Genomic DNA, 55,660 nt, shown 5'->3' on the forward strand with positions numbered 1-55,660 from the left:
TGGTCCAACCGGATCGTCGGCTACTCGATCGGCTCCCGGATGACCTCTGATCTGGCGGTCGCCGCGTTGCAGCACGCCATCGGGCTGCGTTGCCCCGCCGCCACGATCGTGCATTCCGACCGGGGCAGCCAGTTCCGGTCCCGGAAATACGTCACCACACTGCGCCAGGCTGGGCTGACCGGGTCGATGGGACGGGTCGGTGCCTGCGGCGACAACGCGGCAATGGAGTCGTTCTTCGCCCTGCTGCAGAAGAACGTCCTCAACCGCCGCCGCTGGGCCACCCGCCAAGGGCTGCGACTGGCCATCGTCACCTGGATCGAGAAGACCTACCACCGCCGACGCCGCCAAGCCCGCCTCGGACGCCTGACCCCGATCGAGTTTGAGACCATCTACACCACACACGCGGCCTGACACCACACAACCCCGAGTGTCAACAAAACTTGGGGCAGTCCCCACTGCCCTACAGCAACCGGCCGATCGAAGGCGCCAACACCAAGGTCAAGCTCCTTAAAACGCCAGATGCTCGGCCGTGCCGGGTTCCACCTGCTACGCCACCGGATCCTGCTCAACTAACCATAACTACGAAACCTGCCCAAGAGCCGAACGTTTGACAGGCCCCTTCCATGATCGGGAGTTACACCGAACGTTTTACAGTCCCTCGAGCTCGGCGAACACAGCCGCATCTTGAAGAACATCTTCGACATCGGGTCGGCCGGGTCGTAAATGCTGCCGCCCAGCGACGGGTGGACGCCGCGGGTGTCGGGGAACGACCACCCGAGCCTGCCCAGCTTGGGCGCGATGTGGGTGTCGCCGGCGGGCACGGCGGCGAGGGTCTGGTCGAGGCTGATGCGGGCACGGTTGATACCGGTCAGTCCCTTGTCCAGACAGATCCGCTCAACGGGTATGCCGAGCGCGGTGAGGACTTCGCGCTGGCTGGTGAGATCTTGCAGGAGAGTCGACCATCGGTCGTAGCCGTCGGCGGCTGCGCCTTGACCATGGCGGCGCGACGGGTGGAGGCGTGGTGCGAGGCCTGCGTCCGACGCTGCGTCGATGGCTGGCATGACCGTTGAGCCGTGTGGCAGGGGGACGGTCATCGCGTTGGTGGACGCCATGCTTGCTGTTCGGGCTCCCAGGTGAGTCCGCTTGCGGCGCCTTGGAGTGCGGGATCGGCGAAGGCTATGCAGGCGTCGAGGAGGTCCGCGAAGCGCTCGGGTGTGGAGTCTTCGAGGCGTTGTTTTCACCGCCAGGCTCGCCAGCGGGACTGCGCGAGTAACGGATACCCGTCGAGTATGTCGGCGAGTGGCTGGGGGACGACGGCGCGGTAGGCGGCGACCGTGTCGATGGCGTGGTGTAGGTCGGTCCCGAGGATGCGGCGGCTGGCGGTGATCGCGGCGATGTCCCCGAAATCGCGCCACCGAGTGTTCTGGTCGCCACGATCGACGGCAGTGACGATCTTCTCCGCGAGCACCATGTGGTCGGGGTAGCCGCGTAGTCGTAGGTGACCACCCAGCAGCAGGGGCAGGTCCGCGGTGGCGGGTGCGGGCCAGATCGGGTCCCCGAAGTTCACGTCGGCGTGCAACCGGATGCGGGCTGTGGCCAGGGTCGCGGCCATCTGGACGCGGACTCCCGCGTAGGTGGCTTCGTCGCGGATGGCCGCACCGGACACCGTGGCGGGGTCGAACACGAGGCCGTCGCCGTTGTCGTAGCTGACGATCGATCGGATTCGCCGCTCGACATCGGAGATGTCATTGGGGAAGCCGGATGCGGCCAGGTCGATGTCGCGAGTGGGTCGCCGGGCGGCGAACGCCGCCATCAGCACACCACCCTTGAGCGCGAAGTCTTCCGCGTACTGGGAGGCGGCAAGTCGAGTGAGGAATCCTTCCAGCGCATAGAGGGTGAAGTATTCCAGCGAGTCGCGTCGGTCGCGCTGGGCGAGGTGACGCAGGTCGAGGTAAGCGCGGCCGGCAGCGGTGCCGCGGGTGGGTGCCGGTGGGGTCACAGCAGGGCCTCCAGCGCTTGCCGGATTCTGGGAAGTGCTTTCGGGAACGACGCCGCGACCTGTAGCAACGATGCTGGGGAGCTTCTACGCCGCTGTAGCCAGCGGCGTAGGGCCGTGTAGGCGAGGTCTGGGCCTTCGTGGTGGGCGAGGCGGAAGCTGTCGACGATGGTGCGTTCGGCTGAATAGGCGGCCAGCTGCAGCCCGTCGGCTGCGTCGAAGGTCTCGCGGCCGATGGTGAACGTTGCGGCGTCGAAGCTGTGCCAGGTGACGTACTCGAATCCGGCGGGATGGCGCTGCCCGCGTGGCAGGGCGATGTCGGTGCCGAACGGGATCTGGTCGGTCAGGTCGTGGTGCGCCAGTGCACTGGTCAGGCACAGGGTGGCCGCGTTGCGCAGTGCGGTAGCGGCCGCCAGCGCCGCAAAGGCGGGGTCGATTGTCCCGGTGCGCACGTACACGGAGCGCCCGAGCCGTTCGATCCGGCCGGCGGTGAGTAAGGCGTAGACCTGGTCCTTACGGAGACCTGCTGCACGTGCATCGTCGAGGGTGAATGCGGGCGCTAGGGTCGAAACGGACACGACTTCACCTCCTAACTGTCTACAGATCTACGTTATCTGTATACGGCTAGGAGTCAAGTCATCTGGGCGGGTAGCCGCGGTGGTCGAGCTGTCTGGGTTGCGTCGCGCTGAGCCTGTGCGCGCGTGCCGAGGTCTCACTCGTCGGATGGGCAGGTGAGTTCTCTCGTTCCGCCGATGGCTCTGCCGAGTCGGTGGGCGATGGGTCGAGCTTCCCGGCGCGACCGGCGGCGAGGACGGCGCGGACCTGCCGGGGGCTGATGTGGTGTCGCTGGGCAAGCTCTGCGGTGTTGTCGCCTGTGGTGAGGTGGTCGCGCCAGATGGTGCTCCAGTTGGTGCGGGCGTGGGCGGTCTTGGGCAGCCGCAGTGGGTGGGTGGGCTGGTCCGGCGATGGGGCGGTGCGCGGTTCTGATGTCGGGTCGGGTGGGTCGAGCAGGGTGGTGAGCAGTTTGATGGCGGTGGCGAAGGCGGCGGCGGGCCAGGCGGCGATGGTACGGGCGATGGGGTCGGGTGGCGCGGCGGCGATGTTGGCCGCGATGGAGGCGAGAGTGCCGGCGATCAACGCAGCCCAGGCGAGTCTGGTGCCGGCTCGGCTGTGGTGTCGGGGGGCGAGCACGGCGAGGGTGGCGACGACTTCGATGCCGTCGATGGTGAGGGGGATGGCGAGGGCGGTCCATCCGGTTTCAGCGTGGGTTTGGGCGAGGTGGCGGATGTGGTCGTAGGAGATGGCGGCGGCTAGGAGGCCGAGTACGGCGACGATGGCTTGCGCGAGGCGTTGCCGGCGTTTCATCGGCCGCCCCAGTCATTTCCGCTGTTGTGGTTGTGGTTGTGGTTGTCGGGTCGAGGGGCCTAGCGGCCGGTGGGACGGGGGTCGGCCGTGAGGCTGATGGGTGCGGTGGGCAGTGGCGGCCAGGCGGGGGCCAGGCGCAGGTCGCACGCCGGTGATCGCTCCGGGCTCCGAGCTGGCGGGCCGGAGCCGGCGCCGGGCACACGCGGCGTCGGTGCAGGTGGGGGGCGGTTTGGGGGTTACCGGGCGGTTCCCGATGCGGGGCGTCGGATAAGGTGCTGACGGCTGGGGGCGGTAGCTCAGCCGGTTAGAGCAGGGGACTCATAACCCAGTAATACCAACGGTTTCCGCGTTCGTGCGAGCGTCGCTACCTGCGAGTTCCCTTGCATAGCAAGGAATCGGTATGCGGCCGTTGCTCGTCGTCCGCTCCGCCCGACCGTCGCGCGTATCGCACCGCGTTCGGATACGGGGCTGCTGCCCGTCATCATCGGCCGATCCTGCACCCGATCATGTCCTCGGTCGTCGCTCCGACCGCGCGGGTGGTCGCGCATCCTCCGTGTGTCCATCCAGCATGGTCTGATCGGTCAGGCATTCGTGTCCTGTCATATCTGTTGTCTGGTTCGGGTGCTGCGGATGCTGTGATGCATGGCGGGCTATGCGGTGGTTGATGTCGAGACGACGGGCTTGCATCCCGGCCGGCATGACAGGGTGGTGGAGGTTGCGGTTGTCCAGCTCGACGCGGCCGGTGTCCGGACCGGCGAGTGGGAGAGCTTGATCAACCCGGGCCGGGATGTAGGCCCGACAGACCTACATGGTGTTACCGGCAAGCAGGTGCTTGCCGCGCCGAGGTTCGAGCGCATCGCCGGTGATCTGGCGGCGTTGTTGGCCGGCCGGGTGCTGGTGGGGCACAACCTGCGTTTCGATTCTGATTTCCTTCGGCATGAGTACCAACTGATGGGCGTCGACGCGCCGGTCGGCGTTGTGGCTGGACTGTGCACCATGCGCCTGTCGGGTTGGTTCCTTCCGGGTTCGAGTCGCAGCCTCGGGGCGTGTTGCGCCGCCGGCGGCGTCGAGCACACCGCGGCGCATACGGCGATGGGTGATGCTGCGGCGACAGCCGCCTTGTTCCAACGGTTCCTGGCCGCGGCCGGGGCGCCACCGCCCTGGTACGAGCAGTTGTCGTGGGCAGAGGCGGTGGCATGGCCGGCGCTGCCGGTCGGGCTGGGCACGCCGTGCACTCGTTCCGGGGCTGAGCCGGAGACGCATTTCTTGAACCGGTTGGTGGATCGACTTCCGCGGACCGGGGACTCACCCACGGTCGAGGAGTACCTTGCGGTGCTGGACCGGGCGTTGTTGGATCGGTACCTGTCGGTGCACGAGCAGGAAGAGCTCGTTCGACTGGCATCGCGCCTGGGGATCGACCGCAGCCAGGCGCACGACCTGCACCGCGGGTACCTGCTCGACCTCGCACGAGCGGCATGGCAGGACGGCGTGGTCACTGACGAAGAACGGTCCGACCTGGTCGCCGTGACCGCCCTACTCGGCCTCCCGCCCGACAGCCTCGACACAGCGCTACAGAACGCTCGGCCGGGCTCAGACGGTCACGCTGCGGTCGAGAAACCACGGGCGATTTTCCGGCTGGTCTCAGGTGACCAGGTGGTTCTCACTGGTGCCAGCGAGATCAGACAGAGTCTGGAGCAGCGGTCGCTGCTGGCCGGGTTGGACGTCCATCGCACGGTCACCAAACACACCAGGCTCGTCTGTGCCGCCGATCCCGACTCCCAGTCCGGCAAGGCGAAGAAGGCCCGCGACTACGGCATCCCCATCGTCAACGCCACCGCCTACGCGGCGCTGCTCGCCGCCCTCGAAAGCGAGAAGCCGGCTCAGGATATGACCGCGAACCGGAGCAGTGACGCTCTCCAGCATTGACCCTTTAGGCTATTAGTTCCGAATAGTGCAAAGTCAATGTGGCCATAAGTAGCGGACCTTTCGTTGATCGTCTTCTCTCGTGCAGGCTGAGGCGAATGTCCATACGGGGGGAGGGTAGCGCCGCGGCCGAGGTGGTGCCCCGGTGAGCCTCAAGTGTGGCTTCGACCTGTTACCGGTACGGCGCGACGACGCGCCCCAGTCGTTCGACCGGACCGGAGGTGACCATCGCGAAGATCTGGTGCTTGCGGATTGCCGGCGGTTGATGTCGGACTCGTGTACGGCGCGCGCTGCGTATCGTGGTGGTGTGTTCGTCGATGGTGCGTACGTGTCGAGCGGCGCGGTCGGCTCGGTGCAGCGGTCGCGGTGGCCGTGGTCGGTGCCGGCGGTGGCGCAGCTGCTCGATGATGGGCCGCTGCGGTTCACCGCGCCGGTGACGTTTCTGGTGGGCGACAACGGTTCGGGCAAGTCGACGCTGGTGGAGGCGATCGCCGAGGGGTTCGGGCTGGATTCGTACGGCGGGAAGGCTGGCCGGAAGTATTCGCCGCATGCCGAGTCGACGCGTACTCCGCTGGGGGAGGTGCTGCGTCTGGATCTGGCCCCGGCGGGTTCGCGGATGGTGCAGGGTCCGCGGTTGCAGAAGAAGGGGTTCTTCCTGCGGGCGGAGACCGCGTTCCAGCTCACCGAGCGGCTCGGCGGCCGGGCCGGGTACTGGGATGAGGACACCACGGCCATGTCGCATGGTGAAGGCTTTCTGACCATGTTCCGGACGATGATGGCCGAGCCGGGCTTCTATGTGATGGATGAGCCGGAGTCGGCGTTGTCGTTCGCGGCGAGCTTGCAGCTGGTGGCGCTGATGCACGAGCTGGGCGGGTCGGGCGCGCAGGTGGTGTGCGCGACGCACTCGCCGATCCTGGCCTCCACGCCCGGGGCGGACATCGTCGAGGTGGGTGAGTGGGGGTTTCGCCGGTCGTCGTGGTCGGAGCTGGAGTTGGTGGACAACTGGCGGCGGTACCTGGACACGCCGCAGGCGTACCTGCGGCACCTGATCGGGGAGCAGGCGCAGACGTGAGCCGGCCGGTGCTGGCCGTCGAGGCATCCGACGAGGTGTTCACCGCGTGGATGCGCACCAACCTCGACCGGGCCGCCGAGCGGTTCGGGCTGCGGGTGGCCGGCGCGCCGGTGCTGGGTTGGCGGCTGCGGTCGATCGGCGCCCGCGCTGACGGTCCCGATGGGCCGCGGTGGCTGCGGGTGGTGTCGGAGTATCCGGAGTACGCCGGTGGTGGTGCCCTGACCGGCAACGCGGACGCCGGCGCACTGCCGTTGCCGGAGATCCCCCGGGTGGTCGAGGTGTGGCAGTGGCAGGCCGAAGGACGGGTGCAGCGCGCCGAGGCATCGACGCTGCTGCCCGGCGCGGTCGTGTCAACCACCGACGTACTCGCCGACGACCCCGGTCTGTCCGAGGAGTGGTGGACGATGCTGCGGGGCCGGCTCGACGCGTTGCGGGCGACGCCGACGACGCGGGTACACCAGGATGCCGAGGCGATCGCCGAGCGGACCGAGGCGATGCTCGGTACCGCGGTGCGGGTCCAGCGGTGGGAGACGGTGCACGGGGATCTGCACTGGGGCAACCTGATGCGCCCGTTCGGGATCCTGGACTGGGAGCTGTGGGGCCGCGGCCCGGCCGGCACCGACGCTGCGACCCTGCTGCTGTGTGCGCTGCCGGTACCGGCGGTCGCCGAGCGGGTCGCCGAGCTGTTCGCCGACATGCTCGACACCGACGACGGTCGCTCGGCGCAGATGGCCGTCGCCGCCCGGATGCTGGCGCGCATCGCGGGCGGCGACTACCCGCAGCTGGCCGAGCCGGTGCGGCATCACCTGGCCCGGCTCGGGGTCCGCGGCTACCGGTAGATCGGCGTGCAGCCCCCGGCCGGCCGGCAGGTACCGGTCGGGTTGCAGGCCGGGCTACACGACGGCCCGCACTGCGGGTTGCACATGTTGGGCACGCACGGTGTCTGCCGGCTGCCGAACCGCTCGGCCAGCTCTCCCCGAACCCCAGCAACGCCCGGGCCGGTCAGGATGTCGGCCAGCGGCGCGGTACGTACGTTGCCGACCGGTAGCCAGCGGGAGAACACGCACGGCCAGACCTCCCCGGTCGGCGCGATCGCCAGCACGCCGGACGCGCAGTGCCCGCACAGCTGGTCGACGCTGGGCGCCTGGTCGCGGATGCCGCGGCCGACCTGCCGTAGCCGGTCGTACCCGACCTCGGCGACCCCGAGCGAACGCAGCTCGGCGACCGCCTGATCGGCGCGCTGCGCGTCGTCCAGGTCGACCACCCCGACGCGTAGCGGGATCGAACGCCGCACGGCTTCGGCGATGTTCGCGCGGGTACGCGCGTGCGACCCGGCCGTGCCGGTGATCGCCGCGTGCTGCTCGGGCCGGTCGGAGTAGTACGAGCACGCCAGCGACACACCGGGCGCGGCGAACGCCTCCCACAGCCGCGGCGTGACGTGGACCAGGTTGGTGTACACCTCGACGCTGACGCCGACATCCAGGGCGTGCCTGATCAGGGCAGGTAGCTCGGGATGCAGGGTCGGCTCGCCGCCGATGAACTGGACGGTGCCGACGCCGAGTGCGGCGGCCTGGTCGATGACGCGCCGCCAGTCGGCGGCGGTCATGGTGCCGTGGTCACCGGACGGGCCGGAGTCGGCGTAGCAGTGGGCGCACGATAGCTGGCAGCGGCCGGTGATCTCCAGCCACACGAACGACAGATCGGTTGACATGGGGGTACCTCCTTCGTTCACGGTGTTGCGGGTCAGCTGGCGCCGGGCGCCGGAAGGCTGTCCACCTTTCTGCCGGTAGGAGTGGCGTGGTTGCTGCGCCGGACGACGATCCGGTCGATCCAGACCATCGCCCTGCCAGGGCGTCCGTCTGGCCACCGGCCGACCAGGTACGCCCAGCCGTCGGTGTCGCACGGCTCGGTCCAGGCCACGCTCAAGACACCCTCGGCGACCGCCGTCGGCGCTACCGAGCGGGTGATGTGTACCTGGTCGCCGGGCCGCGGAAGCACGCCCGGCGCGTACACGGCGCTCACGACTCACCACGCCGCAAGTCGGGTCCGGCAGCAGCCGGAGCAGTGCGACAGGCGTGCTCTACCAGCGCTCGGTATGAGGCACCTCGTCGATTGGGTGTCCGCGCACCCACACCTGCCCTTCGCCGCCGTCCTCCCGTACCTCCAGCACTCGGTATGGACCGGCGCAGGCTCACCAATGACACGGGCACTGCCTGCTCGTCCCGCGCCGGGCGGGGCGCCCCGCCGGGAGGCCGCCGACCAGCGCCACCACCGCGATGTGCAGGTCCGGCGCGGCGCTGTACTCCCGCGACAGACGCTCAGCCAGGTGATCGGAGAGCGTGTCCGGATCCCCCGGCCCTTACGTGACACAATCGCGAGGCCGGTCGGCTCCGGGATACCGGACTCGACGACCACACAACTGCTATCCACCTCGTCCTGCGAACGGATCATGGTCTCGCCTCATCTCGTCGGCTGACTCTGGACCCATTGACCCATCGGCAATCCGGGCCACGCCAGACGACCGATGCGGACGACCCGGCTGTCCGCATCCCGGTGCGCGACGAGTGCGGCCGGGCCGGGAATTGAAGGTGCAGAGGCGAAGTCGCCATCGACGGAGGAAACGGTGGCAAGGTCCGGGGCATTCAGCGACCGTCAACGAGGCGGTGATCTGGGCCCGGTCCTGCGCTCCATCTACCGGCGCAGGGCCAGGTCGAGTGCGTCGCGGTGGCGAGTGGTGTGGTCGTACTGATGCTCGGTCCAGGCGATCATGCGGTCGGCTTGCTCGTGGTCGTCCGTGGTGGCGGCCCGCTGGCGCCAGAAGTCGATGTTGCGCAGTTGACTGGCCAGCATCGTGTCGACGAGTCCGCAGCGGCGGGTGTCCGCGTCCAGGTGGTAGGCGTCGGCGAGCAGACGTACCTGGCGTGCCTGGACCGGAACGGGCGGCGCCGCGTGCTTGGCAGTCCAGCACCACAGCCAGGCCATGTAGCCGAGGTCGTCCAGGGGATCGCCAGGCGCGGCAGTGTCGAAGTCGATGAACGCGACCGGCCGATCATTGCGGAAGACCACGTTGTTGGGCCCGGGATCACGGTGACAGACGACCTGCCGCGGCCCGGCCAGATCACAGCCGCGGGTCGCGTCATGTAAGCGGCGGAGCAATGCCCCTGCGTCTTGGATCTGAGCGTCGGTGAACGTCTGCAGGCGGGCGGGTACCTCGCCGGGTAGGTAGGTCAGCACGTCGCGTCCGTACGAGTCGACGCCGCGGTATCGCGGTGCTCCGGTGAATCGCTGCCGTTCCAGGTGAATCAACAACTCGGCGACCAAGTCCGAGGTCGGGAGTCTGGGCCGACAAACCGTGTCGCCGACTCGCACCACCCCGGGAGTGATCCTTCCGCCGGTGAGAGGCACCTCGATGTCGGCATCGTCAGCCATCGAGATTGCCTCCCTGATTATCCGGCCGCGGCGGCGATGCGAGCCGTGGCTGCCTGAGTGCGGCAGATGACATTGCGCCGCGCGGTGGAACGCTTCGCCGGCTTGGCGGCTACGTAGTGCTCGCGCCGGGCTGGAAGGCGGTCCAGGGTGTGGGGTCGCCGGCGCGGATGGCGTCGAAACGTTGGCGCAGCATGTGGTGATGGCGGTTGCTGGTGGCGGCGCGGCGTAGGGGGCCGGTGAGTTGGACCAGGTCGCGCATGTGGAGCAGGGACGCGAATCCGTGCCAGCTTGACAGGTCGTAGCCGTATTCGGCGGCGAAGGCGGCAGACCAGGAGGCGCCTCGTCCGTAGCGGGTTGCGGCGTGCCAGGTGGGGATCAGGTCGATTTCCCGCGGGCCCCAGGCCAGCCAGTCCCAGTCGCCCAGCAGGTAGCCGTCGTCGTGGCCGCGGAGCAGGTTGCCGGCCCAGGCGTCGCCGTGGATCAGTCCCCGATCAAGGTGGTAGTCGAGGTTGAGGCAGTCGTCGCGCACGCGGTTGACCTCGTCGAGGAGCCAGCGCCGTTCTTCGGAGCTCAGCGGGGCTTTGATGGGCGTGTCGTGGAGTGCGGTGTCCAGTGATTCGAGGGGTACCCACGCTTCCAGCGTCGTCGGCGGCGCCTGGTTGAGGTGATGCAGCCGGCGCAGCAGCCGGGCCAGGTCTGCCGAGCGGGGATCCGGGGCCGGGTTGGGCTGCGGGTAGTACTGCCAGAAGGTGACCGTGGCGGTCTTGGTTTCGACGGGTTCGATGTCTGCCGGTCTGGTGGCGGGGAAGTGATGCTCATCCGCCAGCCAGCGGGTGATGGACTGGGTGGCGCGGAGCCGGTCGCCGACATTGTCGCCGGGAGTCAGCCGGGCGACGATGTCGGCCGCGGGCAGGTGGAACACGGCGTTGCTGGAATGGTGGAGTAGCCGTGCGCCGTCGGCCGGGACACCGCGGAGGGCGCACGCATCGCGCAGCGTCGTGTCGAGGTCGACGGCGGCTGGCGCGGCCGTCAGGTCAGGATGCGGCACCGAGGACGCTCTCCATCTCGCTGTCGAGTTGCTCGACGGCGGGTCGGGAACGGTGGGCGCGAAGCTGCGCACGGACCGCGTGCAGGATGTTGACCGTCCGCGGGCTCGCGAGCGTTGCAGCCACCGGGACGGCGGTGCGCAGCACCTCGCATGCTTGGTCGATGTCCGCGGTGTGGTTGCCGCTGCCGTCGCCTGGGAGGTAGGAGGAGGCGAGGGTGGCGGTCGCCAGCGCCAGGCGCCGCTGCATGCCCGCCGAGGAGGCGAGCACTGCCGGCGCGAACCGCTGCACGTCGGCGTGTCGTCCCAACTCGCCCGCGGCGTACATGAACTCCGCCGCGAGTTGCTCGGAGGTGAAGAACGTGACCCAGGACGGTTCCTCGTCGGTGGCCGCAGTCAAGGCCCGTTCCGCGCGGCTCATGGCCTGACCGCAGGCGCCGCCGTCGCCGAGCAGCGCGTGCGCGCGGGCCTCCAGGGCGCAGCAGCGGGCCATCGACAGCGACGACCCGCAGTCACGCGCGGTGCGCTGGCCGGCTCGGGCCAGCGCCAGCGCTTCACGTCCGTCGCCCATGTACTGGGCCTGCATGGACATGTCGGCCAGGATGTGCGCGCCGATGCTGCGGTCGCCGCTGTCCTTCGCCAGCCGCAGCGCCTGGATGTAGTAGCGCTGCGCCAGTCCGGGTCGGCGGCAGTCGAAGGCCATGAATCCGCCGATGTCGCACAGCCGCGCGGTAGCAGCCAGAAGCTGCTTGCCGGTGCGTTGGCTGTAGCTGCCCTTGAGCATGGGCAGCACTGCGGTGCTCAGGTAGTGCGCGAGCGTCGTGCGGGCATGGCCGCCGCCGAGCTGGTGATCGAGGTTGGCGAAGGTGCCGCACATCGACCAGACGACGTCCACTTCGGCCGCGCCCACCCGCCTGCCACCGGCGTGCGTAGGGTTCGGTTCGGTCCAGGCGGCGAGCCAGTCGCGGGCGGGTGCGGCGAACGCGGCGGCCGACCACGCCGCGCCGATCACCACCTTGCGTCGTTCCACGTCCGCCCTCCACAGTTGACCAGCGACCTCCACCGTATCGGCCAGATCGGATGACCACACAAGGCCAACCTCGCACGGTACGACGGAGACTGCGCTGCGCTCTTGCTGGGCGTCGACGCTGGCCCGCGGGTCCAGGCGCTGCAGCGCGCCGCCGGTCTCCAGAACGTCGTCGCACCGGCGCGCCAGGTCCGGCGGCGGAGTGCGTTCGGCCTTCTCGACCTTGCAGATCAGCGAGCCGCTGTGCAACGTCAACCGGCCGAGCTGCTGCTGGGACAGCCCGCGCAGCTGCCGCCAGTGCCGAAGCTGCGCGCCGAAGTAGTCCGCCGCCGAACGCGACGGCACCAGGTGGCGGGGCGCTTGACCCATCGGCGCGCTCCTCAGCTCACCCGGCCACGACGCCGGGCGCGGTCTGACACGACTTCTGCTCCTCGGGCTCGGGACGGCTGGTTGAACCTGGACAGACAGCTTTCGAGCTTACCGGTTGCGTACATCTTTCCGAAGCGGACACAGGCCGGGCGATGCGGACAGCGCCGTTGTCCGCGCCGAGCCCCTCGACCGCCGCGTGGACCTGGGCCATCGTCGACGCAGGAACCGCCGAGAGCGTTGCCCGGCAACGCTTCCACGCTCCACCTGGTGCTGGCCGGCGACGGCCATCACCTCACGAACTGGCCCGGGGCGGGTGCGGCGAGCCCGGTACCTCCCCGTGACGGGTGATCGAACAACCCGCCCGCCCCGGCGCCGTCCACGACGACAACCCGCATTGCGGGCCCTTGATCGGAAGGAACTGTCAGTGGCTCCGAAACGCAGCTGGCCCGCCTGCGCGGCTCGCGAGCGTTCGAGCAACCCACGGGCGTGGTGCTGGAGCGCGGCCCCGGCGCTCGTTCGTGGTCCGGGCGAGCCAGACGGCGGAAAGCGGTGAGTGAGCTTGAGGCCGCGTACGAGCGGGAGCGGCGGCTGCTGGATGAGCTCGCGGCCAGCATCGCGTCGTACCGCAGTGGCTCGCGCCGGATCTACGGCCAGTGGGGCGTTGCCGGTGAGCTGCTGCGGATCCTGACCAACCCGTTCGACGGCCGGCACGAGGCGCGCTCGCAGACGTTGCGGATGGCGCTGGTGTCTGGTGTCTTGGCCGAACTGGTGTTGGCCGGCTGGGCGAGCTGTACGGACGCCAGCGCCGCCGACCCGGTTCCGTCTGGGCGCCGCCGGCAGCACCGGGTGCCGGGCGCGGTGTTCGTGGACACGCGCCGGGACACCGACGGGGTGTTGGCCGTGACGCGTCGATCCGATGCCGCGCATCGCTGGGTCGCAGAAAGCGTGCTGCGGCAGCGGCAGCCGCGCACGGCCCGAGACTGGATCGTGGATCTCGCCGAACGCAAGGGCCCGCGCCGCGAACGCAGCGAGCTGCGGTTGGGCTTCGAGATCGAGGACCTGGTCGCCGACCGGCTCGTCCGGGCGGGTGTGGCGCGCCGTGAACGCGGTCGACGCGGCCAGAGCCGTCTGCTGCCGGCTGACGGGCACCTGACCGGGGTGCTCAATGCGACCATCCGGATCCCGCGGATGATTTCGCATGGCGCCACCCTCTCCACCGAAGATGCCGTGATCGCCGCGCTGATGGACCGGGTCGGGCTCTCGCGCCGGATCCGCCGCGACACCACGTACAGCGACGTCGACCTCGCCTCGACGCTGCCGCTGCTGCCGGCGGACCTGCGGCGGCTCGTGCAGCACGCGTACGCGGCGTTCGCGCGCGACGCCGCTACCGCAATATAGCCCTTTCGTCCATTCTTGTTCTTGACTGTCTCTTTGTGAAGGAGCGGCAATGGCGCATCCGGCGGTACTGAGACCCAACCAGCTGTCCACCGTGCACACGAGCGTGTTCATCATGAGCTCGCAGGCGCCGTTGACGGTGCTGTGCGGCGTGGTCACCACCATGTACGCCGCGACGCAGGTCACCGCGGTCCCGTGGGCGTTCGTCGTGGTGGCCGGCGTGATCGGCCTGTTCCTGCCCGGCTATCTGGCGATGAGCAAACGCACCGCCAACCCCGGCGCCTTCTACTCGCTCATCGCCCAAGGGTTGTCCCGATCGGTCGCGCTGGCCGCCGGCCCGATCGCCTACCTCGCCTACGTCGCGCTGCAGATCGGCCTGTACGGGCTGATCGGCCCGTTCGCCTCCGGGGTGCTGTCGGGCTGGACCGGGCTGCACATCACCACCCTGCAGGTGCAACTCGCCGCCTGGGCGGTGGTACTGGTCTCCGGGCTGTTCCGGATCAAGATCACCGGCTGGTTCGTCTCCACGCTGATGCTCTGCGAGGTCGCCCTGGTAGTCGTGCTGGACGCCGTCCTCGCCCCACACCCCTACCGGGGCGTGCCGCAGTGGGGCACGCTCAACCCGGCGCACCTGCTCGGCGGCACTGCCGGCGGGGTCGCGACCACGGTGTGCATCGCGTTCCTCGCCTTCGTCGGCGTCGAGCTGGGCGTGGTGATGCAGTCCGAGACCCGCAACCGCAAGCGCGCCATCGTGCGCGGCACCGTGACCGCGATGCTTCTCATCACCGCCCTGTACTCGGCGACGTCCTGGCTGATGGGCTGGGTCGCCGGCGACCACCACCTGGTGCACCGCGCGCAGACCGAAGCGCAGAACCTGATGTTCGACCTCGCCCGCCCCTACGTCGGCCCGGCGGTCATCGACGTCGCGAACGCGCTGTTCGGTACGTCGGTGCTGATCGCGCTGATCACGTTCGCGATGACCTGCAACCGGTACGCGTTTTCGCTTGCGCGGGAAGGGTTCTGGTTTCCCGCCGCGGTCGGCCGCCCCAGCATCCGACAGGGCGTACCGGCCACGGCCGCGTTCCTGCAGGCCGGGATCGGGCTGGCAGCTATCGGTGTCTGGTACGTGGCCGGCTGGGATCCGCTGGTGACCCTGTTCTACTACGGCGGCACCCTCGGCGGGTTCATGGTCATGGTCCTGTTCGCCCTGGTGAGTCTGTCGGTGTTCGTCTACTTCCGCCGCCGCACCCGGTCGGGAGAGCGCGATGCCGAGTCGCGCATGGTTCGCGCGGTGCTTCCGCTCGCGGCGTTCGTTCTGCTGAGCGTGATGGTCGTGCTGTCGCTGATCAACTACGACGTCATGCTCGGCGTCGCCCCCGGCAGCCCGCTGCGCTGGATCCTGCCCACAATCCCCTTCGCCCTGCTGCTCGTGCTCGGCACGCTCGGCGTGGTACTGCGCCGCACCCGGCCGCAGCGATGGCGACGCATCGGACTCGGCACCGACGCCGACCTCGCCGACGACACCCAGAACGAAGGAGCCCCGGCATGACGACCGTCCGCGCTGCCCGCGCCGAAGACCGCGATCCGATCGTCGAGCTCATCGACACCAGCTTCTTCCACCTCGACGCCAACCGATGGCTGGTCCCGGAAGCGGCGCAACGGTCGGCGATCATGCGCGGTTACTTCGCCCTCCACGTCAACCATGCCCTGTCCCACGGTGCCGCCGCTCAAGTCGCGGTCGACGACACGTCGAATGCGATCGTCGGCGTCGCGCTCTGGTACGCCAGCGATGATCCCGGGCCGGCTGAATACGACCGCCGCGTCGCCGCGGTCGTCGGCGAGCCGAGGCTGCAGCGGTTCCTGGAATTCGACGAGATGCTGCACCACCACACACCCGCCACCGAACACGACTACCTCGGATTCCTGGCCGTCGCCCCCGACCACCAAGCACGAGGAATCGGCGGCCGCCTCCTGCGCGAACACCACCACCGGCTCGACCACCAGACACGGCCCGCCTACCTGGTCGCCTCCAACCAGCACAGCGCCCGCCTCTACGCCCGACACGGCTACCAGCCGCTACCCGGCGCACGCTACGAACTACGACTCCCCGCAGGCGGATCGATGTACCGCATGTTGCGCACCCCGCCATCCACCGACTGACCCTGCAGACGGCGCACCCGACCAGTTGCCACACGGCTGCGCCGCACCATCCCCATGGAAGGGCTGGACTGTTTCATGCGCACGACGGCACCAGCATCCACCAGCGAAGCAGCATGCGGCCGCATCGGAGCACCCGTCGTCTGGTCACAGCCCTGGCAGCAGTTGCGGCTCGATGACCGGAGCGGATACATCGGCATCGCCCGCGCCGCCGACACCGCCCAACCCGACCGGTACTGGTGCGGCGACGCTGACCCCGCGGGATTCTTCACCGCCTTGCAGTCCTGGTGGCTCGACGAAACCACCAACCCTTCTTGCGTCGCCGTCTATCCCACGCCGGCCGCGGTAGCTGCGGCATGGCTGACCGTCCAACAGGACCGACTCGCCACAGGATTGCCGGCACACCCGTACAGGATCGAACCGATGCCGCTGTGCTCAGTTCGCGACTGGGCCGCGGTGCCGGCTCGGGTCCTTCCGGCGCCCGCTTGATGAGCCAGCGCGCTGCTGCCCACTGGGCCCTCTTGCGGACTGACGGAGCCGAGGCAGCCGCTGCCGCCGGCTGTGCTGCCGTTCAGGTAAACGCTGTGCCTGCCAGACGTAGGGAAGCGGCCGGTCCCGGTGCCGTGGCAATAGGCGGTAACCGGGTCGATGGGCTCGGTGCGCAGGTACATGACGCGCCCGATGCGGTCGACCCGCAGACGGTGAGCATCCCGTAGATCCATTTCCGTGCATACGCCAGCGTGACGCACGATGCCGAGAGTGAAGACGTTCGGCAACGGCTCCCACCTCCTGTACGTAAATACGTTCACGGCATCTGTACACGGTGAGGAAGTCGCATCCGCCTGTAGACAACGACCGAGCCGTATTCTCCGATCCGCTGGAGGTGATGTCTCAAGCGGCGTCCGCGTGCGGATGGCAAGGGGGTCGGCGCCTCCGGAGCGGGACCGGATCGGTACGGGTGACGCAGCGCGGCGGGTCCTGCACCATCGCCGTGCCCACGCCGGCCCCTTGAGAGGCTCGCAGGAGCATGCCGGTGGCCGCGCCCGCGAATCGCTGTGCACGTAATCTCGCGGCCTACTCCCCGTCACCAGCGGGCCTGTCCGGGGCGCTCGGTATCGGTTGGTCGGTGTGGTCGTTCGGCGGCGGTGCCGCGGCGAGCTTTCCGGCGCGGCCGGCGGCGAGGATGGTGCGGGCTTGGCGTGCGGTGATGCCGTGTCGTTGGGCGAGGGTGCTGGCGGTGCCGCCGGTGGCGAGGTGGTCGTTCCAGATGGTGTTCCAGTCCTGTTGGGCGCGTGGGGTTCTGGGCAGTCGCAGTGCGCTTGTGGCGTTCTCCCGGGTGGTGGTGTCGGGTTCTGGTCCTGGGTGGGCCGGGTCGAGCAGGGTGGTGAGCAGTTTGATGGCGGTGGCGAAGGCGGCGGCGGGCCAGGCGGCGATGGTACGGGCGATCGGGTCGGGTGGCGCGGCGGCGATGTTGGCGGCGATCGAGGCGACAGTGCCGGCGATCAACGCGGCCCAGGCGAGTCTGGTGCCGGCTCGGCTGTGGTGTCGGGGGGCGAGCACGGCGAGGGTGGCGACGACTTCGATGCCGTCGATGGTGAGGGGGATGGCGAGGGCGGTCCATCCGGTTTCAGCGTGGGTTTGGGCGAGATGGCGGATGTGGTCGTAGGAGATGGCGGCGGCCAGGAGTCCGAGCACGGCGACGGTGGCTTGCGCGAGGCGTTGCCGATGTTTCATCGGCCGCCCCAGTCATTTCCGCTGTCATGGTTCTGGTTGTCGGGTCGCGGGGCCCAGCGGCCGGTGGGGCGGGGGTCGGCGGTGAGGCTGATGGGTGCGGTGGGCAGTGGCGGCCAGGCGGGGGCCAGGCGCAGGTCATTGGGGGCGGTCGGGATGTAGTCGGCAGGCTGTTGGGGGTGACCGGCGAGGCGGCCGAGGTCTGCGAGGGTGTGGCGGCGGGGCTGGTGGTCAGGGCTGGTTGGCAAGGGCAGCCAGCAGCAGCCGGCCGGGTGGGCCGCGGCCGGGTAGGCGGCGGTGGCGATCAGCGGCAGATTCTTGCCGTGCGCGGCGTGGGTGAGCGCGCGGCGGGCGTGGGCTTCGCGGGCTGGGCTGGCGAACACGAACAGCACGCAGGGGACCGGAGGCTCGGGCGCTCCGGCAGCACCGTCGAGCAGGTGCCGGTATCGGGTGAGTTTCTTGGCGAGTTGGGCGAGGTGTTCGGTGCCGGTGTCGTATTCGAGGAAGAAGTCGACCAGTTGCTGGTCCTGAACCCAGGTTCCGAAGCCGTCGGGCGCGAGGTTGATCAGCGACAGCCACTTCTCGCACCAGTGACCGGGAGCCCACGTCGGTGGAAAGGTGTCGGGGTGGTGGCGGGCGGTGGCGGCCAGGGTGGTGAAGAAGCTGTTGGTGCCGGTCAGGTGGGGCAGGCGTTGGCTGGTGGCCCAGGCGAGGCGTTTGTCGACGCGGTGCCGGCGGTGGTCGCGGTCGGGGATGTCGTGTTCGAGCAGGAACGCGCCGCCGGCGTCCAGCACGTAGTGGCCGGGGTGGGAGCCTGTGTCTCGGCGGGGCCGGAACCGGGCCAGGACGCGCAGGGAGGTAAGGGTGTGGAGGCGGGTGCGGGCGGTGGCTTCGGATCCGAAGCACAGTTGCGTGATCTGTGGGGTGGTCAGGACGCGGTGGGCGTCGACCAGACCGGCGATCAGGCGGTCGCGGGTGCCGGCGCGGGTGGTGATGTCCAGGAGCCGGTCGTGGGTGAGCGGCGGTGTTTTTCGTTGAGGGGAAGTCATAGTTGAGTCCGGGTCCCGCCTGGGTCGGTGGAAACGGCGGCTGTGCTGGGCGTTTGCGGCTGGTGGACCCGAGCGGTCAAAGCGCTTGCCGGGCCGCTGGAGGGACTGCTTGCTGGACTGCTTGCTGTACTGGTCGCGAGGGTTGGCGCTGCTACCGGTGCGGGGCACTGCGTGGCGCTGTGGTGGCGGGGCATGGTGGTCTCCTGTCGCAGGTTTCGGCCTCGACGGGCCGTGGGGAAGTCGGGTTTCGGGCGCAAGCCCGCGCGTTGCGGGTGTCTGCTGGGTAGCGATGCCGCAGCAGCGGGCCGCGGGTGGCGTGACTTGCCGCCGCGTCCCGGCGGAGGGGCGGGGTCTGTTCCGCGGAACGATCCGGAGGGTTCCGGGTGCCGCACAGCGGGGGGTAGATCGTTCCGGAGCGGGTCGGCGTGTGACCCAGATATGCCGCCGTCCCATCGGCCGATGATGCGGCACGAGGCGACGGTCGGCGACACGGCGTAAGACCCGCTACCTTCTATTGCCAGCGGGAGGGCCAGATCGGACAGGCGCCCGGCCGGATTCACCCGCGCGCGCCGATGGATCCCTCCGAACGGGCGACGAGTCGTCCCGCGTCATGCTGGTCCGACATGGCCTCGTGGAGGACGCGTCCGAGCTTGAACGGTGGTGGCAGGCGTCGAAGTCGGGATGCAGGCTCCTACTGCTCGAACTCGGAGGCTCGGCGGGCCGGATGCGCTGAAGCAAGCGCGGTGGCTCGATCGGGCAAGTGCTGCGAAAGCTCGACTGCGTGATGCTGCAGGTCCCCGAGCTCGACGTTGCCGGCGAGTGCTGCATGCGGGTGTTCGGCGTTCGGCAGCTCTGGTGTGATGACGTGCCGGTCGCGGTCGAACAGTGCCGCAGTCAGGGGTGTGTGGCGCGCCGGGAGCCGTTCGCCGTCGCGATCGGCTGATGCGCGGTGCTGGAGGACCCGTTCGGCAACATCATCTCGATCCTGGACACCGCTAAAGGCTTGCGTGGGTAGCCGCGGATCCTTCCGCATCGGCCCGGACTGCTCCGGCTACGCCCTATGCAGGTTGGTGCAGGAGCTCCCAGCGCTCCGACACGCGGGCAAGCACATCGGCGGTGAGTGCCACAGTGGCGGGTCCACACCTTGGCTGCTGGCTTATCCCGCATGCGCTGCTGCCCGGTCGCCGTGAGTGCGCGCGGGAATCGGCACTGACCGAAGCGGCTCCGAGCCCGTTGAGCGGATGCGAAGGTGATGGTGGAGCCCATCGGCGACGTTGATGTGTGTTACCTAGATTCCCGCGGGTCGGTCCACATCGGGATACCGGATGGATCTGAATCAATGAGTTGCTTGTTGGCGCTGCACCGATTGGTTCGGGGCAGCGCCAACAGAGCGTGCGCGGTGATTGGTGTCAGGCGAGGTTGGTGATGTTTTCCCAGGGGATGGTGTCGTCGACGGTGGTGTGGCCGGCGAGGTCGGGGGCGTGGTTGCCGATGGATTGGCCCATGTTGGCCCACAGTTGTTGGTGGCTGCTGATGCTGGGGGCGACGTTGACGGTGGTGTAGACGTCGGGGTTGCCGTCGCCGTCGGCGTCGCCGGGGCTGCTGATCAGCGGTCGTTGGTCGCTGTCGAAGTAGGGGTCGGTATCGGTGGAGGGCTGCAGGGTGATGGTGGTGACCACGTTCGGGTCACCGACGTTGAGATACATGTTGATGGTGTGGTTGTCGTCGAAGCCCCACAGGTCGGGGAGACCGTCGCCGGAGGCGTCGCCGGGGGCGACCAGGCGCATGCTGGCGTAGCCGGTGCCGAGTGAGTGGGGTGGCAAGAACTGGTTGCTGACGGTGCTTGAGGGAAACAGCCAGAGGGTTCCGTCTTCGACGGTGAGCAGGTCCGGTTTTCCGTCGCCGGTCATGTCGCCGGGCGCGATGAGTTGGGTGACGTGTGACCAGTCGGTGGTGGTGTAGCTGGAGCAGTCGGTGTCGGCGCAGTCGAGGGGGCGGGGGACGGCTGACCAGTTGGAGCGGGTGTAGTAGCGGGGGTGGTCGGGGTCGAGGCCGCCGGCGTTGTTGAGGTTGTTTTTGTACAGGAACAGCTGGCTCGTACCGGGTTTGTGGGCCCATAGGTCGTCGACTCGGGTGCCGGTGCTGGACAGGCGGTGGGCAATGAGGGTGTTGGCCCAGCTGGTGCCGTCGGGGCTGTCGCTTCCATCGGAGGCGGTGACGATGGGGTCGGGGGCGCGGTTCAGGGTCTGGTACAGCTCCAGGTTGGTGGTGACCTTGTTCGCGGCGAGCAGGTCGGGCCGTGTGGCGCCGTCGTCGAGGCGGCCGTCGACGTCGCCGGGGCTTACGGCCGCGGTGGGGTCGTCGAGGACGTAGAAGGTGTAGGTGGCGGTGGCGGACTGGTTGCCGGCCTTGTCGACCGCGGCCACGTACAGGTAGTTGACACCCCAGACGGTGGGCTTAATCGTGGCGTCGGCGCTGCCGATCCCGGTGGCGGTGTCGACGGTGGCGGTGGCAAGGGTGCCTCCGCCGTCAGCGAGGTCGGCGGCGGAGGCCAGCGAGTAGGTGAAGTGGTCCAGGCCGCTTGCCTTGCCGTCGGTCGGGTTGTGATCGGTCGCGGCCAGGTGGACGACGCCCTGCTCCCCGATCTTGTGGGTTGCTGTGCCCTCGGCGGGAAAGTCGGAGGAGCTGACGGCCAGATCTTTCGGGGCGGTGGCGTCGTACCAGAAGTACTGGTAGTCGGTGACGCCGGAGGTGTCGTAGGCGTCGACGGTGCGGGCGTCCGCGCCGTACTTGTGCCCGTCGATGAGCTTACTGGTGGGTAGCTTGATGCTGACGGTGCCGCCAGAGCCGGTCACGTGACTGCTGTGTCCGGCGCTGTCGGTCCAGGCGATGACGTCGGTCGCGTCGGCGGTACCGCTGCCACCCTTGTCCCAGACGTGGAACTGGCCGGTGATGCTTTGCGCGGAGCCGTCGGGGTCGGAGATGTGCGCGGCGAGGGAGATGTCGCCGGCGGCGCCGATCCAGCCGGCGTCGCTGAAGCCGGTGTGGTTCGGCGTTGGCGTGGGGGAGAACTTGAAGCTGGTGGGGATGTTGGGGACCTTGTTGTAGTTGAGGGTCAGCGACGCCTTGTGGTTGAACCGCATGTAGTCGTTGCGGTTGGTTTCGCTGCTCGCGCGGATGCGGTAAGTGAGGGTGCCTTGGCCGTTGTCGGCTTGGGCGGAGCTGGTGACGTTGAAGGTGGCGGTGCGGTTGGGGCAGGAGCCGTAGCCGTTGTAGGCGTTGGCGGTGTCTTGTTGGCTCCAGATGGAGGGTTCGTTGCCCCAGTGGATGGTGTGGTCGATCAGGTCGGTGGAGTTGACGACCATGGGGTGCGCGTCGTCGCAGTTGGCCGACCCGGCGTAGGGGCTGACTCCGGTGACTTTGAAGTAGGCGGAGATCACGTGGGTGTTGGTCAGCGATCCGGGGTGGAACTGGAAGAAGCTTCGGGTTCTGCCGTGGGGAATGCAGTCGTCCCAGCCGCAGTAGCCGACGGCGGGTTCGCCGTTGTCGGTGGTGTTCCAGTTCGACGAGTTGGGAAAGGCCTCCTGTACCCAGGCGTAGTAGGTTTGCCCATCGGTCCAGGCAGGGTCGATGTAGACCGGGTACTGGGTGGTGGATCCGGTCAGTAGCCCGGCGTCGGGGGTCAGGGTGACCGAGTCGTCGTCTGCTTGTACCCCGACGGGTTTGACCTGCGCGCCAGGACCGGGTCCGTCGGCAGGATCGGTCTCGTCGACGGTGTCGCCGTCGGCGGTGGCGGCGCTGGCCGCGGCGGCGGTAGAGGAGTCCCACATCATCGGTGCGGGTGAGTGGAACAGGGCTTGCCCGTCGGTGTCGAGCACGGTCACGTTGTTCCCGGTGTCTGACTGCACGGTGAGCCCGCTGCTGGTCTGCGCGGCGAGGGTCAGGGTGGTCAGGGCGGGGTTGGCGGCGGCCTCGGCGGTCTTGACGACCAGTACGTCGGACATGCCGCCGAGGTTGTCGGCGGTGACCCGGAGGTCGACCCCGGGCAGCACGTCGGCGTAGATGGCGGTATCGCCCGAGATCGTCGGTGCCGGCAGGCTGGTCGGCCAGGTCAGTGACAGGCTCTGCTGGTCGTGGTGTAGCACGGCGAGGGGGCCGTCACCGCCGCCGGACAGGGTCAGCGGCGTGTAGCTCGCAGCCGGGGACAGGCTGCCGTCGGAGTTGGGGCGCAGCGTGGCGTCGACGTTCACCCAGGTGTCGTTGCGGTGGATGCGTTCGGGCACGTTGCTGACGTCCTTCTGGAACGTCCCGTCGGGCTGGGCGGTCACGGTGGTGAACGAATCCGTCAACTCCGGGATCGGCACCGGCTCACCGGTGTCCTGGGCTTTCTCGGACGCCGATTGCGCCGCATCCGGCCCAGCAGTCGCCGGTGCGGCCACACCCGCAACTAGCACGCCAGCCGACACCAACGCGGCAGCCAGACCGGCAATGGCACGGCGCGGTCGACGTAATAGGGACGCACTCATGCAACGCAGTCCTTCGCAGTGAGGGGATCTCGAGGGGCAACGCGAGCGCACGCTAGCGGTAGCCAAACCCTCACCACAAGGTCAACTACCAAGAGTAAACAAACTTTACGGTGAATGTCCGGAAAGCCGTTTTTGAAATAGCTTTCAATGGGAACGACACGCCCAGAATGGATAAACATCTGCTTTATCTTCAAACCATTCCTGTGACTATTTTGTGATCTGAGTTGTTTGGTCTGCACCCTCCCGCTGGGCTGTGAAAACCCCCTACAGTGACTCGCCGATCCCCCTGCGTCGAAACCCTGTGTTGTGGAGGTTTGCGATGCCGCATGCCCTTTTGCGGGTCAAGGCTGCTCGTTCGCGTCGTCGTGCTGCGGTCGGGCGGTGGGCGGCATCGGCCGGCGCCGCCCTTCTGGCCGGCTGTCTGCTGGTTGCCACGCCGGCCGCCGCGGCTCCCGGGAGCGACGAGTTGTGGTCGCCGTTCCCGTTGCCGGAGACCCCATCGGTGCCGGTCACCAACGTGAACCGCGCCAGCAGCGCCTCCACGCACAGCACAATGCGCTCCACTGCGCCGCGCGCCCCGCACTGGCCGACGGCGGGTTCGGCGACGATCGGGATCACCCCGATCGATCCGGCCGATGCGGCGATCGCTGCCGCCGCAGGCCACCCGGGACAGCATCGCCTCGCCACGGCTGCGGGTATTCCGGTGTCGGTGTCGGCGCCCGGAACACTGACCACCGGCCGACTGCCGGTCTCGACGAAGGCACGGTCGGCCGCGAAGACCGCCTCCGCCGCGGCGGCTACACGTCAGGTGAAGGTGGCAGTGACGTCGCGGGCGCAGGCCCGCAGGGCCGGTGTTGACGGCCTGGTCGTGTCGGTCGCGCCGGTCGACACCACCGGCAAGTCCGGGGTGTCGGTCGGGGTTGACTACTCGGCGATCGTCGACGCTTACGGCGGTGACTACGCCGCCCGGCTACACCTCGTTCGCCTGCCCAACTGCGTCCTGACCACGCCGACGGTGAAGCGTTGCCAGCGGCAGACGCCGGTCGCCGCCTCCAGCAACGACTTGACGGGAGGTCAGCTCGTCGCTGACCTCACCCTCCCGGCAGCGAGCGGTACCGATGGCGGTGCCGTGGTGTTGGCCGCTGTCGGCGGCGCGGGCAGCGGCGCCGGCACCTACGCGGCGACCCCGTTGAAGGCGTCGGGCGACTGGTCGGTCGGTAACACCGGCGCGTTCAGCTACTCCTACCCGATCACCGTCCCCCCAGCGTTGGGTGGGGACGGGCCGGGTGTCGCGCTGTCGTATTCGTCGTCGAGCGTGGACGGCCGCACGTCGGCCAACAACAGCCAGGCCTCCTGGATCGGTGATGGTTGGGACTACACGCCGGGGTTCATCGAACGCTCCTACAAGTCCTGCGACGACGACGGCCACGACGCCGTGTTCGAGAACTGCTGGGCCGGCGACAACGCCACCCTGTCGCTGGGTGGTAAGTCCAACCGGCTGGTACCCACCGGCAGCGGGAACACGTGGCGACTGTCGGACGATGACGGATCACTCGTCGAGCAGATCGACGGGGCCAGCAACGGGCTGCACGCCGGCACCTACTGGAAGGTGACCACCCAGGACGGCACCGTCTACCTGTTCGGTGCCGAGCACCTGCCCACCGCCAACGGCGGCGATGGGTCGGATGACGCGACCAACGCCGCCTGGGGCGCCCCGGTCTACGGCGACGACGACGGGGAACCCTGCCACGCCGGTACCTTCGACGCCTCACGCTGCACGCAAGGCTGGCGGTGGAATCTCGACTTCGTGATCGACACCCACCACGACATCACCGTCTACCACTATCGCACCGAAACCAACTACTACGGTGCTGGCACCACCCACACCCCCACCTCCTACGTTCGTGGCGGCGTGCCCACGTCGATCTCCTACGGTCAGCAGGTCGCCGACTACGTCGCCGGCAAGAACCCGGCCGCGCAGGTGCTGTTCGGCGTCGCGCAGCGCTGCGACACCACGGGCGGCTTCGACTGCAGCAAGGCCCTGTCGAAAGACACCGCGTCGCACTGGCCGGACGTGCCCTACGACCAGCACTGCGACTCCTCGGGCACCTGCGACACCCACAACCCGACGTTCTGGTCGCAGCTACGGCTGTCGACGATCACCACCCGCGTGTGGGACCTGTCGCTGTCCACGCCCGGCTGGTCCACGGTCGACAAGTACACCCTGTCGCAGACCTACCCGGACCCCGGCGACATCGGCCAGGGCGGCACCTACGAGCCCGGCAAGGCCATGTGGCTGGCCTCGATCCAGCACACCGGCGCCGACACCCGCGGCGGCGGCTCCTCGGTGGCGCTGGACAAGACCACCTTCGACGGGAAAGACGCCCTGGCCAACCGGGTGGACGGCATCATCACACCCTCCGATGTGGCGCCGATCCGGCGGTTCCGGCTGTTCGGGTTGACCACCGAGACCGGCGAGAAGATCACCGTCACCTACGACACCACCGCCACTACCGGCTGCGACCGGTCGAGCCCACCGACCGAAGACAACGACACCCGCCCCTGCTACCCGGTGCGCTGGACCCCGGACGGCTACACCGACCCGATCCTCGACTGGTTCTACACCTACCCCGTGACCGAGGTCGACGAGAACGACAACGGCGACCTGTGGACCGCTGACCAGTCCCCCGCCAAGGTCACCACCTACAGCTACTCCGGCGCCGCGTGGCATCGCGACGACAGCGAGTTCACCCCGACCAAGACCCGCACCTGGGGCCAGTTCCGCGGCTACCACGCCATCACCACCCGCACCGGCAAGACACCAGACCCGATCACCCAATCGACCTCGTGGTACCTGCAGGGCATGAACGGCGACGTCCGCAAGGACGGGTCGAAACGGAGCGTGTCGTTCACCGACTCCGCCGGCGACACCATCACCGACAACCCCGCATGGAACGGCACCTCCTACCAGACCACCACCTACAGCAGCGACGGCGGCAGCGCCCAAACCCAGACCATGAACCACCCGTGGCAGTCGGCGGCCACCGCCACCAAGACCCGTTCCGGGCTACCGGATCTGATCGCCCGCTACAGCAACACCGACCGCGTCGACACCCGCGACAAGCTGGCCGACGGCACCTGGCGCACCGCCGAAACCGTCACCACCTTCGACAACGGCACGGGCCTGGCGACCGCCGTCGATGACAAGGGCCAGATCGACGCGGACGGGAAACCGGTCGGTGGCACCACGCCGGAGAAGTGCACCCACACCCGCTACGCCACCGACACCGACCGCAACATCCGTAGCCTTCCCGCCGAGGTGATCACCAACCAGGGCGCGTGCAGCAGCACCGTCGGCGCCAGCACCCTGTCGGCCAGCCGCACCTACTACGACGGCTCCACCACCCTCGGCACTGTCACCGCCGCCGGTGATGCGACGACCAGCCAGGCGCTCAAGACCGCCTCCCCAGCCGTGACCTGGGCCGCCGCGTCCACCAGCACCTACGACGTCTACGGTCGGGTCACCAAGACGGTCGACCCGTTGGGGCGCGCCACCTCGACCAGCTACGGCGACACCGCCACCGCACGCCAGTACCTGCCAGTCAGTGGAAGCGTGACCAACCCGAAGGGTTGGACCACCAGCACCACCTACGACCCGGGCCGGCAACTGCCGCTGGCCAGCACGGATGTCAACAACCGGCTCACCACCGAAACCTACGACGGGCTCGGACGCCTGACCCAGGTGTGGCTGCCCAGCCACCCCAAAGCCACCTACGCCTCGACACCGTCGATGAAGTTCAGCTACGCCACCACCAACGACGCCTACGTGGCGGTCACGACGCAGACGCTGCACGACAGCGGCCTCTACGACACCGACATCAAGATCTACGACTCGCTGCTACGACTCCGGCAAGAACAGTCGATGCCCCGCAACGGCGCCACCCACGCGAGGCTGATCGCCGCCACCGCCTACGACTCCCACGGCTGGACCATCGACTCCGTCCAAGCCTTCTACAACACCGAGTCCGACCCGGCGACCACTCCCATCCAGATCGTGCCGTCCAAGACGCCAGCCGAAACCCGCACCAGCTTCGACGGCCAAGGCCGCGCCACCGCCTCCACCCTGTACTCCAACAGCACCGCGCAGTGGACCACCACCACCGCCTACCCGGGCGCCGACGAAACCGACACCACCCCACCCGCCGGAGGCACCCCGACCGCCACCATCACCGACGCCCGCGGCCAGAAGACCCAACTGCGGCAGTTCCACGGCGCGGCCGCCACCGGCGCCTACGACCTCTCCTACTACTCCTACGACGCCGCCGGCCGCCAGACCAAGCTGGTCGGCCCGTTGGCGCAGAGCGCCAACCCCAGCGACTCGAAGCTTCTGTGGACCACCAGCTACGACGCGGCCGGCAACACCGTCAAGGCCACCGACCCAGACACCGGCACCACCACCAGCAACTACAACGACGACAATGAACAGGTGTCGAGTACCGACAACGCCGGGCAGACGCTGAGCACCGACTACGACGTGCTCGGCCGTAAGACGGCGGTCCACAACGGAGACACCTCCGGCCCGATCATCAACGCCTGGAGCTACGACACCGCCGACGGAGGCAAAGGCCAACTCGCCACCGCCACCACCTACGCCGCCGACGGCACCACCCCCACCTGGACCCACAGCATCGCCGGCTACAACGCCTTCGGCAAACCCACCGGCGAGACCACCACGGTCCCGGCCGGCGCCTACGGCAACACCGCCGCGATCTCCTATGCGACGACCACCAGCTACTCGCCAGTGATGGGCCTGCCCAACACGACCACGATCAAGGAGACCGGCACCAACAACCTGATCGGCACCGAGACCTACGGCATCGGCTACAACGAAACCGGCCTACCCGTCACGACCGGCGGCCTCGACACCTACGTCACCTGGGCCAACTACGACCCCCACGGCCGGCTGATCCGCGCCACCGACAGCGTCATGCCCAAGCAGGTGGCGGTCACCAACAACTGGGACGAACCCACCGGCCGGCTTCTCAACGCCACCGTGTCCAAGGAAGACGGCAACGCCGCCGTCGACTCCACCACCTACACCTACAACCCCGCCGGCCAGGTCACCTCCGCCACCGACACCCAAGACGGCGGCGGCACCGCCTCCACCGACCGGCAGTGCTTCGACTACGACTACCTTGGCCGGATCACCAACGCCTGGACCGACGCCGGCGCCACCCACACCGCACCGACACCCAGCGTCCAGGGCGTCGGCGGCTGCGACACCACCGACCCGTCCACGGCGTCGCTGTCCGGGCCGGCACCCTACTGGCAGTCCTACAGCTACGACCTGACCGGCAACCGGATCGCCAGCACCGACCACGCCACGACACCCGGCGGCGCCGACCGCACCACCACCGAAACCTACGACGGTCTCGACACCCAACACGCCGTGCACACCGTCACCAACGGTGACACCACCACCAGCTGGGACTACGACGCTGACGGCCGCCCCACCGGCACGACCACCGCAACCGGCGGCACCGTCAACCCCGACACCAGCCAAGCCTTCACCTGGAACGCCGCCGGGAAACTCGCCACTCTTACCACCGGAACACCTGACCAGCCGAAGCACTCCACCGGTTACGGCTACGACGCCGACGGCAATCTGATCGCCCGCACCACCGACGGCATGACGACGGTGTACCTCGGCGGAGACGCCATACAGCTGTCCGGTGGATCCGTCACCGAAATCGACCGCACCTACGACTTCCCCGACGGACCCAGCGCCGTGCGAGTCGCCACCACAAGCGGCAGCAGCCTGCACTGGCAGGCCGCCGACCCCCATGGCACCGGCACCGTCGACATCACCGCCGATGGCCTCGCCGTCACCCGACGCCTCTACACCCCGTTCGGCCAAGACCGCACCCCCACCACCAGCCAAGGCTGGGCCGGAGACAAAGGCTTCGTCGGCGGCACCCGCGACGACACCAACCAGCTCACCAACCTCGGCGCCCGCCAATACTCCGCGACCTTGGGCCGCTTCCTCAACCCCGACCCACTCCTCGACCACGACTCGCCACAGCAATGGAATGGATACGCATATTCAAACAACGCTCCGCCTAACTCTTGTGACCCCGACGGAAGAATGATTCGTGGCGACGATGGCCGTGGCTACGGAACCGCCAAGCAAGTAGACAAAGCAAACCGTGAATATTATTGGATGCACCCCGAACGGCTGAGTAAGAACGATCCAAACTACTCTCGTACGGGGCCGAAAATGCATCCTACGAAGTCTTGCAAGAGCGGTATTTATGGGCCTGGCGGCGCCTGTCTCGACGCTAAGATGCCTCAGGTTCGGCAGGGGAATCTCACCAATGGATCCGATGCCTATGCGCTCGCACTTGCGTCGCAGATTCACGCGAGTTGCTTCTTCGACAAAGCGCAGATTATTTGCACCGGATCTGGAAGCGTATATTCCCGACCGATAACTATCGGGGATATCCTCTTTTATCCAAATTCGAGCGGCGACCTTGGTCGTCAGAAAAAATTCGAAGCGCAGCGTCGGGCCGCAATAGCGAAAAAGGCGTCGAAGCGCACGGCAGACATCTACGGTCCAAACCTCCTTCGGCACGAAGCAGTGCACTCGGACCAATGGACCCACTTCTCGAGCGTTGGTCAATACGCAGCAGTCTACTATGCCCTCTCGTTGTCGTCCTTGTGGCATTGCGGCGACGCTGCCATATGCAACTTGTTCGAGGTTCAGGCAAATCTCTACTGGGGAGGCTACAAGGACTATCGGTATCTCAAGCCATCGGCTGGCAGCACGCCGCGCCCTGTTCCGGGTGCCAGTCCCCGTCCAGTTAACTAGTGTGGCGTTAAGCCAGCCTAAGTGAAGTTGGCCAGATCTAGATTGGTGCGTGTCAGATGAGGTGGCCGAATCGGGCAAGATTCAGATTTCGCGACCGGCGCCTGTTTCGTCGACATCTATCGATGATGACCTCCGTCGCAATTTGCGCCGGACTCCTAACTGCTTGTTCTCCCGGTCCTGCTCGCTTCGCGGGGATCCAATGGATAGGAGGACAGGCGGTTGTACGGATATTCCGTTGCGAAGGGAGCCCCATCGCCGGGCTGGCATTAGGTGACAAGCGAACGGACGAAGCGAAATCAAGCACTGCGAGTCCCCAGGGTGGAAGTTGGGAAATCAGCGCACCTCTAGACGGCGAGCCGCCCTCGACGGTGCCGCTCTTTTCAACGCCGGCCGGGTGGAATCGTATCGGATTCGGCTTGGATCACTTAGAACCGGGTAAGGCTTATGACCTTGACGCATTTTTTGCAACGCGCGGTACTTTGGTAATACAGTTCACATTATCTGAACTAAAACGCTTGCGGAAGAACCAGGTACTGAGCTATCACCCTGGGCTTCTCGGACGAACAGGCGACTCTCGCACGATTAGCCTAACTGAGTTTGCGCACCAAGCGAAGAACGATTGCTAAAGGACAGCCATCGGCGATAGGGATTTGGCACGCGACGCGGCGGCACCGGAAGGATGGTGCCCGACCTTCGGCGTTGGTTAAGGGCAACTGACCGCGTTGTTGTGACGGCGCGGCTATTCCGCTTTCGTAGGGTAGTAAGGCATTAGATGAGTAGTCGGATTGCTGTCACAATTATTGGCGCCAGTGTGATTACACTCGGGACCTTCTATTTGCTGAAGCCCAATCAGTTCGTGAACATTCTGAGGAGGGGTCCAGGCGCTCGCGGAGAACCGACTCAGCTGCCGGGCTGTGTACGAGTTGGGTTTTGTCTCCTGCTCGTACTTGTTGGAATATTCTTTGTTTATAAAGCAATAGTTGGTGAGATACCTACTAGGTGAGTCTGCTGAGTTGTGCATACGTGTCCAACCCTCTTAGGGGCCGTCGCGTGGCCGGAAGGTAAGGCGTGTCAATCCGACGAGGCGAGACTGGCGTGGTCCGGCTCCGGCGCGTCCATGCGTATGGGTTTTCCGTTGTCCTAGTAGGCGTGCTCGCCTCCTGCTCAAGCCTCCCGAAAAGAGTAAACGATGATGATCTTATCGGTGAGTGGCGTGGCTCAGGAGGCGCTCTCCTAACGCTTGATCTGAGGCATCGCTTCGTTGCGAAGCGGCTACCGCTACAGATAATTGCCTCTGGCAGTTACTATGCGCCGCGGGATGCGACTGGTTCTTGGTATATTGAAAGGCGGGGCTTAGAAGCGGCGCGACTCAATCTTTCGATCAAACGTAGCGGCTTCCAGCTTGTCATAGGAAACGAAAATAGCCATTGGGTCATCTTCTATTACATCACTGACCCTGACCTGGATAAACGGTATGTGTTCCGTCGAGTAATTTCCGAGTAGCAGAGCGCTGTGGGATGGGACGGGTGTGGCTCGGAGGACGTGGCGGGCACATGTCGCTGGCGCTGGGCGGGCCCGGCTTAGCGCGCAGCGCGGCGCGCTGAACCTGTTACGACGGGTGAGGGTGAATAGAAATAGCGTGGCCCCGGTGGTCTAGGAGATGAGGCTAGCATGTTGTGCTTGTCACTCTGGTTTATTCCGCTTTCATAGATTGTTTGTGGGTAGGGCGGCGAAACTCTGGCTACGCCCGCCCCTGCCCACGCTCGGTTAGAGCGCTGGCGGCGTTGGGCCATGGTGCTGCGGTCGGTGGTGTTGGGCGCGGGGGATGGTGGCGGCGGTGGCGTTGGCGGCGTCTTTCGCGAGTTGGGGGAGCACGCTGCTGTAGGTGTCGGCGGTCAGGGTGATGGTGGAGTGGCGCAGCATGGCCTGGACTACTTTGAGGTCGACGCCCGCGGCGAGGGCGAGGGTGGCTGCGCCGTGGCGCAGGTCGTGCAGCCGGATCGGGGGAAGACCTGCCCGGGCGATGAGTCGCTGGAAGTGGGCGGTGACCCAGCCGGGTTGGAGTGGCTGGCCATCGGGCGTGGTGAAGAGCAGCCCGTGGGTGGGCCAGGGTTCGCGGGCGGCGAGGCGTTGTTTGGCTTGCGCCGCGCGGTGGCGGCGCAGGACGGTGATGGTGTCGTCGTCGAGGGCGATGGTGGCATCCGAGGATTCGGTCTTGGTGCGTGCCAGGGTCGGCGTTTTGTGTTCGCCCAGTAGCTGCCAGCGGATGGTGATCTCACCGGCAGTCAGGTCGAGGTCGTCGTCGTGCAGCCCGCAGGCTTCGCCGCGGCGGAGCCCGCGGTAGGCGACCAGATGAAACAGCGGATAGAGCGCGTCGTCGAGGATCGCATCCAGGAACCGGCCGGTTTGTTCGGCGGTCCACACCATCACTGGCCCCGGGACGGTTCCATCGGCCTCCCAGCGGCGGACGCGTTCTGGCGTCCACACGAGCGGACGTGGCCGGCGCGGAGAGGGTAGTTCGATGTGGGTGGCGGGGTTGGCGGCTATGAGGTCTTCACGGATCGCGGCGTTGAGCGCGGCGCGCAGGGTGGCGCGGATGCGGTGCAGGGTGGTCGCGCCGGTGACCTTCTCCCCACGCAAGGCGAGGCAGGCTGCCTTGTCGCCAGACTCGCGGATGGCCTGGACGTAGTCGGCGCGGTCGATGATCGCTTCGATCATCGCGGCGATGTGCTGCCGGCGTAGCCGGTCGAGCCGCAGATGCCCCAAGTGCGGGATCAGGTGGCGGCGAATGTGTTCGGCGTACTTGCTGCGGGTCGAGTCGGCCAGGTTGCGTTTACCGGCGAGCCATTGGTCGAGCCATTCGGCGACGGTCGGCTGCCCGATCAGCCTGGTGCCGGTTTGCAGGGCGCGGCGGACGGTGTCGGTGTCGGGTAGCCGTCCGTCGGTGGAGATCGTGTGCTTGATCAGGTCACCAAGTCCGATCTGGCTGGTGGTATCGCTGCGGTCCGGGATCGCCAGCAGCGTGTTGAGGTGCAGCAGATCGGCCGTGGCGTCGTCCTGGGTCGGGTAGCCGGCGTGGCGCAGCGTGCGGCGTGTGCCGTCGGCGCGGCGCGGCAGGTCGCATTGGATGTGCCAGGCGCCGTGTCGCGGGTTCCAGGATCCGTTGGCCCGCTTGAGTTGCGGGCAGCCCCGGCCGAGCAGGCGGGCGGTCTGCGGGTCACGGCAGGTGCAGCGTTTGTAGACCGAACCCTTCACCAGGCCGGCTCCCTTCCCGATCGGCACGTCGACCCGCCGCCAGCCGGGCAGGTCATGGAGCGCCCAGCGTGGTGACGGTCGTGGCCATGGCCGCTCGACTCCACCGCGAAGTCAAGTCGCACCACCGGCGCGGGCCGGCGACCAGCCGAGCTCGCGAGAGAAGGCGCCGCACGGGCCCCAGCCGCCGGGTGACCGACGCCGGCGCAACGGTCGGGATGGGAAGACGGGAGGCGCACCGTGCAGCCTGGCGGAGGCTGCGGCCCGGCCGGGGTCGAGACGACTGACCGGCTCGGGATCGAGATAGGGAACGGATCGGGGGAATGATCCCTGCTGTTGTTGATGCTCATGTATTCAATTGCCACCGGCCCCCACCGAATGGGACAGCACTGTTGCGCAGAACACGGCAGCACCATCCGATCGGCGACGCGTATCAGAACATCGGGGAGTCGGGACGCGGTCCTGTGCGTGCCGGTGGCGAGACGGTGGATGGACTGCGTCAGAACGGCGGGGACGGGCCTCGAGCAGAGGCATCGATCTGTCGGCGATGGTCATGCTTTCCACCCGCCCAAGGACACCGAGGAGGGGACTGCGGTACTACTCAAGCCACCGCAGCAGCGTCCGGCCGGCGACCTTCTCAGGGCATCGGACGTCGAGCCGAGTGTGGAGCACACACGAGCACACCGGCCGACTCAGGGCGGCCAGCGCGCTCGGCAGATACCGCGTTGTGGCCGGTCACGGCCTCGCGCAGCAGCAGTCGACTGCATCGCGGGTCAGGGCGCCGTGGTGCTCCGTGGATGCTCCGACCGCGTGACTCCAACATGCATCAACCGGCGCTACGTGACTCCAGCGATCGCTGCGAGCGCCGGGCCGGTGGGCCGGGGCCGGCGATGGCGCGGCGTGGTGTCGATGCTGGTCGGGGGCGGTTTGGGGGCTACCGGGCGGTTCGCTCGGCGGGGCGTCGGATAAGGTGCTGACGCTGGGGGCGGTAGCTCAGCCGGTTAGAGCAGGGGACTCATAATCCTTTGGCCGCGGGTTCGAGTCCCGCCCGCCCCACCACCTGCGGAAACGCGGTCTGTCGTGCCCTACGAGGGTGGTAAGCCAGGGGACTGGCGTCAGCGACCCGCTGGGGTGCAGATGCAGGAGCGGTTGCCGTCGGCGTCCTCGACCACCCAGTACGACGGGGCGGCGGCGTCGCTGACCAGCCGGCCGCCGGCGGCGAGTACCGCCTGGAGCCGTCGCTCGCCCTCGTCGGGGGCGACCCAAACGTCGAAGTGCCAGCGCTGTTCGAAGGGTTGCGCGGGCAGTACCGGGCCGCCGCTGTCGTCCGGTTCCTGCCACCACACCGTGGGTACCTGCCCGCTGGGGTCGACGGGTTCGCCGTGGGTGACCTCGCCGCCGAGCAGCGCCGCATAGTACGGGGCGAGCCGCGAGTTGGCCGCGGTGTCGAGGCCGAGTTCGAGCTGGGTGATGCCGCCGGCGTCGGAGGTGACGCCGAGCTGCTCGGCGCGCCGGCTGATCTCGCGGGCGAGCTGGACGTCGCGGCCGGTGATGCCCTCGGGGCTGGTCAGGGCCACGACCACGGCGGTGCCGGTGATGGTCAGGTCCGGGTAGTGGGCGGCGGCGGTGGCGGCCTGCCCGATGGCGTTCGCCAGCGCGTACCCGGTGGCGGGGTCGCCGGTGCGGAAGCGGGCCTTGAGCCGGCCGAGGAGCGGTCGCCAGTCGTCGAGGCCCGCCTCGGCGAGTTGCGCGCTCGTCAGCTGTTGCTGGTCGTCCATGATGCTCCGTCCGCCGGTGGGTCGTGGTCGCCCACGGTAGGGCAGGTTCCGGACGAACGCCGTCCGGGATGTTCACACGGCGGCAATGAGTTCCGGCCAGCCGCGCCGTGTGCCCGGCAACGAAGGGGTCCCGATGGGTGCGGTGACCGCGCACCTGGCGATGTCGTTTGACGGGTTCGTCGCGGACCCGGACGACGGCTGCGACGAGCTGTTCGGCTTCTACGCCACCGGCGAGGTGCCGCTCCAGCTCAGCGACGGCTTTCCGGAGCCGCACGTCTCGCGGCGCACCGCGAAGTTGCTGACGGCCGAGCAGCCTGGTGCCGGTGATCCTCGGCCGCGGTGACCCGTGGCTCGCCGGCACCCGGGGTGCTTGTTGGACCCGGCGGTGGCCGCCGACTGCGGCGTCACCCACCTCCGCTACCGGGTGCCGCCTCACCGACCGATCCGTACGACCGTTGCCGCGCAACGGGTCCGGCGGCCGTCAGAGGCGGACGGCCGTTCCGCCGACGCGGACCTCGGTGGCGTCGATGGGCAGTACGGCGGCGTCCCGGCCGGCGTCGTGCCAGCTGCCGCTGCCGGTGCGGTACGCGAGGGTCCTGCCCTTGGCGGCGACCACCCACCCGTCCGGCAGCTTCCACTTGACGGGCAGCACGGCGGTGCGGTCGGCGACCCCGACGTAGTGCACGGTGCTGCCGTTGACCACGACGTACACGTGGCTCGGTTCGCTGTCGTACTGCACCTCGCCGAGGACGAACGGCGTGCCGGTCTGCCCGTACACGACCCACGGGGTCAGCGACGGGACCGCCGGGAACTCCTCCAGCGGGTCGGCGTAGTCGCTGGCCTGGAACGCCTTCCGGAACACCTTCGCCGCACCGCCGCGGGCTGCCCAGCCGAGCTGCGCGGCACCGGCGGTGGCCGGGATCGCGGTCGGCGCCTTCGACTCGCCCAGCGGGTCCGGCCGTGCGCCCCAGCCCAGCGTGTGGTCGCGCGCCGTCATCGGCGAGATCGGGGTCGGGGAGCCGAGGACCTGCAGGGCGGTCGGATGGTCGTTGGACGCCACCAACATCGTCTCACCGCGCGCCACGTCCAGTACCGCGACGCCGTCGGTGAAGTGCACCCGGTGCCAGATCCGGCTGGTCCGGTGGGAGTCGAAGGAGTGCCGGGTCGAGTAGTAGGCCGGCGCGCCCACGTCGACGGCGATCATCAGCCGGTTGCCGAACGCGGGCTCGGCGAGGCCCGGCCGGTCCGGGTCGAGCACCTCGGCATCGCCCACCTGGAACGCGCCCTTCCCGGTACGGGTGAGCAGGCTGACGGCGATCTGGCGCACCGTGGACTTGTCCTGCGCGACGGCGGACACCCGGTGCCCGACGATCGCGGCGTCGCCGTAGCGGGTACGGCCGATCCAGATGACGTGGCCCTTCGCCTTGCCGTGGGTCTCCTTGGTGTAGCCGCGCCGGGCGGCGGCGAGCGCCGCCTCGTCGTGCGCGAGGTTGCCGCGGGTCGGCCGGTCGAGCAGGCCGCTGACGCTCGCGGCGGTGGCGTTCACCCGCTCCGGCCGGTTCGCCGCGCGGTACCCGGCCACCGAGGCGAGCAGCGCGAACACCAGGAGCGCGGCGGTGATGCCGCTGATCCTGGCGCGCCGGCGGCGCTGCCGGCGCTGCCCGCCACGGCGGGCGGCGGTCACGATGTCGTCGGCCGGGGCGAGGTGTGCGGTGGCGTCCTGGAGCGCCCGGTGCAGCTCGTCGGTACTCATCACTCGCTCCTTGTGCCGGTGTCGGACGAGGGCACGAACACGTCCGGCAGGGTGCTGCGCAGATGTGCGAGGGCTCGCGAGGTGTGGCTCTTGACGGTGCCGACGGAGCAGCCCATGACCCGGGCGGTGTCGGCCTCGGACAGGTCGTCCAGGTAGCGCAGCACGACCGCGGCCCGTTGCCGCATCGGCAGGCCGCGCAACGCATGCAGCACCGCGCCGCGGACCGCCACCTCGTCGGCGCGGTCGTCGACCGCCTCGTCGGCGTGGTCGTACAGGGGTGCCTCGCGCACCCGCCGCGACCGCCGGCGCCAGCGGTTGATCGCCTGGTTGGTCAGGATCCGCCGCGCGTACGCCTCGGGTTCCCCGTCGATCCGCCGCCACTTGACGTAGAGCCGCTCCAGTACCTCCTGGAGCAGGTCCTCCGCCTCCTGCCGGTCGGTGGTCAACAGGTACGCCGAGCGCAGCAGCGCCGCCGATCGGGCCCGGACGAACTCGTCGAACCCCGTCCCTGGGTCGGCCATCGCACCTCCATCTCACCAGGTACGACACCGGCCGCCGCACCGAGGTTTACCGGAACCGGCGGAAGAACCGGCGAATCGCGCGCCGGCGGGTCAGCTCCACCCGTACCTGCCGCGCAGCACCGCGGCGACCCGGCCGAAGCGGGGCTGGTCGAGGATGGCGCCCTCGCGGCGGATGCCGTCCTCGCGCATGGTCAGCACCCGGTCCAGCCGCAGCCAGCTGGGTCGGTGCTGCCGGTCCCAGTCGCCGGGGCCGAGCGGGTACCAGTTGTGCTGGCCGTCCCGGCGGGCGTTGCTGGACAGCATCAGCCCGTACAGGGTGCGGCGGCCGGAGCGGCCGACGACCAGCACCGGCCGGTCCTTGCCCTGGCGCGGATCCTCCTCGTACGGCACCCAGGTCCAGACGATCTCGCCCGGATCGGCCCGGCCGTCCAGTTCCGGCGCGTACGCGAGGGTGCGGCGCCGCAGTGCGGCGACCTGGCGGGGGCGGGCCGGCCGGGCCGGAGCGGGTACGCCGGGGCGGCGTCGGCGCAGGCGGGCGGCCACGGAGGCGAGGAGATTCGGCACGCCGGCACCCTACCGGCCCCGATTTGTCCGCCGCGGGAATTGAGCGGGGTCGACTCAAGTTGTAGGGAGTGACGCCCGGTGCTGCCGGGCCGCGAGTGAGTGGTACGGCCGAAGGAGATGTTCGATGAACAGTGTGTCGTTGTGGTCCCGGACCAACCGGTTCGCCGAGTTCGACGCGCTGGTGCGCAGCGCGTTCGGGGACGGCACGAGCTGGCCGGCGCAGCGGTCCGGGTTCACCCCGGCCGCCGACGTGGTGTCCGACGGTGAGGACGCGGTGATCCGCATCGAGCTGCCCGGCGTGCGCGTCGAGGACGACGTGACCGTCGAGGTCGACGGTGACCGCCTGGTGGTGCGCGGCGAGCGCCGGGACGAGACCACCGACGGCGAGCGCGGCCGGCGCGAGGTGCGCTACGGCGCGTTCCGGCGCACCTTCGGGCTGCCCCGGCACGTCGGACCGGACGCGGTGACCGCCAGCTACGACGCCGGCGTGCTCACCGTGCGGGTGGCCGGTGCGTACGCGCAGCCGGCGACCCACCGGATCGCCGTGACGACCGGGCAGCCGGCGGCGGTGGACGCGGGCGAGCGCCCGGCCGAGTCGACCGACGAGGCGGCGACCGAGGAGTAAGGATCGGCAGCGGCCGGCTGTGCCGGCCGGGAACGACGATCGACCGACGATGGCCCGGCGCACTCGCGCCGGGCCATCTCCGTGCCGCTCAGCCCGGCCGGTCAGTCGTGCCGGTCAGTCGTGCCGGTCAGTCGTGCCGCTCAGTCGTGCTGCTCAGTCGTGCCGCTCAGCCCGGCCGGTCAGTCGTGCCGGTCGGTCGTGCTGCTCAGTCGTGCTGCTCAGTCGTGCCGGTCAGTCGTGTCCGGCAGCTGCCCGCCGGAGATCCGGCAGCTGCCCGCCGGAGACGTTCGGCAGGTGCCGCTCGGCAGAGATGCGCGACGGTGAGGTCGGGCGGGGATGCCCGCGATCGTGCCGCGGGTCGGAGCCTCAGCGCAGCCGGGCGAGGACGGTGACTTCCTTGCGGTTGTGGTACAGCTGCCGGGCGAACAGCACCTGGTAGCGCTCCCGCAGCAGCCGCAGGCAGTCGCGTACGGTGTCCAGCGGCCGGCGGCTGCCGGTCTTGAGGGTGAGCACGATGTGCGCGCCGGGTCGAAGCTGGCCGGCCGCGTCCAGCATCACCCGGGTGCTCAGCCGCGGCTCCATCCGCAGGTCGTTCACGGCCAGATCGAACCGGGTCCGGTTGGACCGGAAGAACTCCCCGACGGTGGTCGCGACGTGGTGCACCCGCGGGTCGGCGGTCAGCGTTTCGGCGAGCGCGCCCGGGTCGATCGCCCACACGTCCAGGCCGCGCTCGCGCAGGATGCGGGTCCAGCCGCCGGGCGCCGCGCCCAGGTCGACGGCCCGCCCGCGGTCCGGCAGCGGCACCGGGTACGCCTGGAACAGCTCCTCCAGCTTGAACTCGGCGCGGGAGACCTGGTCGGGGCCGCGGGACAGCCGGACCCGGCCGCCGGGCCAGTCGCTGAGGCTGTCGGCCGCCCGGTTGAGCCCGATCAGCACCCCGTCGCGGGTCACCGCGCAGGACACCACGGTGTCCGCGCCGGCCCGCCGTACCGTGCGGCCGTCGTCCCGCAGCGCCGCCGCGACCGCGTCGAACAGCTGCCGGGAGCCGTACCCGGCGGTGTCCGGCTCGCTGATCCACGCCTGCACGGCGAGCTCGTCGGCGCGGCCCGCATCGGCCAGCTCGTCCGGCAGCGGGCCGTCGAGCACCGCGCGTACCTGGTCCGCGACCCGGTCGGGATCGTCGGCGTCGGGCCGCGGTACCCGGGCCAGCTCGACGGTCAGGTGCCGGACGAACACCACTGGGCGGGTCCGGCAGGCGGCGGCGACCTCGGCGGCGGTGGGGCCGGCGGACAGTACGCCCAGATCCGGGCCGATCCGCTCGACGGCGGGGGACTGCAGGGTCCGCTGCAGTTCCCGGGCGGCGGCGCCGAAGCTCTCCTCGTCGGCGGAGAACACGACCCGCCCGCTGTCGTGGTTCACGCCGCGCTCACACCTCTCCGCGCTCGCCCGCCGCGACCGGCCGGCTCGGCGGGCCGCGGTGTCCGAGGGACTACCTGGGGTTCTCGGCACCCCGTGGACGAAACAATGGCCCCGCGGTGGTGAAGATCGACTTCACCGTCCGGCGGGGCCAGTGCGATGGCTCGGCTCGACCCGGACGCAGGAGGACCGGGCCGGCGGCGGCCGTCAGGCGCGGCGCAGAACCTTGCCCTTCTTCAGGCAGGAGGTGCACACCTTCAGCCGCTTCGGGGTGCCGTTCACCACGGTGCGCACCGGCTGGATGTTCGGGTTGAAGCGGCGGGACGTGCGTGACTTCACCCGGCGCACCAGCGCGTTGCGGCCGAGCCGTTGAACGCTCTTGCCGTAGCCGGGCTCTTTGCCGCAGACGTCGCAACGCATAGACACGGTCATTCTCCTGCGTATGGTGGGGTGCTCTCAGGCGCCACTAGGGCACAGAATCTTCATCAGTCTAGCCGAGGGTCATTCCGGGCGACCACGTGGGCCCATCGGACGCCGCGGCGGCGCCGACTCGCCGGCAAAACCGGACGAACCACGACAAAGGGCTCGTCAGCCGGCGCTCGACTCACCACCCTACCCGCAGCAGCCACCCGCGTCCCGGCGGTACCGGGAGCGGCTCGCCCGGCGCGAAGTCCCGCGCCGGCTGGAACCCGTCGATGGAGGCGGCGCGTACCGGTCCGGTCGGCAGTACCGCCGGGTCGAGCGACAGGGCGACCTCGACCGGCTCCGGCGCCCAGCTGGCCACCGCCACCAGTGCGCTGCCCCGGCCGTCCGGCCCGGTGCGCAGGTACGTGGTGGCCAGCACGTCGTCGCGGTCGGTGCCGGCCGGGTCGGCCGGCGACCACCAGCCGAGCATCCGGGCCGCGCCGATCCCGAACGCGTCCCACTCGCTCCACAGTGGACGCGGATCGGCGCCGTGTCCGAGCCGGCCGGTCATCCCGAACACCATCCCGCGCCACGGGTTGCCGCCGTCCTGCAGCATCTCCCCGGTCAGCCCGTACGGCAGGCCGGACATCTCGACGAGCCAGCGGTCCGGCGACGCGTCGTGGTCGAAGTACTCGCCGAACCAGAGCCGGTCGGTGAACGGCAGGTGCTCCAGGTACAGGTTGGCGCTGGAGGCGAAGCCGTCCCGCTCGTTGTACTGGTTGGCCGAGTGCACGTCGATCAGCGGTTCCGGCCGCCCCCGGTCCAGGATCCGGCGCAGCCGCAGCATGGTGCTGCGGTCGAACGCGATGTCGTCCAGGTAGATCCCGTCGATGCCGGCGCTGCGGACCAGGTGGTCCAGCCCGGCGAGGTAGTAGTTGAGGAACCGGCCGCCACCGTCGACGATCAGCGAGCTGTCCTCGGTCGGGGTGGCGTACCAGGCGGGCAGGTAGCCGGTGTCCACGTGCTCGCGCAGCCAGGAGCAGCCGCCGCCGGGCCCGCGGGCGAACACCTCGTCGCCCAGCGACAGCAGCGCGAACAGCTCCGGCGCCCGGGTGCTCAGCTCCCGCACCGTGTAGTACAACTTGACCGCGAGGCCGGCCGCGTGCGCCTGGTCCACGTAGGACGCCATCGTCTCCGGTGTCACGAACGGATAGTTCAGGTACGGGTTGACCGGCGTGGCGTGGTGGATGTTGACCACGGTGGCGCCGGTCGCCGCCGCCTCGTCGACCGGCCGGCAGTCGTGCAGGTACCGCTGGGCGAAGTGCCGGTCGGTGCGTACCGGCTTGAACGGGGTCGGCAGCAGCCGCGCGTCGAACCGCAACCGCTGCCCGGCCCGCAGCCGGCGGGCGCCGCCGTAGCAGCGCAGTCGCAGCACCGGGCCGTCGGCGACGGTACGGATGCCGCCCCGCCCGCCGTTGTGCCACGACTCCGGCAGCACCAGCGGTCGCTGGTGGTAGAAGTTCGTGTTCAGCGGGCGCACGTAGTGCTCGTCGGACAGCCGCACCTGCACGCCGGCGGCCACGTTGCCCAGCCACACCGCGTCCTGGTTGCGGGCCACGTCCCAGTGCCAGTCCACCGTGGCCGGTCGGGTACCGCCGGGCACGCCGAGACCCATCAGGTAGGGCACCGCGTCGGCCCGCAACGGCAGCTCCAGCGCGACGTCGGCCAGCTCGACGTCGTCGGCCGCGACCAGCTCGATGCGCAGCGTCAGCGCGCCGTCGAACTCCAACCGGCCGATCAGCTCGACCGTCACGCCGGCGGCGCTGCCGTGCGCCGACCAGTCCGCGTGGGCGCGCCCGGCGGCGTCGTGCCGCAGCGCGGTGAGCGGCTCGTGCGGCACGCCGTCGGCATCTCGTACGGTCAGCGTCACCGGCGCGGCGAGCAACTCGGTCGGCGCCGTACCGAGCTGCCCGTCCGGGGTGAAGAAGCTGGTCAGCCGCGCCGGCAGGCCGCTGTCGGCCAGGGTGACCGACCGGCCCAGCACCCGCAGCGCCGCACCGTCGACCCGGACCGGGTGGTACGGCCGTACCACGCTGTCGTCCGAGCCGATCCGGGAGTTCAGCCACCGCAGCCGGCGCAACGCCACCGGATCGCCCAGGTGCGTGCCGACCGGCTCGCCGGGCGGCGCGGCGGTGGGCGGCGGGGTCGGCGCGGGGGCGGCGACGGTGAGGGTGACCTCGACCGTGGCGCTGCGGCCCCCGGCGGTGACGGTGAACGTGCCGCGGTGCTCGCCGGGCCGCGCGTCGGGCGGGACCGCGGCGCCGCACCACAGCGCGGCGACGGTGTATTCGGGCACGTCCAGCCGGCGGTGCAGCGGCGCACCGTTCTCGTCGGTACCGCCGAGCGTTGGGCAGTCGAAGATCCCGGCGCCGAGCCCACCGTCCGCTGTGGACAGTGAGCCGAACTCGACGGCCACGTCGGTCACGTCGGTGCCGTAGACGCCGAGCTGGAAGGCGTGGTACTCACCGGGTTCGGCGCGCAGCCGCAACCGTCCACAGTGGTCGTTCTCCAGCCAGCGGGCGGGCAGCTGCCGCATCCGGATCGGGTGCTCGCGGTCCTCGCCGAACACCAGCAGTTCCGGTCCGGCCGGTGGGGCGGCGGCCGGGCGTTCCATCTCGGTGTACCGGTGATGCTCGTCGATCGCCTGGTAGCACACGGATTCCGGGGCCGTGGCGGCCGCGGCCGCCACGCGTCGCCAGGTCGCCTCCGGTGTCGGCGGCGGGAGGTACTCGTGCTCGGGATAGGACCGGCTGCCCGCCGCCGTGTACGGCAGGTAGTAGACGAGATGCTCGCCCGGTCCGGCGGGCTCGAAGACGCACCGGCCGGCGTCGACGAACGCGTTCGGTACCGGCGCGCCGTCGGGGGAGTGGACCACCACCCCGCCGCGGTGGCGATCGGGCAGGCGCCACGGCAGCGGTACCGCGACCGCAGGGGCCCGGCTGCGGACGGTGACGACGGCGCGGTGGTTGCCGAGCGCATCGGCGTCCCACGATGCGGAAGAAACCACTTCCAGGGCTGGCATGTTGCGCAATCTAGCTCGAAAGACTGGGAATTCGAACGCTCTTGACATACGGAACATCTTTTCTCCAGGATGTGTCAAAACTCGAACCGAGGAGGCGAGGTGACCGCACCGTGACGGCATCCGCTCGGGCCGACGAGGCCACCCCAGCCACACCGACCCGGACGGAGACCCGGCGCCGTACGGCACGCGGGCGGCGGGTGCCGCTGCGGGCCCGGCTGCGCAAGGACCGGACGCTGCTGTTCCTGTGCCTGCCCGGCCTGCTGTACTTCGTGCTCTTCTACTACCTGCCGCTAGCCGGCAACGTCATCGCCTTCCAGGACTACCAACCGTTCCTGGGCTTTCGCGGCAGCCAGTTCGTCGGCCTGACCAACTTCACCGAGCTGCTGACCGACGCCGACTTCTGGTCCGCGGTCCGCAACACGCTGGAGATCACGGTGCTGCAGCTGGTGCTGTACTTCCCGGCGCCGATCGGGCTGGCGCTGCTGCTCAACTCGATGCTCGGCAGCCGGATCAAGCGGTTCGTGCAGACCGTGGTGTACCTGCCGCACTTCCTGTCCTGGGTCGTGGTCGTCGCGATGTTCGGTCAGGTGCTCGGCGGCGCCGGTTCGATCACCACGCTGCTGCGCGACCACGGCGTGGACATCGGCAACGTGATGGCCGACCCGGACACCTTCAAGCTGCTGGTCACCTCGCAGGTGATCTGGAAGGACACCGGCTGGGCGACGATCATCTTCCTGGCCGCGATGACCGCCATCGACCTCGACCTGTACGAGTCGGCCGCCTGTGACGGTGCCGGCCGCTGGCGCCGGATGTGGCACATCACCCTGCCGGGCATCCGCGCCGTGACGCTGATGCTGCTGATCCTGCGGTTGGGCGACATCCTGTCGGTCGGCTTCGAGCAGCTGATCCTGCAACGCGACGCAGTCGGTGCCGGTACCTCCGAGGTGATCGACACGTTCGTCTACTACCACGGCGTGATCGGTGGCGACTGGGGGATGAGCACCGCGGCCGGGTTGATGAAGGGCGTCATCGGGGTGGCGCTGATCGTCGCGGCCAACAAGCTCGCGCACCACCTCGGCGAGCAGGGGGTGTACCAGAAATGAGCCTGTCCAGCCGGGTGCTGGCGCGGATGTTCCGGGTCGACGTGCCGCCGTGGATGGAGGAGCCGACCCGGCTGGGGCGGCTGCTCAAGGGCGTCGCGCTGGTCGTCATCTGCGCGCTGGTGATCTACCCGTTCCTGATCGTGCTCGGTACCAGCCTGGCGCCGCGGCAGGAGATCATCGACGGCGGTGGGTTCGTGCTGGTCCCGCACCATCCGACGCTGGAGGCGTACCGGGTGGTGCTCTCCGGCGGCGTGGTGGCCCGCTCGGCGGTGGTGTCGATCGGCATCACCCTGGTCGGCACCGCGGCGAGCCTGGTGTGCACGGTGATGCTCGCCTACGGGCTGTCCCGGCCCCACACCACCGGTACCCGGCCGATCCTGCTGCTGATGCTCGGCACGTTCCTGTTCGCGCCCGGCATCATCCCCAGCTACCTGGTGGTCAAGCAGCTCGGGCTGCTCGACTCGTACGCCGCACTGGTGGTGCCGGTGCTGCTCAACGCGTTCAACGTGGTGGTGGTCCGGGCGTTCTTCCAGGCGATCCCGGACGAGCTGATCGACGCGGCCCGCATCGACGGCGCCGGCGAGGTCCGCATCCTGACCCGGATCGTGCTGCCGCTGTCGCGCGCGGTGCTCGCCGTCGTCGCGCTCTACTACGCGGTGTCCTACTGGAACACGTTCTTCAACGCGATCCTGTACCTGTCCGACTCGTCCCGGTGGCCGCTGCAGGTGATCCTGCGCAAGTACGTGATCCAGGGCGACTCGATGACCGCGACCGCGCTCGGCGTGCAGACGCTGCCGCCGTCCCAGTCGCTGCAGATGGCGGTGCTGGTGATCGCGATCGTGCCGATCGCCGCGGTCTACCCGTTCCTGCAGAAGTACTTCGTCCGCGGCGTGCTGACCGGTGCCGTCAAGGGCTGACCTCGACCATCCACAAGGGAGTGTCCACATGACCAGTGACGGTGTTTCCCGGCGGACACTGCTGGGTGCGGCCGGTGCCGCCGGCCTCGCCGCGCTCGCCGGCCCGGCGCTCGGCGGCTGCTCGACGAAGGCCGGCAGCGGCGGTGCGACCGCGTCGGCGAAGGTGAAGCTGCCCACCTACACACCGTTCGCCGGTGGCGAACCGGACCTGCCCGGCTCGGCGCAGGGCCTCGACCCCGGCTACCTGAGCTTCCCGAAGAACGCCAAGGCATCGGTGTCGGCCGCGCCGGGCAAGGGCGGTACCGTCACCTCGCTGACCTACGGCGAGACCCAGCTTCCGCCCGCCGAGGGCAGCAACACCTACTGGCAGCAGCTGAACAAGCGCCTGGGCGTCGAGCACCTGAAGGTGCGCATCGGCAGCGACGACTACCCGACCGTGTTCAACAGCATGGTGGCCGGCGACAACCTGCCCGACCTGGTGTGGGTGGCGCCGAACCAGGGGCTGCAGCACATCGCGGAGCTGGCCCAGGCGAAGTTCGTCGACCTGACCCCGCACCTGTCCGGCGACAAGGTGCTGAAGTATCCCAACCTCGCCAACATCCAGGAGTACGCCTGGAAGACGGCGGTGATCAACGGCAGGATCTGGGGCGTCGCCGTGCCGTACGGCACGTTCGGCCAGGTGTACAAGGTGAACACGAAGCTGTGGGAACCGGTCGGCGGCGCGGTCTTCCACGACGCCACCGAGTTCCTCGACAAGTGCAAGCAGATCACCCACGCCAAGTCGAACCGGTACGCGCTGGAGAACGGCCAGTACACCCTGCAGAACTGCCTGCACATGGTGGGGGAGTGGCACGGCGTGCCGAACGGCTGGCGCTCCTCCGGCGGCAAGCTGACGTACTACATCGAGACCGACGAGTACGAGGCGGCGCTGGAGTTCGTCGTCAAGCTGTACAAGGCGGGGGTGTTCTTCCCGGATCCGAAGATGAGCAACCCGGACGACAAGATGGCGCAGGGCGCGGTCGCCGCCGCCGTCGCGTCGTTCCCCGGCTACCTCGGCTCGCCCCGTACGGTGAAGTACCCGGTCGGCGCGATCGTGCCGTTCGGCTACGACGGCAAGGCGAAACCCACCTTCGACCTCGGGTACGGGTCGGTCGGGTTCACCGCGATCCGGGCCAGCGGCAACGACAAGCGGGTCGAACAACTGCTCGGCATCCTCGACTACCTGGCCGCGCCGTTCGGGTCGGCCGAGCGCAACTTCCTGCTGTACGGCACCGAGGGCACCCACTACCGGCTCGACGCGCACGGCAACCCGCAGCTGACCACCAAGGGGCAGACCGAGACGCTGCTGTCCGGGCCGCTGCAGTTCCTCGCCAACTGCCCGGAGTACCTGTACACGCCGAGCAACGCGCGGTTCACCTCCGACACCTACGCGCTGGAGAAGAAGCTGCTGGCCATCGCGCAGCCGAACCCGACCAGCGGGCACTACTCGGACACCAACACCGCCAAGGGGCCGACGCTGAGCCAGCTCTACAGCGACTTCGTCGCCGATGTGGTACAAGGGCGCAAGCCGATCTCGGCGCTCAAGCAGCTGCGCACCGACTGGCGCAACGGCGGCGGCGACAAGATCCGGCACGAGTTCGAGCAGTCCATCGCGAAGGATTCGTGACGGCTGCGGTGACCGGGCGCCGGGACCCGGCCACCGGAAAACGGTGCGGCGGAACGGAGTGCGGATGAGCGGGCGCGGTCCCCACGTGGTGCTGATCGTCTCCGACGACCACGGGTACGCCGACCGGGGGCGGCTGGGCAGCCCGGACGCGGTGACGCCGGCGCTGGACCGGCTCGCCGCCGAGGGCGTCGGCTGCACCGACGCGTACGTGACGGCGCCGATCTGCAGCCCGTCCCGCGCCGGCCTGATCGCCGGCCGGTACCAGCAGCGCTGGGGCGCCCGCTGGTTCGACTCGTCGGCGTTCGCGCCGGACGGGGCGAGCCTCGCGGAGCGGTTCGCCGAGCTGGGCTACGCCACCGGCTACTTCGGCAAGGTCCACTATGGACAGGAGGGGCCGGGCGACCGGGCCTGCCCGCCGCACCACGGCTTCGCCGAGTCGTACTACGGGCTGGCCGGCCGGCAGATGGGCCGGCTCAACTACCTGCACCACTCCCGCGCCGCGGTCGGGCAGTACGGGCCGGAGGCGTCCTGGCGGATGGCGGTGCAGCCGATGTTCGACGGCGACGACGAGGTGGAGCTGGAGGGCTTCCTCACCGCCGAGCTGGGCCGCCGAGCGCGCGAGTTCGTCGGCCGGCACGCCGACGAACCGTTCTTCTGCATGGTCGCGTTCAACGCGGTGCACAACTTCTGCTGGCAGCTTCCCGCGGACGAGCTCGCCCGGCGCGGCCTGCCCACCCACGCCGACTGGGACGAGGGCGGTGACCCCTACGCCGACTGGTACGACGGGGCGATCAGCCCGAACCTGCCCCACGGCCGGGACTACTATGCCGCGCAGCTGGAGCTGATGGACGCCGAGATCGGCCGGCTGCTCGACGAGCTCGACGCGCGCGGCCTCGCCGACGACACCATCGTCGTCTACCTGACCGACAACGGCGGCTCCACCTGCAACTACGGCAACAACGCGCCGCTTTTCGGCACGAAGTACACGCTGTGGGAGGGTGGCATCCGGGTGCCGTTGCTGGCGCGCTGGCCGGGCGGCGGCATCACCGGCGGGCACGACCGCTCGGGCCTCGTCTCCTCGCTCGACCTGTACCCGACGCTGCTGTCCGCGGCCGGCGCCGAACCCGGCGCGTACGCGGACTCCGACGGCATCGACCAGGGCGCGCTGCTGCGCGGCGAACGCGGCGCCGGCCACGACGCGCTGCACTGGGACTGCGGCTGGCAGTGGGCGATCCGCCGCGGCGACTGGAAGCTGCGCCACGTCGACGAGGACGCGCCCGCGGTGGCCGGGATCCGTACCGTCGAGCACGCCGATCCCGGCGCCGGCACCGGCCTCTACCACCTGGGCGACGACATCGGTGAGACCACCAACCTGGCCGACCGCCGTCCCGACCTCGTCGCCGAGCTCACCGCCGCCCACCAGGAGTGGGCTGCGGGCCTGGCGCGCTGACGCCCGCGGCAGGGCGGGCGCCGCCGCCGATCCGCCGCGCCGACCGGTTCGGATGTGCGCGGCCGCACCGGGTCGGGTCACGTGGCGCGGGGGAGCAGCCGGCCACCCTGGAATAGGTCGTACCCGCGCGCGCCGGGCCGGAAGTGCCACGCCGACGGCGACGCCTCGGTGTCGACGAACACGTCGTCCCCCAACGGAACCAGCGTCACGTCCCGCTCCTGCGGCGGGGACAGCTCGCTCGCGTACCGGCTGCGCACCCGCAACCCGCCGTCCGCCGCCTCGACCCGTACGGTGCGCACCAGGTTGCGGTAGGTCCCGGCGTACGGCGCGGGGTCGACCCGCGGCGGTGCCGCCGGCACCGTGAGCCGGGGCACGGTGACGTCGGCCAGCTCGCCGAGCACCTCGCCGAACAGCGCCTGGTAGAGCGGGTTCGGCTCGCCGCCGTTGGTCAGCAGCACCGCCGCGACGCGCCGGTCCGGCACCACCCGCAGGTAGGCGTACTGGCCGAGCGTCTCGCCGTCGTGCCCGAACACGGTGCGGCCGGCCCAGTCGTACAGCTGCCAGCCGAGCCCGCGCAGTTGCGGCGCCCAGCCGGTCGGCACCTCCGCCTGCGGCTCGCGCATCGGCGCGAGCGCGTCGTCGCGCAGGTGCTCCGCGACGAACGCGAGCACGTCGGCCGCGCGGGCGAGCACCCCGCCGGCAGGCCCGATGGAGCGCGGGAACCCCCACTGCGACACCGGTTTCCCGTCCTCGTGGCCGATCGCCGTCGCGTACCGCAGCGCCTGCTCGGGCAGCGTCACCGTGTGCGACACCCCGAGCGGTGCGAGCACCACCGACGACAGCGCCGCGTCCCAGGTGGTACCGGTGAGTGCCTCGACCACCCGGCCGGCGACGCCGAACGCGGCGTTGGAGTAGGAGGTGCCGGCGCCGACCGGGTGCACCAGCGGCAGGTCGGCGCAGGCCGCGACGTACCGGGCCAGGCAGTCGTCACCGCGGCCGGTGTCGTGGAAGAAGTCGCCGTCGATGCCGCTGGTGTGGGTCAGCAGGTGCCGCACCGTCACCGCGTCGGTCGCCGCCGGCTCGGACAGCCGGAACTCGGGCAGGATCGCGCGCACCGGGGTGTCCAGCGTGGTCCGGCCGGCGTCGACGAGCCGCTGCACGATCGTCGCGGTGTACACCTTGCTCAGCGAGCCGAGCTGGAACAGCGAGTCGGTCGACACCGGCGCACCGGTGTCGACGTTGAGCACGCCCGTCGCCACCTCGTGCACCGCGCCACCGGCCAGCACCGCCAACACCGCCCCGGGCACCTCGGCCGCGGAACTCAACTGCGCCAACCGATCCCGCCACCGCGCCGGGTCGAAGTCCATGCCGCCGAACCTACCCAACCGGCCCGGCGCGGTCGAGCGGCGCGGGTGTGTTTCAGATCGTCCGAAGACCCGCCAGCGCGCGGGACAGTATCGCCGGGCTCGGCGGCGGCCCGTCCGGGCCGGAGACCGCGACCAGCCGCCGGTCGACCAGCTCGTCGAGCAGCACCCGCACCGCCACCACCGGTACGTTCATCAGTGCCGCGATCTCGGCGACCGCGCTGGGCCGGACGTTCACGATGTCCAGCACCCGCAGGTGCGCCGGGTCCAGCCCGTAGACCGCGGCCAGGTCACCGGGCCGCCCGTAGACGGTCGCGGTCCGGTTGTACGGGGTGGCCGCGACCCGGCCGCGGGCGACCATGTACGCCGCGACGATCGGCAGCTCGTCGTCGTCCGCCACGCCGTGCGAGGTCCCCGTCCGTTCCCCACCCCCGGCCTGCCAGCCGCTCGCACCGTCCTGCCAGCCGCTCGGGCCGGCGTGCCAGCCGTTCGACGGCGCCGCGGGACCGCCCTGCTGCCAACCGTCCCGGGCCGCCCCGGGCCCGGCGGGCTGCCGGCCGTTTCGCGGTGTTCCGGGCCCGGCGTGCGGCCGGCCGCTGGACGCCGCCCCCGGACCGGGGTGGTACCCACCGTGACGCTCCGGCCCGACCTCGGCGTGCCGGCATCCGTGGTGCGCTGCCCCGATGTCCGGGTGGTGCCAGGCGTTCGGCCCGGGGAGCGCATCGTCGGGGGGCCAGGGCGCGCGGTGCCGGTGGCTGATCGGTTCGCTCGCGGTCATCACACGCCGCCCCGGGCGGGCAGCAACGCCGCGGCGTCCACGTCGTGCAGCAGCTCCGGCGGGATCAGCACGATCGCGGTGGTCCCGCCGTACGGGCTGGGTCGCAACGTGACGGTGATCCCGTGCGCGGCGGCCAGCCGGCCGACCACGGTCAGCCCCAGCCGGGCCGCGTTGAGTACCGGCGGGTCGGGGTCGCGCGCGGTCGCGGTCAGCTCGGCCAGCGTCGCCGGCCCGGGCCCGTCGCCGCGGTCCTCGATCTCCACGCAGTACCCGTGCGAGCCGAGGCTGCCGGCCACCGTGACCGGCGTACCGGGCGGTGAGAACCGGGTCGCGTTCTCCACCAGCTCGGCGAGCACGTGGATCAGCTCGGCGAGCGCGTCCGGCGCGACCTGGCAGTCCTGTACCGGCAGGAACGACACCCGGAGGTGGTCGGTGGTCTCCTGCACGGCGGCCTGCAGCACGTCGACCATCCGCTGCGGTCGCCGGTGTGTCGCGGGCGGCCGGTCGCCCATCGCGATGACGATGTTGTCCACGGCCCGCTGGATGCGCTGGGCGTGCGCCTCCAGCGCGTACAGCCGGGTGGTGTCGTCTGGGGTCAGCTCGGTCGAGCGCAGCCACTCGACGATCGTCGCGCGCAGCGCCCGGGTCGGTTCGGCGAAGCGGTGCGCCAGCCCGAGCGCCAGGTTCAGGTCGTTCTCCCGGCGCGCCTCCTCCAGGGTCGCGGCCACCACGTCGGTCGCGAGCGTCTGTTGCGCCCGGGCCACCGCGCCGAACTCGTCGGTACCGTGGTGGATCGGGCGCAGCACCGACTTCGGGTCGACGTGCTCGCCGTGCCGCAGCCGGCGCACGAAGCGGCCCAGGTCGGCGGACAGCTGGTGCGCGTTGTCGGTCAGCCGGCGCAGCTGGGCCAGCACGTGTGCGGGGGCGAGCCGGATCCAGACGACCGCCACCGCGGCGGTCAGCGCCGTACCGACCGTCGCGACCAGCCAGGTCGCGGTGCGCAGGGTGCCGTCGTCCAGGCGGGTCGCGGCGTACCAGGTGATCACCGTCGCGTACGACACGAGCAGCGCGAGCACGACCAGTACTCCGGCGATCGCCAACCTCAACCGGGTCTTCAACCGTGCCGATCGGAGAGTTGCCACGTCATGTCCGTTCGGGGGTGGGGACATTCGGCCGAGGTCACCGCGCCGCGACCCGACCGGGGCCGGCGGGCGAGTTGCGCGGTGCAGCTTCCTCTCCTGGTGCAACGACGGGCCGCGCCACCAGGACACGCCGCCACTTCGGGCCGGGACGGTGACGTTGTACGCGGATCACCGCGTTTCGCCTGCCCCGCCGCGCCGATCGGCGGCCGCACCCCGGCGGTCTCGCCGCAACCGCGGCCGATCTGCGGTGCGCCCCGGCGGTCTCGGCGCAACCGCGCCGGTGGGCTTTCCGGGCGGACCTCACAGGCCGATCTCGGCGGAGACCCAGTGCCGCGGGGTGAGCGTGACCGTCACGAACGCGCCCGGATCGGCGACGATCCCCGCGACGTAGTCGTCGAGCGCCGTACCGGACAGGTAGCGTCCCGCGATCTCGCGCACCACGTCCGCGTCGACCGGGGTGAGGCCTGCGGTGCCCTCGATCCCGACGTACCGGTAGGTCGGGCGGTCCCGCTGCACCAGCACCGAGCAGCGGCCGGCGAGCCGGATCGCGGCGGCCTTGCGGGACGCGGCGCCGGTGAACATCACGACGTCGCCGCCCGGCCGGTACGCGTACCAGACCGGCACGACCAGCGGCCCGCGGTGGCTGCCGTCCTCCACCGCGAGCGTCGCCACCAGCGGCGTCGCCAGCAGTTCGTCCTGCTGCGCCTGGTCGAGTGCCATCGCGTGGACCTCCCGTCGACCGGCCCGCCCGTCGCCGCCATCGCGACCGTGTCGCCGGTGTCGTGGGCCGGAACCTCTTCGCCGAACGCTATCCCGCGGGCCGGCCGGGAGCCGTCGAATCGCTGGTATCGGCGGCACCCCGACCGCGGCCGGCCGCCGGGTCGGTCGGCTGTCGGGGCCGGTGCCGGTCAGCAACCCTGCCCTGCCTGCCGGCCCTCGCGCACCCGCTTCATCACCTCGAGCATGCCGATGGCGAGGATGATCAGCGCCGCGCCGGAGTACCACGCGGCCGGCGCGGTCCAGGTGCCGTTGACCTCGTGCAGGAAGCGCGGGTCGAAGATCGCCCGATCCCAGACCAGCCACGCCAGCGGCAGGGTGAAGGCCGCCTCGGCGACCAGGTAGCCGACCGTCGACCGGGCGTCGCGCACCCGGCCGAACGCGCGGTGCAGGTCGAGCGCGACCAGGGCGAGCAGCCCGAGCAGGATCGGCCAGGCCAGGCCGGACCACAGCGCCGGGTCGAGCACCGGCAGCCGGTCGCCGTTCGCCGCCCGGTACGGCAGGGCGAGCTGCTGCCAGACCAGCAGGACGGCGAGCGCCGCGTGCCAGGTGGCCGAGGCGACCGGCGCCGCGGTCGAACGGTCGGCCCGGCGCACCGGCCGCAACGCGTCCGGTGTCCAGGCGGTGGTGCGGGCCCGCTCGTCCCGGTGCTGGTAGCGGGACAGCAGGAAGAACGCCAGCGTCAGCCAGGCGAACACCTGGGCGCCGACCGTGATCAGCGAACCGATCCCCGACCCGATCGCGCCGCCGAGATCGTTGTTCTCCACCAGGTCGGCGACCATGGAGACCAGCACGACCACCGGCAGCACGGTGGCCAGCAGCATCGTCAGCACCCGCACGTACGTCGGGTAGAGGTCGGGGCCGATCAGCGCGAGCGGTCGGTCGGCGTAGCGCGCCGCCAGCCGGATCGGGTCGCCCATCTCGGTCAGCACGGCCCGCTCGGCGGCCGCGCGGTCGGGCTCGTCCCGCGCCTCCAGCGTGTCGGCGATCGTGGCGCGCAACTCGCGGCCGACGTCCTCCCGGCTGGCGGCGGGGATCCGGCGGACCACTTCCTGCACGTAACGCTCGGTCAGGGTGTCCATCAGGCCTCCTTGGTCAGGCGGTCGATCGTGTCGACCAGGTCGTGCCACTCGCCGATCAGCCCGTCCCGGACCGCGGCGCCCGCCGCGCTGATCCGGTAGAACTTGCGCGGCCGGGACTCGTCGGTGTTCCACTCGCTGGTCAGCAGCCCCTGCTTCTCCAGCCGGCGCAGCAACGGATACAGCGTGTTGCCGTCGACCGCGACGCCGGCGGCGTCGAGCGTCTCGAGCAGCGCGTACCCGTACTGCGGGGTGGTCAGCAGGGCCAGGCAGGCCAGCACGACGGTGCCCCGACGCAACTCCTGCGCCTGGCTCGCGATCGCTTCGGCGGTATCCACGCGCCACACAATACTGTGCACCACACACTAATGTCCACCGCCCCCCAAGGGAGCAAGTGAGGTGGCGAGACGACACGTGGGGAGGGGCGAAGCCCCCTCCCCACGGTTCCCCCGCAAGGGGTCGACGCAGCGAACAGAGGTGGGCTTTGCACCAGCACCCCCGAACGCGCGCTCGATCAGCCGACGAGCCCGGCGTCGGCCACCACCTCGGCGGCGAGCGCGTCGACCTCGGCGGCGGCCAACCCGCGCGCGGTGAACCAGTTCCCGACGTTGCGCACGTCGCGGGTCAGCAGCTCCCGCCCGCGCGGGTGCCCGATCACCTCGACGATCTGCGGTACGTCGATGAACACCAGCCGCCCCTCGTGCACCAGCAGGTTGTAGGCCGACAGGTCGCCGTGCGCGTACCCGTCGCGGGCCAGTACGAGCAGCCCGTCGCGCAGCTGCCGCCACAGGTCGTGCAGCTCGTCGCCGGCCGGCCGCAGCTGGGCCAGCCGCGGGGCGGCGGCGCCGTCCGGCTCGCCGATGAACTCCATCAGCAGCTCGGTGCCGACGATCTGCACCGGGTACGGCACGGCCATGCCGTCGCGCCACATCCGGCACAGCGCGTCGAACTCGGCGGCCGCCCAGGTACCGGCGATCGCCTCCATCCCGAACGAGGTGCGCTTGGCGATCGCCCGGTTCACCCGGGACTCGCGTACCTTGCGGCCCTCCAGGTACCCGGCGTCGCGGTGGAACATCCGGTGCCGGGAGTCGCGGTACCGCTTGGCCGCGAGCAGCACCGCCCGATCGGTGTCGGGGACGGCGCGTTCGATCAGGAAGACGTCGGCCTCCTTGCCGGTCTTCAGGATGCCGAGCTCGGTGTCGACCGCGCCGAGGTCGGTGATCACCCAGTCCGGGTACGGTTTCGGGCCGCGTTGCAGCGGCTGCGACTGGTCCCAGGTGGTCCACCGGTCGCCGAACGGTGGGCCGTCGGACACCGGCCCGTCGTCGGCCACGCCGAAGCGGTCGGCGAACTCGGCGAACGCGGCATCGAGGTCGTAGTGCGGGGCGTCGTCCAGGCGCGACTTGCGGCCGTGGCGGCGCATCGGGGTGAAGCTGTCCTGCTCGTCCACTGTGGTGGGTCTCCTTGACGGCGCCCACCGTGGCGTGTGGTCAGCCGGTGGGCGAGGCGATGGGAAGGGCGTCGTCGGCGCCCCGCGGGGCGCGTGGCAGCACAGAGACAGCCATCGGTCACCCCTCCCTTCGTCCGTCGGGACACTGCCCGACACCCTGGCGGCACCCGCTCGACCGGCAGGCACTCGACCGAGCCGCACGCTAGTGGTGCCCCGGCCCGGCCCGCAACCGAATTTCCGGCAGCCCCGAATTCTGTCGGCCCCGAGCCTCCGCCAGCCCCGAATCTCCGTCAGGCCCCGAATCTCCGCCAGCCCTGACCGACACCAGCCCTGACCGACACCAGTCCTGACCGACACCAGTCCTGACCGACGTCAGCCCTGACCGAGCCGCGCCGACCCGGTGGTACGGGCGCGCCAGCGGCGACGCAGCCGGCGGCGGGCGGCGGCCGGCGGGCCCGGGTGCGTACCGGCGAGCGAGTCGGTGGCCCGCTGCACCCGCCGGGTCAGCGCCGGCAGCCCGGACAGCTGGCCCGCGGCGACCCGTTCCAGCGCCGGTACCAGCCGGATCAAGGCGGCCGCCGACCGG

44 protein-coding genes and 1 tRNA gene are annotated in these 55,660 nt (G+C 69.8%); 17 read left to right on the forward strand and 28 right to left on the reverse strand.

The genetic code is table 11. The features are described from left to right. On the forward strand, positions 1-411 hold a 411-nt coding region (locus NUM_RS21175; protein ID WP_207126655.1), incomplete at its 5' end, for a DDE-type integrase/transposase/recombinase. A 158-nt stretch (positions 412-569) separates the two neighbouring features. Here NUM_RS21175 and NUM_RS21180 read toward each other — a convergent pair. The 4 genes from NUM_RS21180 to NUM_RS21195 form a co-directional block, all read right to left on the reverse strand. Then, on the reverse strand, positions 570-1,112 hold the full coding sequence (locus tag NUM_RS21180) for a recombinase family protein (protein ID WP_207126656.1): 543 nt from the start codon (positions 1,110-1,112) through the stop codon (positions 570-572). A gap of 125 nt (positions 1,113-1,237) precedes the next feature. Next, complete coding sequence (locus NUM_RS21185; protein WP_207126657.1) at positions 1,238-1,999, reverse strand: nucleotidyl transferase AbiEii/AbiGii toxin family protein; 762 nt, start codon at positions 1,997-1,999, stop codon at positions 1,238-1,240. Further along, positions 1,996-2,574, reverse strand: a complete 579-nt coding sequence (locus tag NUM_RS21190) for a type IV toxin-antitoxin system AbiEi family antitoxin domain-containing protein (RefSeq protein ID WP_207126658.1) — start codon at positions 2,572-2,574, stop codon at positions 1,996-1,998. The genes NUM_RS21185 and NUM_RS21190 overlap by 4 nt, the downstream gene beginning before the upstream one ends. A gap of 58 nt (positions 2,575-2,632) precedes the next feature. Beyond that, the gene (locus NUM_RS21195; protein WP_207126659.1) at positions 2,633-3,361 is read right to left on the reverse strand and encodes a DUF2637 domain-containing protein; all 729 of its coding nucleotides are present in this window, start codon (positions 3,359-3,361) and stop codon (positions 2,633-2,635) included. Positions 3,362-4,003: 642 nt separating this feature from the next. On the opposite strand from NUM_RS21195, the gene NUM_RS21200 reads away from it, so the two are divergent. The 3 genes from NUM_RS21200 (at position 4,004) to NUM_RS21210 (ending at position 7,195) form a co-directional block, all read left to right on the forward strand. Next, a complete protein-coding gene (locus NUM_RS21200; protein ID WP_207126660.1) occupies positions 4,004-5,287 on the forward strand; it encodes an exonuclease domain-containing protein in 1,284 nt (427 codons plus the stop codon). Positions 5,288-5,591: 304 nt separating this feature from the next. Continuing rightward, complete coding sequence (locus tag NUM_RS21205; protein ID WP_225918741.1) at positions 5,592-6,356, forward strand: AAA family ATPase; 765 nt, start codon at positions 5,592-5,594, stop codon at positions 6,354-6,356. After that, a complete protein-coding gene (locus NUM_RS21210; RefSeq protein ID WP_207126661.1) occupies positions 6,353-7,195 on the forward strand; it encodes a phosphotransferase in 843 nt (280 codons plus the stop codon). Before NUM_RS21205 ends, NUM_RS21210 begins: the two co-directional genes overlap by 4 nt. Here the strand turns inward: NUM_RS21210 and NUM_RS21215 are convergent. The 5 genes from NUM_RS21215 to NUM_RS21235 form a co-directional block, all read right to left on the reverse strand. Further along, on the reverse strand, positions 7,186-8,067 hold the full coding sequence (locus NUM_RS21215) for a radical SAM protein (protein WP_207126662.1): 882 nt from the start codon (positions 8,065-8,067) through the stop codon (positions 7,186-7,188). The genes NUM_RS21210 and NUM_RS21215 overlap by 10 nt on opposite strands. A gap of 32 nt (positions 8,068-8,099) precedes the next feature. Beyond that, positions 8,100-8,378 (reverse strand): hypothetical protein, encoded by a 279-nt coding sequence (locus tag NUM_RS21220; protein WP_207126663.1) that lies wholly within the window; start codon positions 8,376-8,378, stop codon positions 8,100-8,102. A 669-nt stretch (positions 8,379-9,047) separates the two neighbouring features. Then, the gene (locus NUM_RS21225; RefSeq protein ID WP_207126664.1) at positions 9,048-9,785 is read right to left on the reverse strand and encodes a phosphotransferase family protein; all 738 of its coding nucleotides are present in this window, start codon (positions 9,783-9,785) and stop codon (positions 9,048-9,050) included. A gap of 109 nt (positions 9,786-9,894) precedes the next feature. Then, the gene (locus tag NUM_RS21230) at positions 9,895-10,833 is read right to left on the reverse strand and encodes a phosphotransferase (protein ID WP_207126665.1); all 939 of its coding nucleotides are present in this window, start codon (positions 10,831-10,833) and stop codon (positions 9,895-9,897) included. Next, positions 10,820-12,226 (reverse strand): helix-turn-helix domain-containing protein, encoded by a 1,407-nt coding sequence (locus NUM_RS21235; protein WP_207126666.1) that lies wholly within the window; start codon positions 12,224-12,226, stop codon positions 10,820-10,822. Before NUM_RS21235 ends, NUM_RS21230 begins: the two co-directional genes overlap by 14 nt. 486 nt (positions 12,227-12,712) lie before the next feature. On the opposite strand from NUM_RS21235, the gene NUM_RS21240 reads away from it, so the two are divergent. From NUM_RS21240 to NUM_RS21255, 4 genes are read left to right on the forward strand one after another with little or no spacing between them, the layout of a single operon-like run. Further along, positions 12,713-13,624, forward strand: a complete 912-nt coding sequence (locus tag NUM_RS21240) for a GPP34 family phosphoprotein (protein ID WP_207126667.1) — start codon at positions 12,713-12,715, stop codon at positions 13,622-13,624. Positions 13,625-13,673: 49 nt separating this feature from the next. Further along, positions 13,674-15,170: an APC family permease gene (locus NUM_RS21245; RefSeq protein ID WP_207126668.1), complete on the forward strand. Its 1,497-nt coding sequence runs from the start codon at positions 13,674-13,676 to the stop codon at positions 15,168-15,170. Then, positions 15,167-15,781 carry a GNAT family N-acetyltransferase gene (locus NUM_RS21250; RefSeq protein ID WP_207126669.1) on the forward strand — a complete coding sequence of 205 codons (615 nt, stop codon included), beginning with the start codon at positions 15,167-15,169 and terminating at the stop codon, positions 15,779-15,781. Before NUM_RS21245 ends, NUM_RS21250 begins: the two co-directional genes overlap by 4 nt. 54 nt (positions 15,782-15,835) lie before the next feature. Continuing rightward, positions 15,836-16,267 carry a hypothetical protein gene (locus NUM_RS21255; RefSeq protein WP_207126670.1) on the forward strand — a complete coding sequence of 144 codons (432 nt, stop codon included), beginning with the start codon at positions 15,836-15,838 and terminating at the stop codon, positions 16,265-16,267. 585 nt (positions 16,268-16,852) lie between these two features. Here the strand turns inward: NUM_RS21255 and NUM_RS21260 are convergent. Beyond that, entirely contained in the window at positions 16,853-17,512 is a 660-nt protein-coding gene (locus NUM_RS21260) for a DUF2637 domain-containing protein (RefSeq protein ID WP_207126671.1), read from the reverse strand. Further along, the gene (locus NUM_RS21265) at positions 17,509-18,558 is read right to left on the reverse strand and encodes a replication-relaxation family protein (protein WP_207126672.1); all 1,050 of its coding nucleotides are present in this window, start codon (positions 18,556-18,558) and stop codon (positions 17,509-17,511) included. The genes NUM_RS21260 and NUM_RS21265 overlap by 4 nt, the downstream gene beginning before the upstream one ends. Before the next feature lie 781 nt (positions 18,559-19,339). Here NUM_RS21265 and NUM_RS21270 point away from each other — a divergent pair. Continuing rightward, positions 19,340-19,501 carry a hypothetical protein gene (locus tag NUM_RS21270; protein WP_207126673.1) on the forward strand — a complete coding sequence of 54 codons (162 nt, stop codon included), beginning with the start codon at positions 19,340-19,342 and terminating at the stop codon, positions 19,499-19,501. 466 nt (positions 19,502-19,967) lie between these two features. On the opposite strand, the gene NUM_RS37695 is transcribed toward NUM_RS21270, so the two are convergent. Next, positions 19,968-23,135, reverse strand: a complete 3,168-nt coding sequence (locus NUM_RS37695) for an FG-GAP repeat domain-containing protein (RefSeq protein ID WP_207126674.1) — start codon at positions 23,133-23,135, stop codon at positions 19,968-19,970. 268 nt (positions 23,136-23,403) lie between these two features. Between NUM_RS37695 and NUM_RS21280 the strand changes: the two genes are divergently transcribed. Further along, on the forward strand, positions 23,404-29,952 hold the full coding sequence (locus tag NUM_RS21280; protein WP_207126675.1) for an RHS repeat domain-containing protein: 6,549 nt from the start codon (positions 23,404-23,406) through the stop codon (positions 29,950-29,952). 1,767 nt (positions 29,953-31,719) lie between these two features. On the opposite strand, the gene NUM_RS21285 is transcribed toward NUM_RS21280, so the two are convergent. Then, the gene (locus NUM_RS21285) at positions 31,720-33,207 is read right to left on the reverse strand and encodes a site-specific integrase (protein ID WP_207126676.1); all 1,488 of its coding nucleotides are present in this window, start codon (positions 33,205-33,207) and stop codon (positions 31,720-31,722) included. A 979-nt stretch (positions 33,208-34,186) separates the two neighbouring features. On the opposite strand from NUM_RS21285, the gene NUM_RS21290 reads away from it, so the two are divergent. Next, positions 34,187-34,263 (forward strand) — tRNA-Ile (locus tag NUM_RS21290). Positions 34,264-34,319: 56 nt separating this feature from the next. Here the strand turns inward: NUM_RS21290 and NUM_RS21295 are convergent. Beyond that, positions 34,320-34,982: a VOC family protein gene (locus tag NUM_RS21295; RefSeq protein ID WP_207126677.1), complete on the reverse strand. Its 663-nt coding sequence runs from the start codon at positions 34,980-34,982 to the stop codon at positions 34,320-34,322. 133 nt (positions 34,983-35,115) lie between these two features. Between NUM_RS21295 and NUM_RS21300 the strand changes: the two genes are divergently transcribed. Next, positions 35,116-35,325 carry a hypothetical protein gene (locus tag NUM_RS21300; protein ID WP_207126678.1) on the forward strand — a complete coding sequence of 70 codons (210 nt, stop codon included), beginning with the start codon at positions 35,116-35,118 and terminating at the stop codon, positions 35,323-35,325. Positions 35,326-35,463: 138 nt separating this feature from the next. Here NUM_RS21300 and NUM_RS21305 read toward each other — a convergent pair whose 3' ends face one another. From NUM_RS21305 to NUM_RS21315, 3 genes are all read right to left on the reverse strand, one after another. After that, the gene (locus NUM_RS21305) at positions 35,464-36,735 is read right to left on the reverse strand and encodes a hypothetical protein (protein ID WP_207126679.1); all 1,272 of its coding nucleotides are present in this window, start codon (positions 36,733-36,735) and stop codon (positions 35,464-35,466) included. Continuing rightward, positions 36,735-37,256, reverse strand: coding sequence for a SigE family RNA polymerase sigma factor (locus tag NUM_RS21310; RefSeq protein ID WP_207126680.1), 522 nt, complete (start codon positions 37,254-37,256; stop codon positions 36,735-36,737). The genes NUM_RS21305 and NUM_RS21310 overlap by 1 nt, the downstream gene beginning before the upstream one ends. 90 nt (positions 37,257-37,346) lie before the next feature. After that, positions 37,347-37,820, reverse strand: coding sequence for a type II toxin-antitoxin system PemK/MazF family toxin (locus NUM_RS21315; RefSeq protein ID WP_207126681.1), 474 nt, complete (start codon positions 37,818-37,820; stop codon positions 37,347-37,349). A 124-nt stretch (positions 37,821-37,944) separates the two neighbouring features. Here NUM_RS21315 and NUM_RS21320 point away from each other — a divergent pair, with 124 nt between their 5' ends. Further along, positions 37,945-38,445, forward strand: coding sequence for an Hsp20/alpha crystallin family protein (locus tag NUM_RS21320; protein WP_207126682.1), 501 nt, complete (start codon positions 37,945-37,947; stop codon positions 38,443-38,445). 366 nt (positions 38,446-38,811) lie between these two features. Here NUM_RS21320 and NUM_RS21325 read toward each other — a convergent pair whose 3' ends face one another. From NUM_RS21325 to NUM_RS21335, 3 genes are all read right to left on the reverse strand, one after another. Next, positions 38,812-39,864, reverse strand: coding sequence for an SAM-dependent methyltransferase (locus NUM_RS21325; protein ID WP_207126683.1), 1,053 nt, complete (start codon positions 39,862-39,864; stop codon positions 38,812-38,814). Between the two features lie 204 nt (positions 39,865-40,068). Next, entirely contained in the window at positions 40,069-40,281 is a 213-nt protein-coding gene (rpmB, locus tag NUM_RS21330; RefSeq protein ID WP_370467026.1) for a 50S ribosomal protein L28, read from the reverse strand. Positions 40,282-40,465: 184 nt separating this feature from the next. Further along, positions 40,466-43,348: a glycoside hydrolase domain-containing protein gene (locus NUM_RS21335; RefSeq protein ID WP_207126684.1), complete on the reverse strand. Its 2,883-nt coding sequence runs from the start codon at positions 43,346-43,348 to the stop codon at positions 40,466-40,468. 110 nt (positions 43,349-43,458) lie between these two features. Between NUM_RS21335 and NUM_RS21340 the strand changes: the two genes are divergently transcribed. From NUM_RS21340 to NUM_RS21355, 4 genes are all read left to right on the forward strand, one after another. Then, positions 43,459-44,451 carry an ABC transporter permease gene (locus tag NUM_RS21340; RefSeq protein ID WP_225918742.1) on the forward strand — a complete coding sequence of 331 codons (993 nt, stop codon included), beginning with the start codon at positions 43,459-43,461 and terminating at the stop codon, positions 44,449-44,451. After that, positions 44,448-45,368: a carbohydrate ABC transporter permease gene (locus NUM_RS21345; RefSeq protein WP_225918743.1), complete on the forward strand. Its 921-nt coding sequence runs from the start codon at positions 44,448-44,450 to the stop codon at positions 45,366-45,368. Before NUM_RS21340 ends, NUM_RS21345 begins: the two co-directional genes overlap by 4 nt. A gap of 28 nt (positions 45,369-45,396) precedes the next feature. Beyond that, a complete protein-coding gene (locus NUM_RS21350; protein WP_207126685.1) occupies positions 45,397-47,034 on the forward strand; it encodes a type 2 periplasmic-binding domain-containing protein in 1,638 nt (545 codons plus the stop codon). A 64-nt stretch (positions 47,035-47,098) separates the two neighbouring features. Continuing rightward, positions 47,099-48,484, forward strand: a complete 1,386-nt coding sequence (locus tag NUM_RS21355) for a sulfatase family protein (RefSeq protein ID WP_207126686.1) — start codon at positions 47,099-47,101, stop codon at positions 48,482-48,484. Between the two features lie 77 nt (positions 48,485-48,561). On the opposite strand, the gene NUM_RS21360 is transcribed toward NUM_RS21355, so the two are convergent. The 8 genes from NUM_RS21360 to NUM_RS21395 all read right to left on the reverse strand — a co-directional run. Then, positions 48,562-49,851, reverse strand: a complete 1,290-nt coding sequence (locus NUM_RS21360; protein ID WP_207126687.1) for a serine hydrolase domain-containing protein — start codon at positions 49,849-49,851, stop codon at positions 48,562-48,564. A 52-nt stretch (positions 49,852-49,903) separates the two neighbouring features. Beyond that, complete coding sequence (locus NUM_RS21365; RefSeq protein ID WP_207126688.1) at positions 49,904-50,248, reverse strand: DUF742 domain-containing protein; 345 nt, start codon at positions 50,246-50,248, stop codon at positions 49,904-49,906. Between the two features lie 377 nt (positions 50,249-50,625). Beyond that, entirely contained in the window at positions 50,626-51,768 is a 1,143-nt protein-coding gene (locus NUM_RS21370) for a sensor histidine kinase (protein ID WP_207126689.1), read from the reverse strand. Between the two features lie 300 nt (positions 51,769-52,068). Beyond that, positions 52,069-52,488 carry a pyridoxamine 5'-phosphate oxidase family protein gene (locus tag NUM_RS21375; RefSeq protein ID WP_207126690.1) on the reverse strand — a complete coding sequence of 140 codons (420 nt, stop codon included), beginning with the start codon at positions 52,486-52,488 and terminating at the stop codon, positions 52,069-52,071. A gap of 188 nt (positions 52,489-52,676) precedes the next feature. Further along, positions 52,677-53,627 (reverse strand): hypothetical protein, encoded by a 951-nt coding sequence (locus tag NUM_RS21380; protein WP_207126691.1) that lies wholly within the window; start codon positions 53,625-53,627, stop codon positions 52,677-52,679. Next, a complete protein-coding gene (locus NUM_RS21385) occupies positions 53,627-53,962 on the reverse strand; it encodes a PadR family transcriptional regulator (RefSeq protein WP_207126692.1) in 336 nt (111 codons plus the stop codon). Before NUM_RS21385 ends, NUM_RS21380 begins: the two co-directional genes overlap by 1 nt. A 176-nt stretch (positions 53,963-54,138) precedes the next feature. Next, positions 54,139-55,047 carry a serine protein kinase RIO gene (locus NUM_RS21390; RefSeq protein WP_207126697.1) on the reverse strand — a complete coding sequence of 303 codons (909 nt, stop codon included), beginning with the start codon at positions 55,045-55,047 and terminating at the stop codon, positions 54,139-54,141. Positions 55,048-55,446: 399 nt separating this feature from the next. Further along, the coding region (locus NUM_RS21395; protein WP_207126693.1) for a hypothetical protein at positions 55,447-55,660 on the reverse strand (214 nt) is incomplete at its 5' end.

Origin of the sequence: Actinocatenispora comari (assembly GCF_017312725.1) — a bacterium.
In the GTDB taxonomy this organism is placed as follows: Bacteria; Actinomycetota; Actinomycetes; order Mycobacteriales; family Micromonosporaceae; genus Actinocatenispora; species Actinocatenispora comari.

Coding starts and splice junctions, on each gene's coding strand:
- NUM_RS21180 (WP_207126656.1), bottom strand. CDS start 1,112: ATGGCGTCCACCAACGCGATGACCGTCCCCCTGCCACACGGCTCAACG.
- NUM_RS21195 (WP_207126659.1), bottom strand. CDS start 3,361: ATGAAACGCCGGCAACGCCTCGCGCAAGCCATCGTCGCCGTACTCGGC.
- NUM_RS21200 (WP_207126660.1), top strand. CDS start 4,004: ATGGCGGGCTATGCGGTGGTTGATGTCGAGACGACGGGCTTGCATCCC.
- NUM_RS21215 (WP_207126662.1), bottom strand. CDS start 8,067: ATGTCAACCGATCTGTCGTTCGTGTGGCTGGAGATCACCGGCCGCTGC.
- NUM_RS21225 (WP_207126664.1), bottom strand. CDS start 9,785: ATGGCTGACGATGCCGACATCGAGGTGCCTCTCACCGGCGGAAGGATC.
- NUM_RS21235 (WP_207126666.1), bottom strand. CDS start 12,226: ATGGGTCAAGCGCCCCGCCACCTGGTGCCGTCGCGTTCGGCGGCGGAC.
- NUM_RS21245 (WP_207126668.1), top strand. CDS start 13,674: ATGGCGCATCCGGCGGTACTGAGACCCAACCAGCTGTCCACCGTGCAC.
- NUM_RS21250 (WP_207126669.1), top strand. CDS start 15,167: ATGACGACCGTCCGCGCTGCCCGCGCCGAAGACCGCGATCCGATCGTC.
- NUM_RS21255 (WP_207126670.1), top strand. CDS start 15,836: ATGGAAGGGCTGGACTGTTTCATGCGCACGACGGCACCAGCATCCACC.
- NUM_RS21260 (WP_207126671.1), bottom strand. CDS start 17,512: ATGAAACATCGGCAACGCCTCGCGCAAGCCACCGTCGCCGTGCTCGGA.
- NUM_RS21265 (WP_207126672.1), bottom strand. CDS start 18,558: ATGACTTCCCCTCAACGAAAAACACCGCCGCTCACCCACGACCGGCTC.
- NUM_RS21280 (WP_207126675.1), top strand. CDS start 23,404: ATGCCGCATGCCCTTTTGCGGGTCAAGGCTGCTCGTTCGCGTCGTCGT.
- NUM_RS21295 (WP_207126677.1), bottom strand. CDS start 34,982: ATGGACGACCAGCAACAGCTGACGAGCGCGCAACTCGCCGAGGCGGGC.
- NUM_RS21300 (WP_207126678.1), top strand. CDS start 35,116: ATGGGTGCGGTGACCGCGCACCTGGCGATGTCGTTTGACGGGTTCGTC.
- NUM_RS21305 (WP_207126679.1), bottom strand. CDS start 36,735: ATGAGTACCGACGAGCTGCACCGGGCGCTCCAGGACGCCACCGCACAC.
- NUM_RS21310 (WP_207126680.1), bottom strand. CDS start 37,256: ATGGCCGACCCAGGGACGGGGTTCGACGAGTTCGTCCGGGCCCGATCG.
- NUM_RS21320 (WP_207126682.1), top strand. CDS start 37,945: ATGAACAGTGTGTCGTTGTGGTCCCGGACCAACCGGTTCGCCGAGTTC.
- rpmB (WP_370467026.1), bottom strand. CDS start 40,281: ATGCGTTGCGACGTCTGCGGCAAAGAGCCCGGCTACGGCAAGAGCGTT.
- NUM_RS21335 (WP_207126684.1), bottom strand. CDS start 43,348: ATGCCAGCCCTGGAAGTGGTTTCTTCCGCATCGTGGGACGCCGATGCG.
- NUM_RS21345 (WP_225918743.1), top strand. CDS start 44,448: ATGAGCCTGTCCAGCCGGGTGCTGGCGCGGATGTTCCGGGTCGACGTG.
- NUM_RS21350 (WP_207126685.1), top strand. CDS start 45,397: ATGACCAGTGACGGTGTTTCCCGGCGGACACTGCTGGGTGCGGCCGGT.
- NUM_RS21355 (WP_207126686.1), top strand. CDS start 47,099: ATGAGCGGGCGCGGTCCCCACGTGGTGCTGATCGTCTCCGACGACCAC.
- NUM_RS21360 (WP_207126687.1), bottom strand. CDS start 49,851: ATGGACTTCGACCCGGCGCGGTGGCGGGATCGGTTGGCGCAGTTGAGT.
- NUM_RS21375 (WP_207126690.1), bottom strand. CDS start 52,488: ATGGCACTCGACCAGGCGCAGCAGGACGAACTGCTGGCGACGCCGCTG.
- NUM_RS21380 (WP_207126691.1), bottom strand. CDS start 53,627: ATGGACACCCTGACCGAGCGTTACGTGCAGGAAGTGGTCCGCCGGATC.
- NUM_RS21390 (WP_207126697.1), bottom strand. CDS start 55,047: ATGCGCCGCCACGGCCGCAAGTCGCGCCTGGACGACGCCCCGCACTAC.